Origin of the sequence: Mesorhizobium sp. M0292, from assembly GCF_040321695.1 — a bacterium.
In the GTDB taxonomy this organism is placed as follows: domain Bacteria; phylum Pseudomonadota; class Alphaproteobacteria; order Rhizobiales; family Rhizobiaceae; genus Mesorhizobium.
In genome coordinates, this window is the sequence record NZ_JAMYSB010000035.1 from 1 (window position 1) to 48697 (window position 48697).

Annotated in this window: 47 protein-coding genes; 23 read left to right on the forward strand and 24 right to left on the reverse strand. The window is 63.6% G+C overall.

Going from position 1 to position 48697, the window contains the following annotated elements; all coding sequences use genetic code 11:
- Positions 1–394, reverse strand: a 394-nt coding sequence (locus NKI96_RS30455) for an adenosine kinase (RefSeq protein WP_352807583.1), incomplete at its 3' end; no start/stop codon positions are given.
- 215 nt (positions 395–609) lie between these two features.
- On the opposite strand from NKI96_RS30455, the gene NKI96_RS30460 reads away from it, so the two are divergent.
- Together NKI96_RS30460 and NKI96_RS30465 are read left to right on the forward strand one after the other, a co-directional pair.
- A complete protein-coding gene (locus NKI96_RS30460) occupies positions 610–1512 on the forward strand; it encodes a DMT family transporter (RefSeq protein ID WP_023672873.1) in 903 nt (300 codons plus the stop codon).
- A gap of 197 nt (positions 1513–1709) precedes the next feature.
- Entirely contained in the window at positions 1710–2411 is a 702-nt protein-coding gene (locus tag NKI96_RS30465; RefSeq protein WP_023692652.1) for a sulfate transporter family protein, read from the forward strand.
- A gap of 5 nt (positions 2412–2416) precedes the next feature.
- Here the strand turns inward: NKI96_RS30465 and NKI96_RS30470 are convergent, their stop codons facing one another.
- The 6 genes from NKI96_RS30470 to NKI96_RS30495 all read right to left on the reverse strand — a co-directional run bounded on the left by NKI96_RS30470 (position 2417) and on the right by NKI96_RS30495 (position 7006).
- On the reverse strand, positions 2417–3415 hold the full coding sequence (locus NKI96_RS30470; RefSeq protein ID WP_023692651.1) for a proline racemase family protein: 999 nt from the start codon (positions 3413–3415) through the stop codon (positions 2417–2419).
- 13 nt (positions 3416–3428) lie between these two features.
- Positions 3429–4232 (reverse strand): isocitrate lyase/PEP mutase family protein, encoded by an 804-nt coding sequence (locus NKI96_RS30475; RefSeq protein ID WP_023692650.1) that lies wholly within the window; start codon positions 4230–4232, stop codon positions 3429–3431.
- A gap of 77 nt (positions 4233–4309) precedes the next feature.
- Complete coding sequence (locus NKI96_RS30480; protein WP_245260580.1) at positions 4310–5128, reverse strand: hypothetical protein; 819 nt, start codon at positions 5126–5128, stop codon at positions 4310–4312.
- Between the two features lie 176 nt (positions 5129–5304).
- Positions 5305–5964, reverse strand: coding sequence for an HAD family hydrolase (locus NKI96_RS30485; RefSeq protein ID WP_023685119.1), 660 nt, complete (start codon positions 5962–5964; stop codon positions 5305–5307).
- Positions 5965–6450, reverse strand: a complete 486-nt coding sequence (gene dut / locus NKI96_RS30490) for a dUTP diphosphatase (RefSeq protein WP_023690041.1) — start codon at positions 6448–6450, stop codon at positions 5965–5967.
- 85 nt (positions 6451–6535) lie between these two features.
- Positions 6536–7006 (reverse strand): Lrp/AsnC family transcriptional regulator, encoded by a 471-nt coding sequence (locus NKI96_RS30495; RefSeq protein WP_023690042.1) that lies wholly within the window; start codon positions 7004–7006, stop codon positions 6536–6538.
- 114 nt (positions 7007–7120) lie between these two features.
- On the opposite strand from NKI96_RS30495, the gene NKI96_RS30500 reads away from it, so the two are divergent.
- From NKI96_RS30500 to NKI96_RS30510, 3 genes are all read left to right on the forward strand, one after another.
- A complete protein-coding gene (locus NKI96_RS30500; protein ID WP_031198207.1) occupies positions 7121–7375 on the forward strand; it encodes a DUF6356 family protein in 255 nt (84 codons plus the stop codon).
- A 15-nt stretch (positions 7376–7390) separates the two neighbouring features.
- A complete protein-coding gene (locus NKI96_RS30505) occupies positions 7391–8185 on the forward strand; it encodes a class II glutamine amidotransferase (protein ID WP_023692647.1) in 795 nt (264 codons plus the stop codon).
- Positions 8186–8340: 155 nt separating this feature from the next.
- Entirely contained in the window at positions 8341–9714 is a 1374-nt protein-coding gene (locus NKI96_RS30510; protein WP_023692646.1) for an amidase, read from the forward strand.
- Here NKI96_RS30510 and NKI96_RS30515 read toward each other — a convergent pair.
- Positions 9708–10781 (reverse strand): NAD(P)/FAD-dependent oxidoreductase, encoded by a 1074-nt coding sequence (locus NKI96_RS30515; RefSeq protein ID WP_352807586.1) that lies wholly within the window; start codon positions 10779–10781, stop codon positions 9708–9710. The two genes, NKI96_RS30510 and NKI96_RS30515, sit on opposite strands and share 7 nt — an antisense overlap.
- Positions 10782–10919: 138 nt before the next feature.
- Here NKI96_RS30515 and NKI96_RS30520 point away from each other — a divergent pair, with 138 nt between their 5' ends.
- Positions 10920–12512: a peptide chain release factor 3 gene (locus NKI96_RS30520; RefSeq protein WP_023692644.1), complete on the forward strand. Its 1593-nt coding sequence runs from the start codon at positions 10920–10922 to the stop codon at positions 12510–12512.
- 178 nt (positions 12513–12690) lie between these two features.
- On the opposite strand, the gene NKI96_RS30525 is transcribed toward NKI96_RS30520, so the two are convergent.
- Positions 12691–13161 (reverse strand): VOC family protein, encoded by a 471-nt coding sequence (locus NKI96_RS30525; protein ID WP_023672886.1) that lies wholly within the window; start codon positions 13159–13161, stop codon positions 12691–12693.
- A 270-nt stretch (positions 13162–13431) separates the two neighbouring features.
- On the opposite strand from NKI96_RS30525, the gene ilvD reads away from it, so the two are divergent.
- Entirely contained in the window at positions 13432–15276 is a 1845-nt protein-coding gene (gene ilvD / locus NKI96_RS30530) for a dihydroxy-acid dehydratase (protein WP_023692643.1), read from the forward strand.
- A 66-nt stretch (positions 15277–15342) separates the two neighbouring features.
- On the opposite strand, the gene NKI96_RS30535 is transcribed toward ilvD, so the two are convergent.
- Positions 15343–17100, reverse strand: a complete 1758-nt coding sequence (locus NKI96_RS30535; RefSeq protein WP_023685110.1) for an ABC transporter ATP-binding protein — start codon at positions 17098–17100, stop codon at positions 15343–15345.
- 175 nt (positions 17101–17275) lie between these two features.
- Here NKI96_RS30535 and NKI96_RS30540 point away from each other — a divergent pair, with 175 nt between their 5' ends.
- Both NKI96_RS30540 and NKI96_RS30545 read left to right on the forward strand, forming a co-directional pair.
- Positions 17276–18556, forward strand: coding sequence for an amidohydrolase family protein (locus NKI96_RS30540; protein ID WP_352807588.1), 1281 nt, complete (start codon positions 17276–17278; stop codon positions 18554–18556).
- Positions 18557–18628: 72 nt separating this feature from the next.
- Entirely contained in the window at positions 18629–19552 is a 924-nt protein-coding gene (locus NKI96_RS30545) for a DMT family transporter (protein WP_023692641.1), read from the forward strand.
- Position 19553: 1 nt separating this feature from the next.
- Here NKI96_RS30545 and NKI96_RS30550 read toward each other — a convergent pair whose 3' ends face one another.
- Positions 19554–20456, reverse strand: a complete 903-nt coding sequence (locus NKI96_RS30550; protein WP_023692640.1) for a phosphotransferase family protein — start codon at positions 20454–20456, stop codon at positions 19554–19556.
- 106 nt (positions 20457–20562) lie between these two features.
- Between NKI96_RS30550 and NKI96_RS30555 the strand changes: the two genes are divergently transcribed.
- A complete protein-coding gene (locus NKI96_RS30555; protein WP_023692639.1) occupies positions 20563–21195 on the forward strand; it encodes a class I SAM-dependent DNA methyltransferase in 633 nt (210 codons plus the stop codon).
- 12 nt (positions 21196–21207) lie between these two features.
- Here NKI96_RS30555 and NKI96_RS30560 read toward each other — a convergent pair whose 3' ends face one another.
- From NKI96_RS30560 to NKI96_RS30570, 3 genes are all read right to left on the reverse strand, one after another.
- Positions 21208–23661, reverse strand: a complete 2454-nt coding sequence (locus NKI96_RS30560) for a GcvT family protein (protein WP_023692638.1) — start codon at positions 23659–23661, stop codon at positions 21208–21210.
- Positions 23658–24542: a phosphotransferase family protein gene (locus tag NKI96_RS30565; protein ID WP_023692637.1), complete on the reverse strand. Its 885-nt coding sequence runs from the start codon at positions 24540–24542 to the stop codon at positions 23658–23660. Before NKI96_RS30565 ends, NKI96_RS30560 begins: the two co-directional genes overlap by 4 nt.
- A gap of 168 nt (positions 24543–24710) precedes the next feature.
- Positions 24711–24983 (reverse strand): hypothetical protein, encoded by a 273-nt coding sequence (locus NKI96_RS30570; protein ID WP_352807590.1) that lies wholly within the window; start codon positions 24981–24983, stop codon positions 24711–24713.
- Between NKI96_RS30570 and NKI96_RS30575 the strand changes: the two genes are divergently transcribed.
- From NKI96_RS30575 to NKI96_RS30620, 10 genes are all read left to right on the forward strand, one after another.
- Complete coding sequence (locus NKI96_RS30575; RefSeq protein WP_023685103.1) at positions 24963–25727, forward strand: DeoR/GlpR family DNA-binding transcription regulator; 765 nt, start codon at positions 24963–24965, stop codon at positions 25725–25727. The two genes, NKI96_RS30570 and NKI96_RS30575, sit on opposite strands and share 21 nt — an antisense overlap.
- A 159-nt stretch (positions 25728–25886) precedes the next feature.
- Positions 25887–26072: a hypothetical protein gene (locus NKI96_RS30580; protein ID WP_156933986.1), complete on the forward strand. Its 186-nt coding sequence runs from the start codon at positions 25887–25889 to the stop codon at positions 26070–26072.
- Positions 26073–26127: 55 nt separating this feature from the next.
- A complete protein-coding gene (locus tag NKI96_RS30585; protein ID WP_352673650.1) occupies positions 26128–26739 on the forward strand; it encodes a DedA family protein in 612 nt (203 codons plus the stop codon).
- Positions 26740–26819: 80 nt separating this feature from the next.
- Complete coding sequence (locus NKI96_RS30590) at positions 26820–27731, forward strand: LysR family transcriptional regulator (protein WP_352807591.1); 912 nt, start codon at positions 26820–26822, stop codon at positions 27729–27731.
- A gap of 210 nt (positions 27732–27941) precedes the next feature.
- Complete coding sequence (locus tag NKI96_RS30595) at positions 27942–29096, forward strand: ABC transporter substrate-binding protein (protein ID WP_352807593.1); 1155 nt, start codon at positions 27942–27944, stop codon at positions 29094–29096.
- Positions 29097–29304: 208 nt separating this feature from the next.
- Complete coding sequence (locus NKI96_RS30600; protein ID WP_023692631.1) at positions 29305–30303, forward strand: ABC transporter ATP-binding protein; 999 nt, start codon at positions 29305–29307, stop codon at positions 30301–30303.
- A 220-nt stretch (positions 30304–30523) separates the two neighbouring features.
- Positions 30524–31489 (forward strand): ABC transporter permease, encoded by a 966-nt coding sequence (locus tag NKI96_RS30605; RefSeq protein ID WP_023698925.1) that lies wholly within the window; start codon positions 30524–30526, stop codon positions 31487–31489.
- Positions 31479–32294 carry an ABC transporter permease gene (locus NKI96_RS30610; RefSeq protein ID WP_023673416.1) on the forward strand — a complete coding sequence of 272 codons (816 nt, stop codon included), beginning with the start codon at positions 31479–31481 and terminating at the stop codon, positions 32292–32294. The genes NKI96_RS30605 and NKI96_RS30610 overlap by 11 nt, the downstream gene beginning before the upstream one ends.
- Positions 32295–32398: 104 nt before the next feature.
- Positions 32399–33826, forward strand: a complete 1428-nt coding sequence (locus NKI96_RS30615; RefSeq protein WP_023685098.1) for a gamma-aminobutyraldehyde dehydrogenase — start codon at positions 32399–32401, stop codon at positions 33824–33826.
- 153 nt (positions 33827–33979) lie between these two features.
- On the forward strand, positions 33980–34678 hold the full coding sequence (locus tag NKI96_RS30620; RefSeq protein WP_023732487.1) for a DUF3592 domain-containing protein: 699 nt from the start codon (positions 33980–33982) through the stop codon (positions 34676–34678).
- Between the two features lie 28 nt (positions 34679–34706).
- Here NKI96_RS30620 and NKI96_RS30625 read toward each other — a convergent pair whose 3' ends face one another.
- From NKI96_RS30625 to NKI96_RS30670, 10 genes are all read right to left on the reverse strand, one after another.
- Entirely contained in the window at positions 34707–35021 is a 315-nt protein-coding gene (locus NKI96_RS30625) for a hypothetical protein (RefSeq protein WP_023732486.1), read from the reverse strand.
- A 54-nt stretch (positions 35022–35075) separates the two neighbouring features.
- Complete coding sequence (locus tag NKI96_RS30630; protein ID WP_023688799.1) at positions 35076–35438, reverse strand: nuclear transport factor 2 family protein; 363 nt, start codon at positions 35436–35438, stop codon at positions 35076–35078.
- A 76-nt stretch (positions 35439–35514) separates the two neighbouring features.
- Positions 35515–35994: a carboxymuconolactone decarboxylase family protein gene (locus tag NKI96_RS30635; RefSeq protein ID WP_023688798.1), complete on the reverse strand. Its 480-nt coding sequence runs from the start codon at positions 35992–35994 to the stop codon at positions 35515–35517.
- A gap of 110 nt (positions 35995–36104) precedes the next feature.
- Entirely contained in the window at positions 36105–37658 is a 1554-nt protein-coding gene (locus tag NKI96_RS30640; RefSeq protein ID WP_023732485.1) for an alpha/beta fold hydrolase, read from the reverse strand.
- A 134-nt stretch (positions 37659–37792) separates the two neighbouring features.
- Positions 37793–38107, reverse strand: a complete 315-nt coding sequence (locus NKI96_RS30645; RefSeq protein ID WP_023688796.1) for a formate dehydrogenase subunit delta — start codon at positions 38105–38107, stop codon at positions 37793–37795.
- Entirely contained in the window at positions 38097–38927 is an 831-nt protein-coding gene (fdhD, locus tag NKI96_RS30650) for a formate dehydrogenase accessory sulfurtransferase FdhD (RefSeq protein ID WP_352807595.1), read from the reverse strand. The genes NKI96_RS30645 and fdhD overlap by 11 nt, the downstream gene beginning before the upstream one ends.
- Before the next feature lie 346 nt (positions 38928–39273).
- Positions 39274–42186 carry a formate dehydrogenase subunit alpha gene (gene fdhF / locus NKI96_RS30655; RefSeq protein WP_352807597.1) on the reverse strand — a complete coding sequence of 971 codons (2913 nt, stop codon included), beginning with the start codon at positions 42184–42186 and terminating at the stop codon, positions 39274–39276.
- Positions 42187–42196: 10 nt separating this feature from the next.
- The gene (locus NKI96_RS30660; protein ID WP_023673426.1) at positions 42197–43753 is read right to left on the reverse strand and encodes a formate dehydrogenase beta subunit; all 1557 of its coding nucleotides are present in this window, start codon (positions 43751–43753) and stop codon (positions 42197–42199) included.
- Positions 43750–44229: a formate dehydrogenase subunit gamma gene (locus NKI96_RS30665; RefSeq protein ID WP_023736169.1), complete on the reverse strand. Its 480-nt coding sequence runs from the start codon at positions 44227–44229 to the stop codon at positions 43750–43752. The genes NKI96_RS30660 and NKI96_RS30665 overlap by 4 nt, the downstream gene beginning before the upstream one ends.
- 193 nt (positions 44230–44422) lie before the next feature.
- Positions 44423–45322 (reverse strand): LysR family transcriptional regulator, encoded by a 900-nt coding sequence (locus NKI96_RS30670; protein WP_023688790.1) that lies wholly within the window; start codon positions 45320–45322, stop codon positions 44423–44425.
- Between the two features lie 158 nt (positions 45323–45480).
- On the opposite strand from NKI96_RS30670, the gene NKI96_RS30675 reads away from it, so the two are divergent.
- The 3 genes from NKI96_RS30675 (at position 45481) to NKI96_RS30685 (ending at position 48398) form a co-directional block, all read left to right on the forward strand.
- Positions 45481–46122, forward strand: coding sequence for a DUF47 domain-containing protein (locus tag NKI96_RS30675; protein WP_023673429.1), 642 nt, complete (start codon positions 45481–45483; stop codon positions 46120–46122).
- Between the two features lie 3 nt (positions 46123–46125).
- Complete coding sequence (locus NKI96_RS30680; protein WP_023688789.1) at positions 46126–47130, forward strand: inorganic phosphate transporter; 1005 nt, start codon at positions 46126–46128, stop codon at positions 47128–47130.
- A 77-nt stretch (positions 47131–47207) separates the two neighbouring features.
- Positions 47208–48398 carry an Mrp/NBP35 family ATP-binding protein gene (locus NKI96_RS30685; RefSeq protein WP_023688788.1) on the forward strand — a complete coding sequence of 397 codons (1191 nt, stop codon included), beginning with the start codon at positions 47208–47210 and terminating at the stop codon, positions 48396–48398.
- Positions 48399–48697: the final 299 nt, after the last annotated feature.

A 48697-nucleotide genomic window follows, 5' to 3' on the forward strand; every position in this document is an offset into this window, starting at 1 on the left:
CGAGATAGGTGTTCATCGAACGCTCGCCATCGGGGGTGACGAATATCATCGAGCGCGCCGTCGGCGGCTGTCCCTCAAGCGGCCTGGTGTCGAAGGCAACGCCCTGGGCATGGATGTCATGGGCGTAGATCTCGCCGAGCGGGTCGTTCGATACCTTGCCGAAGAATGCGGCGCGGCCGCCGAAGCTGGCGACGCCCGCCGCCGTGTTGCCGGCGCTGCCGCCCGAGGCCTCGATCGCCGGCCCCATGCGGCTGTAGAGCAGCTCGGCGCGCTTGGTGTCGATGAGGTTCATCGCACCCTTGATGATGCCGTTGGTCTCGAGAAAAGCGTCGTCGCACTGGGCGATGATGTCGACAATGGCATTGCCGATGCAAAGCACGTCAAAATCCGGCATCAATGTCTCCGCCTCGGAACCTGCCGGCTTTCTGCCGCGCCCGGGCGGGTCTACAGCATCACCCCGAAAAATGGCAACCGATTTCCATCCTTTGCCGGCCCAAGCCGGCGCGCGCGCCTGGGACGAGGCTCCATCACAGTTCGACCGTGGCCGAAGCATCTGACCGCCGGGTCGCCTACAAGCTTGGCCTCAAATCAGGCGCTGGAAGCACCCGCATGCAAGCAAAGACCGACATGACCACCGAACTGGCGCTGCTTGGCGTGCTGGCGGCCCTGTGGGGCGCGTCCTATACCTTCATCAAGATCGGTGTCGAGACGATCCCGCCGATATCCTTCATCGCTGCCCGCACCTTGATTGCCGGCGCCATCCTGCTCGCGCTGATCCGCTGGCGCGGCCTCGCCATGCCCAAGGACAGCGCGACCTTGTGGCGGTTCATGGTCCAGGCCTGCCTCAACAGCGTCGTGCCGTTCACGCTGATCGCCGCCGCCGAGCGCTCCATCGACGCCGGTCTGGCCACCATTCTCAACGCGACCTCGCCGATCTTCACCTTCCTGCTGACCGCGCTTATCACCCGCCATGAATCCGTGACCGCACGCAAGCTGTTCGGTGTCGGTGCCGGCATTGCCGGCATTTGCCTGATCGTCGGCACCCAGGCGCTTGGCGGGCTCGGCCATCAATTGTGGGCGCAGCTTGCCGTCATTGCCGCCACGGTCTGCTATGCCGGCGCAGCCATTTTCGGCCGCAGCTTTAGGGGACTCGACCCGATGCTGCCGGCCGCCGGCTCGATGCTGTGCGGCGCGGTCATCCTCGTCCCCTTGAGCCTGGCCTTCGACCGCCCGTGGACGCTGTCGCCTTCAATGGCGTCGATACTGGCCTTGTTGGCATTGTCGGTGTTCTCCACGGCGCTGGCCTTCTGCATCTTTTTCCGCCTCATCCACACGCTTGGTTCGGTCGGCACGACCTCGCAGGCCTATCTGCGCGTGCCGATCGGCGTCGGCATCGGTGTCCTGTTCCTCGGCGAAAGCCTGGGGCCGACGGCGTTCTGGGGGATGGGCTGCGTCGTCGCCGGCGTTGCGGCGATGACCATCCCCGCCCGCTCCCGGGCGCTGGCGCGCTAGATCATGATGAGATTTGGTTGAAATCTCATCATGATCTAGCCCTTTGTTGGGGCATGATCTTTTCCAAAACCGGTACCCACTTTTTGGGGTCATGCTCTAAGTCCCGTCCGGAATTGTGCCCGCTCCGGCAGGCTTGCGGCTGACAGGGTCTCCGCCTATGTCGGAGATATTCGTTTGTTCCTGGGGGTGGAAACGCCGTGATCTCCAACGCTGCCCGCGCCGCCTTCAGCCGGCTGTTTTCTCCCGAATTCCGCGCGGTTTTCCTGAAGACGCTGGGCTTGACCGTCCTGGCGCTGGTCGCCTTGTGGTTCGTCTTGACCGGGCTTGTCGATTGGCTGGCGCTGCCATGGGTTCACTCCTTGTTGCCCGGCCTGCCGTCCTGGGCCGGATGGCTGGGCGGCATTATCGCGGCCATCGCTCTTGCCTTCGGGATGGCGCTGCTGATCGCGCCGGTGACGGCAATCGTGGCGGGCCTGTTTCTCGACGACATCGCCGAAGTGGTCGAGCGCACCGACTATCCGGCCGATCCCGTCGGACGCGCCATGCCGGCGCTGCGCTCGCTCGTGTTGTCGGTGAAATTCTTCGGCGTCGTCATCCTGGGCAACATCGTCGCCTTGCTCCTTCTGTTGGTTCCAGGCGTCAACATCGCCGCCTTCTTCATCGTCAACGGCTATCTGCTCGGACGTGAATTCTTCGAATTCGCCGCCATGCGCTTCCGCCCGGAAGATGAGGCGAGGGCGTTGCGCCGGAAATATGCCGGCACCGTCTTTCTGGCCGGGCTGCTCATCGCTGCCTTCCTCGCCGTGCCCCTGCTCAACCTGCTGACGCCGCTCTTTGCCGCCGCCATGATGGTGCATCTGCACAAGGCGGTCGGCGCGCGGGAGAGCGCCGGGCGATAGGCCTATCAACGCAGAAGAAAACCGCGTCCCAATTCGTCATCCGGCTCGACGGTGAATTCCGCCCGGCCCGAATAGTAGGCGCGGCCGCCGACGCGGGCGATGATCGCATCATGCGGGCCGGCCATGGTCGTGCGCGCCACCGCTCCGGAAAAGCGCGAGCCGGCGATGCTTTCGAAGGACCGCTCCTGACCAGGGTTGATCTCACCCTTGGCATGCATTGCCGCCAGCCGCGCGGTGACGCCGGAGCCGGTCGGCGAGCGGTCGACCTCGGCATCGGCAAAGACGCAGATGTTTTTTGTTGCCTCGCCGGAGAACGCATCGTGTCCATCGGTGAGGATGGTGCCGTAGAGGAAAGCGAGATCGGCATGGTCGGGATGCGATAGAGGGAACGCCGCCTTCAGCCGCTCGGTCAGCGCGGTTGCCGCGTCGACGAAATCGCGCACCCGGCTGCGGCCGAACTCCAGGCCGAATTGATGGCAGTCGGCCAGCGCGTAGAAGGCGCCGCCATAGGCGATGTCGAACGCAATCTTGCCGTATCCCCCCAATTCGATTTGTTGGTCATGGGCAAACAGAAAGGCCGGCACGCTTTCGAACGACACCGATCCCGCTTTGCCGTCCCTGACCTCGACCGAGGCGACGACCATGCCGCACGGCGCCTCGATGTTGACGGTGGTGATTGGCTCCTGCTTGACCACCAGCCCTTCGTCGACGGCGTAGCGGCCAAGCGCAATGATGGCGTGGCCGCACATCGTCGAATAGCCCTCGTTGTGCATAAACAGCACGGCCAGCTCGGCGCCGGGCAGGTCGGGCTCCACCAGCAGCGCGCCATACATGTCGTAGTGGCCGCGCGGCTCGAAGATCAGCAGCTTGCGCAAATGGTCGAGGTGGTCGCGCACATAGGCGCGCTTTTCCAGGATCGTGCCTTTGGGAATGTCTGGATAGCCGTCGGTGACGATCCTGAGCGGCTCGCCGCCGGTGTGCATGTCGACGACGGTGAGCGTCATGCGCCGGGACCCCCTAGCCTGAGGATTTGGAAAACAGCGCCTGCAATTTGCCGAACGGGATGGCGGCCCGGGTGAAGCCGAACGTGCCGTCCTGCTGGATCTCGCGCGCCGCGGTTTCCAGCATGCCGAAGGCGAAATTGGTCAGCCACGGACCGAGCGAGATGCGCTTGACCCCGGCCATGGCAAGGTCGGCGATGGTGAAGGCCGGGAGTGCCATGACATTGACCGGCCTGCTCACCGCCGAGCAGACTTTCTGGATGGTCTCGACATCTTTGAGGCCGGGCGCATAGAGCACATCGGCGCCGGCCTTTTCGAAGGCCTGCAGCCGCTTGATCGTGTCGTCGAGATCCGGTTTGCCCCAAAGGAAATTCTCGGCCCGTGCGGTGAAGACGAAATCATGCTTGAGCGCCCGTGCGGCCTCAGCAGCAGCTGCAACGCGCTCGACTGCGTGTGAAAACTCATAGATGGGCTTGTCGGGATCGCCGGTATGGTCCTCGATCGAGCAGCCGGCGAGACCTGCCGCTTCGGCCGCAAAAACCGTCTCGGCGGCACTCGTCGCGCTGTCGCCCTTGCCTTTCTCGAGATCGGCCGACACCGGCAGGCTGGTTGCCGCCGTCAGCTCGCGGCAATGGTGGATCATCGCCTCGAAGGTCACTGCGCCATCGGGCAGGCCGCGCGAGAAGGCAAAACCGGCGCTGGTCGTCGCCAGCGCATTGAAGCCGAAGGAGGCCAGGAGCTTGGTCGTGCCGACATCCCAGGGGTTGGGCATGACGAAGGTCGAGGCGTGCAGGTCGCGAAAGATCTTGCCCTTGTCCATGAGTGCTCCCTTCAGATGCGGAAATGCCGGCAGATACTATCGTGCAGCAATGCACCGGGCAAACGAATGCGGTTGGCTCAGAAGCGTTTGGCGTTCTCTCCTGCCAATTTGTCCAGCGCATCGGAATCCTTGACGTAGTGCAACGTCTTCTTGTCCCAATGATAGGTAACGGAAATTGTGTGGGCTTCAGGCTTGGGCGGCTGGTCGTCGCAGCTCTCGCCGTTGAGCACCGTGGCGTCGGTCACCGTCACTTTGACCGCGGCATAAGGCTGCCCGTCAGCGATCGTCTGGAAAGCAACGTCCTGCTTGCGGCTGTAGGCGCACAGGTTCTCATCGAAGGTGAAGATCATGTCGATCAATTGGAATTTGTCGTCGCGCACCATGATCAGCGGCGTGATCGCGTAGTTTTGGCTTGAATTGAAATGCGCGCTCATGGTGATCACGATGTCGTCGTTCGGCCCAACGGAAAGCTTGCCCGGTTCACGGAAATAGGTGCCGCGGTCGAGCGCGACATTGACGGCGTCGAGCAGCTTCGGCTTGTCTGTGATGTCGTAGAGCGCCAGCACGGCATAGCCTTCGGCGCTGTCGGGAGAGTCGCCGAGGTCGTAGAGCATCGCCAGCCGGTCCTTGCCCCCGGCCTTGATGGCGAGCACGCCGGCGTTGGAGAGGCCCGATGTCTCAGGCGGCGAACCGCCGCCATCCGGTCCCTCGATGTGGCGCATCTCGATCGGCAATCCACCCCGGTAGAAACCGTTGCTGTCACCTGCGAGGCCGGGAATGACCATCCTTGCGAGGTCCAGATAGGTCACATCCATGTGGCCGGGGATGGCGCTGCCGAATTCCGGGAAGCTGACGGCTTGCGCGCCGGCTGCGGTCCAAAGCCACGGCAGCAGCACAAGCGCTAGAGCAATTTCAGGAAAAGTGTGTGCGGTTGTCCGGCCGGAAATTGCAACAAAACAAAAAGATAGAGCGGTTCGCCGTTTCCATGAAACGGTGAAACGCTTTAGGATGGAGCGAAGCAGGTTCGTTGGCATGGGCGCCTCAGGCTGGCCGCGCGGAACCTAACACAGCTTCAGTGGATCGGCACCAGCCCGGCAAGTTCGCGCATGTCGTCGAACAGGACGCCGCCGGCGCTGGCCAGGCCATCGCGGTCGGAATAGGGATCGCCATGATAGGCATAGACACGCATGCCGGCGGCAATGCCGGCCTGCGTGCCGGCAACGCTGTCCTCGATGACGATGCAGTCGGCCGGCGCAAAACCCATGGTCTTTGCCGCATGCAGGAACAGGTCCGGGAACGGCTTGCCGCGGCTGACCATGGTCGAAGAGAACATGGCATGCTCGAACAGCGGCAGCAGCCCGGTCTGGCCGAGCGTGATGTGCATCTTCGAGATACGCGCAGAAGTGGCGACGCAATAGGGAATGCCGGCCGCGCGAACCGCCTCGATGAAGTCGCGCACATAGGGGATCGCCTCGACGCCATGCGCAAACAGATCGGGCAGGCCGGCATTCCAGCGATCGACGAAATCGGCGCCGAGCCGCACCGTGGTCGTCTCTTCGATTTCCTTCTGCACCGAAGCCATGCTGCGGCCGGAAAAATATTTGCGGCAATATTCGAATGTGGTGGGATAACCGGCGGCAACAAACCACTCGGCAAGCCGCCGGTTGGCAAGGTTCTCGGTGTCGACCAGGATTCCGTCGCAGTCGAAGATGACCAGTTTCGGTATGCTCATTCAGGCGGTGCCGGTCGATCCGAACCCGCCCGCGCCGCGCGTCGTGGCGCCGGCCAGCGAGCGCTCCTCAACCGTCACCTGCGTCACCGCGGCAAAGACGATCTGGGCAATGCGCATGCCGCGCGTCACCGCGAAATCCTCGTCGCCGAGGTTGACCAGCAGCACCTTAACCTCGCCGCGATAGTCGCTGTCGACCGTGCCTGGTGAATTGAGGACGGTCAGCCCATGCTTGAAGGCAAGGCCGGAGCGCGGCCGCACCTGGCCTTCCATTCCTTCGGGAATTTCCAGGATCAGACCGGTCGGCACCAAGGCGCGCTTGCCAGGCAGGATCAGCAGCGGCCGGTCTTCCGGCACCGCGGCGCGCAGATCCATGCCGGCGGCGCCGGTGCTTTCGTAAGCGGGAAGGGGAAGTCCATCGCCATGCGGCAACCTGACGAAGCCGACGGTTGGACCGATGACGGAGGAATTGTGGAGGGCTGCGCGCATAAAATCGATCCTATCGGCGCGAACGGCGATTCGGTCAACTCGTCCGCAGGCCTATCAACGGCTTTCTTTCGGGCGTCAGTGTGACCTAGCGCAATTCCACCGGAACGACCGTCGTCTCCTTGATCTCCTCCATGACGAAGGAGGCCGAAACGTCCGACAGCGCCACCTTGGCGATCAGCCGCTGATAGAGCCGGTCATAGGCCTTCATGTCAGCGACGCGGGCGCGCAGCACGTAGTCGAGATCGCCGGACATGCGATAGACTCCGGTGATCTCGGGAAAACCGGTCACCGCCGCCCGAAACTTCTGCAGCCAGTCCGGGTCATGATTGGACGTGCGGATCAGGATGAACACCGAAAGCCCGAGCCCGAGCTTGTCGGCATCGACCAGCGCCACCCGCCCGGTGATGACGCCGTCCTCTTCCAGCCGCTTGACCCGGCGCCAGCAGGCGTTGCGCGACAGCGACACTTTTTCGGAGAGCTGATCGACCGACAGTGTGCCGTCGCGTTGCAGCTCGGCCAGCAATCTTCGGTCGATTTCATCAAATTCAAGCGCCATGTTGGGATGAATGTCCCGAACCACGGCGTTAGACAAGGACAAATTGAGACCGATGAACCTTTACCCCGTGGCAGGATACCCACATCGGGGCTTATCCCGGCAGGAGGGATCACCATGACGACGCTGTTTTCGAAGCTGTTCACCTCTCACCCGGCCAAGGTGGGCGAGACCTATTTCAGCCATATGGCCTTTGCCGCCTGGTTCTGCTCGCGCCTCCTGATGGCCGCTGGTGCGGCACTCGTTCACGCTTTCTTGCCGTTTCTCTTCGAAACTGTGGCAAGCCGAATCGTTCGCGAACTTTATGAACGGACGCACAACAGAGGCTCGCACGCGGTCAAGGAGCCCCAGGCTCACTTGGATCTCGTCTAGGATTGGTTAGAAGCGATGTGCCGATGGGCGGCCTATCTGGGTGAAGCGGTCTTCCTCGAAGACGTCGTCACCGCGCCTTGCCACTCGCTGATTGCCCAGAGCCATTGCGCCCAGGAAGCCAAGTCGCCGACCAATGGAGACGGTTTCGGCCTTGCCTGGTATGGCGACCGGCCCGAGCCCGGCCTCTACCGCGACATCCTGCCGGCCTGGTCGGATCCCAATCTGAAAAGCCTGTGCCGGCAGATCAAATCCGGCCTGTTCCTCGCCCATGTCAGGGCGTCGACCGGCGGCGCCACCAGCCGCATGAACTGCCATCCCTTCATCTCCGGCAGCTGGTCTTTCATGCACAATGGCCAGATCGGCGGCTTCGAAAAGATCCGCCGCGCGCTGGAGAACTCGCTCTGCGACGCCGTCTTCGACCAGCGTGAAGGCACCACCGATTCCGAGCTGCTTTTCCTGCTGATGATCGACGAGGGTCTTGCTGGCGACCCGCAAGGGGCAGTATCGCGCGCCACCGCCCGCGTCATCGAGGCATCGCGCCGCGCCGGTCTGGAGCCAGCCTTGAAACTGACTGCGGCCTTTTCGGATGGAAAGGCGCTGTATGCCGTGCGCTATGCCAGCGACGATCACGCGCCGACGCTGTACACGTCGGTGCGCAATGCCGGCCGTTGCATCGTGTCGGAGCCTTTCGATCGCGAGGGCGGGGAATGGCAGGCCATCCCGCCCGCGAGTTTTGTCACGATCAGCGGCGATGGGATGGTTATTCGGCCGTTCGTGCCGGCAACTGCGAAGCTCGCGCTGGTGGGCTGATCGAAGGAAACAGGGTAGGCCGCATTCCTTCGCGCCCCCCTCAACCGAACCGGTCAGCGCAATTACGATCAAGCGTTCCCTGTCCTAGAAATGCTGAACTCACTTCAAGCCGCGCCTGCCATTTGGCGAAGGCGCCGACTGCCGGAGCATTCGCCATGGACCTAGTCTTCTCCTCGACCGTCGACCTCGCCACCACGATTGCGGCGCGAAAAATCTCCGCCGTTGAGGCGCTAGACGCGCAACTGGCGCAGATTGATCTGCATAACGAGGCGGTCAACGCGGTCGTCAATCTCGAGCGGGAAGGCGCCCGCGAGCGCGCGAAACAGGCCGACGCGGTGCAGGCGCGCGGCGATGGGCTCGGACCGCTGCATGGCGTGCCTTTCACGTTGAAGGACATGCACCAAACCGCTGATATGAAGACCACGGTTGGTTTCGCACCATTCGCCGACTATGTGGCAAAGGCAGACAGTCCGGTCGTCGCCCGATTGAAAGCCGCAGGCGGCATCCTGATTGGAAAGACCAATGTCGCGACGATGCTGGGGGACTGGCAGGCGGACAACCCGCTGTTCGGTCGCACCAGCAATCCGTGGAACCGCTCGCGCACGTCAGGCGGGTCCAGCGGTGGCGCCGCGGCAGCGGTGGCGACCGGGATGACGCCGTTCGATGTCGGCACCGACATGCAGGATTCGATCCGTCTGCCGTCGGCTTTTTGCGGTGTCTACGGGTTGAAACCGACCGAGCATCGCGTGTCGCTGGCCGGCGCCTTCCCCGATCCGAACGGCGCGGCGCGTAGCGTGCGGCTGATGTCCTGCCTCGGCCCGCTGGCGCGCAGCGTGGAGGATCTTGCGCTGATCTACAAAATCATCGCCGGCCCGGACGGAGCAGACACGGACCTCGCGCCGGTGCCCGTAGAGGCCATGCTCAGGCTAGACCTCAAGACATTGCGCATCGCCGTGGCGCCGTCCATCACCGGCTTTCCGGTGGCTGGCGAAATCGCTGTCGCCGCCGAAAGCCTGGCCAAGCGGTTGCAATCAGCAGGGGTGATTGTGGAAGAAGCGAACTTGCCTGAGATCGATCTGCATCACGATCTGGGGCAGGGCGGCGATCTGATCGGCATGATGCTGGAGGCAGCGCAGCCCGAACCGCCGGAGCAGCCAACGCCGATCACCAATTGGTTCGAGGCGCTCGCTCGCCGCGACCGCTCGATCCTGGCCTGGGACAGGTTCTTCGAAACCTGCGATGCCTTGCTGTGCCCGGTCGCCATGACCACGGCCTTCGCGCATTGTGAGCCCGGCACGCCGATCGAAGTCGACGGCAAGGAGCAAAGCTATTGGATGCTACCGGCCTATGGCGCGGTCTTCAATTATTCCGGCCATCCGGCACTCTCGCTGCCCTGCGGGCAAGACCGCGACGGCCTGCCTATCGGCCTGCAACTGGTCGGCAAGCGCTGGTCGGAATCGCGGCTGCTCGGCATCGCCAAGGCGATCGAAGCGCTGACCGGCGGCTTCAAGCGTCCGCCGGGCTACTGAGCAAACCGACCCAACCAATAAGGCGTCAGCAGCGGATCACGCTCGCCGTCGAGAATTTCGCGCGTGGCGAACAGCCCGACCGCCGGCGCCAGCGTTATGCCGGAATGCATGACGGCGACATAGAGACCTTCCGTGCCCTCGGCGCGGCCGATGATCGGAAAGCCGTCGATCGGCGTCGGCCGGTAGCCAACCGTGTGGAAATCAAATTCCAGTTCGTCGGCGCCGCGCAAAGCCGCCTTCATTGCTGCAAACAGCTCGCGCGCCGTGGCGTCGCGATTCTCACCGGGATCGCTCCCCGCGAAATCCGAGCCGGCGATGATGCGGCCCTCCGCCGTCTGGCGCATATGCAGCTTTTCGGCATGCACCAGCCCGTTGAGGAGCTTCTTGTAGGGCTGCGAGTGGACGATCAGACCGGGCGGCGTCTCGATCGGCAGCTTGATGCCGACGGTAGCGGCAATATCGGGCGCCCCGACACCGGCTGCGATCACCACCTCTTCGGCTGGCATCAGCCCATGCGATGTATCGACACCGGCAATCCTGCCATCGGTCTGGACAAGTGCGGTTACAGAACTGGAGAGAACGCGCGCACCTTGCCGTTCTGCGTCGGCCAGCAGCGCCTTGGCCGCTGCGACCGGTTCGGCCACGCCTTCTTCCGCGACATAGACAGCGAATTCCGGCGGCTCGACGAGATTGGGCTCGATTTGCGCTGCGCGCCCGGCGTCGACGCGTTCGATGCCGTAACCCCAGGAAGCGTGCTCAGCCGCGTAGGCTTCGAGCCTGTCGGCCGGCAGATCCCAGCACAGCCCGCCGCACCAGGCGAGCGGCAGGCCGGGCAGCTCGTTTGCCAGCCGCTTCCATTCGGCCATCGCACGGATGCGCAGCCGGAAATAGATTTCGGGATTGCCCCAGCTGGCGTTGATCCAGGCAAAGGAGTTTGGCGTGGCGACGCCGCCGGCACCACTATCGGAAATCACAGTCACCCGCGCCCCGGCCTTGGTCAGGTGCCAGGCGATGGACGCCCCGATAATGCCGGCGCCGATGACGATGACTTCTTTAGCGCTGCTCATACCGGACCTCTCAGAATGGGCTCCTCTGATGCCACCGTAACGATTCAAGCTCAAGTGTGGTCGGCCTGCCGGCCCGAAACTGTCGACAGGCTGGCAATGCGCTGCTAGAAGCCCGCGCCACAGACAGGATTCCAGAAATTGGCTGAAGACATCGAACAGGCGGTATCGCGCCGCCGCACTTTCGCGATCATCGCCCACCCAGACGCCGGCAAGACGACGCTCACCGAAAAGCTGCTGCTGTTCGGCGGCGCCATCCAGCTTGCGGGCGAGGTCAAGGCCAAGAAGGACCGCATCCAGACGCGGTCCGACTGGATGAAGATCGAGCGCGAGCGCGGCATTTCGGTCGTCACCTCGGTGATGACCTTCGAATACGAGGACAATGTCTTCAACCTGCTCGATACGCCCGGCCACGAGGATTTTGCCGACGACACCTACCGCACGCTGTCGGCGGTGGACTCGGCCGTCATGGTCATCGACGCCGCCAAGGGCATCGAGCCGCGCACGCTGAAGCTGTTCGAGGTCTGCCGGCTGCGCGATATCCCCATCATCACCTTCATCAACAAGATGGACCGCGAAAGCCGCGACCCCTTCGAGATTTTGGACGAGATCGAGCAGAAGCTGGCGCTGGACACTGCCCCCATCACCTGGCCGATCGGCCGCGGCAAGACTTTTGCCGGCACCTACCACCTGGCGCTCAACGCTGTGCGCAGGGGCGATGCAGAGAAAGACCGCACGCCGGTCAACGGCCCCGACTCCAACCGCGTCGCCGGCCTGCTGCCGGAAAACGAGCGCGAAGCCTTCATCGAGGAGCTGGAACTCGCGCGCGAGGCCTGCCGACCTCTTGATATTGACGCGTTCCGTGAGGGCCATCTGACGCCGGTCTATTTCGGCTCGGCGCTGCGCAATTACGGCGTGCGCGACCTGATCGAGGCGCTCGGTGCCTTCGGCCCGCCGCCGCGTGCGCAGGAAGCAGACACCCGCAAGGTCGAGGCGACGGAGGAGAAGATGACGTCCTTCGTGTTCAAGATCCAGGCCAATATGGACCCCAACCATCGCGACCGCATCGCCTTCGTGCGCGTCTGTTCGGGCAAGCTCGAGCGCGGCATGAAGGCGAAATTGGTGCGCACCGGCAAGCCGATGAGCCTGTCGGCGCCGCAATTCTTCTTTGCCCGCACCCGCGTCACCGCCGACGAAGCGTTTGCCGGCGATGTCGTCGGCATCCCCAACCACGGCACGCTGCGCATTGGCGACACGCTGACCGAAGGCGAGGAGATACTGTTCCGCGGCGTACCTAACTTCGCGCCGGAAATCCTGCGCCGTGTGCGCCTCGGCGACGCGATGAAGGCGAAAAAACTCAAGGAAGCGCTGCACCAGATGGCCGAGGAAGGCGTCGTGCAGCTGTTTTCGCCGGAAGACGGCTCGCCGGCCATCGTCGGCGTCGTCGGCGCGCTGCAGCTCGATGTGCTGAAGGAACGGCTGAACTTCGAATACACGCTGCCGGTCGAATTCGAGATGTCGCGCTTTTCAGTCTGCCGCTGGATCTCCGCCGACGACAAGGCCGAGACGCTTCGCTTCATTGAGGCGCATCGCGGCGATATCGCCCGCGACCTCGACAACGATCCGGTGTTTCTGGCCCAGCACGCCTTCTCGCTGAACTACGAAGCCGAACGCTGGAAAGCCATCCGCTTCGCTACCATCAAGGACTACCAGGTCCGCGACAAGGCGGCGTAAGGCGCCCCTTTTCCTTCTGCCCGTTTACGCGGAGAAGGTGCCCGAAGGGCGGATGAGGGGCAGCGCCGACGTTGAAGGGTCAATTGGCTCCAACGCGCGCCGGCCGTTCGCATGGCTCAGGGCGTTCGAAGCTCGAAAAGCAAAGCAATTGGCTTTTCGTCCGCTACGCGGCCGCTTCTCACCCCTCCGCAGCTTCCTCGATCTTGGCAATATCGATCTTGCTCATCTGCATCATCGCCGACATCACCCGCCCGGCCTTGGCCCGGTCCGGATCCAGAAGCAGGCGCGGCAGCTGCTCCGGCACGACTTGCCAGGAGACGCCGAACTTGTCCTTCAGCCAGCTGCATTGCGACGGTTCGCCGCCGCCTTCGATGAGCTTGTCCCAGAAATAATCGACCTCTTCCTGGGTCTTGCAGTCGATCGACTGTGACATCGCCTCGTTGAACTTGAATTGCGGTCCGCCGTTGAGTGCCTGGAACTGCACGCCGTCGAGTTCGAACGTGGTCACCAGCGCCTTGCCGGCATCGGCATGGCCTTCGGGCCAACGCAGCACGCTCAGCACCTTCGAATTCTTGAAGATGGAGACGTAGAAATTCATCGCCTCTTCGGCCTGGCCATCGAACCACAGGCAGGTGGTGATCTTTTGCATGTCATGCTCCTCGGGTGTTTGGTTGCGGTTACAGGTGAAGCTGCTGACTTATAGAAATGGTGCCATTCCCTTGCCGTCGTCCAAGGACGGATGCCGGGCTAGCGATCCGACACTGGCCGGCAATCTTTTTCGAAACCCTGATTTTCAGCGAGACTCTGGCGCATTGCAAAAAAGTGGCCAGACCATACTTGCCGGTCTATAAACCCTGCGATCCAAGTTCCGCGCCGCCACGCTCCGCACCGGGCGCAGCCAGCCAGCCAAGGAAAATTCATGCCTGCCTATCGCTCCCGCACCACCACCCACGGCCGCAACATGGCCGGCGCCCGCGGCCTGTGGCGCGCCACCGGCATGAAGGATTCGGATTTCGGCAAGCCGATCATCGCGGTGGTCAATTCCTTCACCCAGTTCGTGCCGGGTCATGTCCATCTGAAAGACCTTGGCCAGCTGGTGGCGCGCGAGATCGAGAAGGCCGGCGGCGTCGCCAAGGAATTCAACACCATCGCCGTCGATGACGGCATCGCCATGGGCCATGACGGCATGCTCTATTCGCTGCCGTCGCGCGAGCTGATCGCGGACTCGGTCGAATATATGGTCAACGCGCATTGCGCCGATGCCATGGTCTGCATCTCCAATTGCGACAAGATCACGCCCGGCATGCTGATGGCCTCCTTGCGCCTCAATATCCCAAGCGTCTTCGTCTCCGGGGGGCCGATGGAAGCCGGCAAGGTGGTGCTCGCCGGCAAGACACAAGCGCTCGACCTGGTCGACGCCATGGTTGCCGCCGCCGACGACAAGATCTCCGACGAGGACGTCAAGGTCATCGAACGCTCGGCCTGCCCGACCTGCGGCTCGTGCTCCGGCATGTTCACCGCCAATTCGATGAATTGCCTGACCGAGGCGCTCGGCCTGTCGCTACCCGGCAACGGCTCGACGCTGGCAACCCACGCCGACCGCAAGCGGCTGTTCGTCGAGGCGGGTCACCTTATCGTCGATCTCGCCCAGCGCTACTACGAGCAGGATGATGAGTCGGCGCTGCCGCGCAGCATCGCCTCGAAGGGCGCCTTCGAGAACGCCATGACGCTCGACATCGCCATGGGCGGCTCGACCAATACCGTGCTGCACATCCTTGCCGCCGCGCACGAGGGAGAAGTCGACTTCACCATGGAAGACATCGACCGGCTGTCACGGCGGGTTCCGGTGCTATGCAAGGTCGCACCGGCCAAGTCCGACGTGCATATGGAAGACGTCCACCGCGCCGGCGGCATCATGGCGATCCTCGGCCAGCTCGACAATGCCGGGCTGCTCAACCGCAACCTGCCCACGGTGCATACGGCGAGCCTCGGCGAAGCGCTCGACCATTGGGACATCTCCCGCACCTCGAGCCAGAGCGTCCGCGACTTCTTTCTCGCCGCTCCGGGTGGCGTGCCGACACAGGTCGCCTTCAGCCAGGACCGCCGCTGGGACGAGCTCGACCTCGACCGCGAGAAGGGCGTCATCCGCTCAGCCGAGACGCCGTTCTCGAAAGACGGCGGCCTTGCCGTGCTGAAAGGCAATCTGGCGCTCGACGGCTGCATCGTGAAGACGGCCGGCGTCGACGAGTCGATCCTGAAGTTCACCGGCCCGGCCCGCGTGTTCGAAAGCCAGGACGCTTCCGTGAAGGCGATCCTGTCCAACGAAATCAAGGCCGGCGATGTCGTCGTCATCCGCTATGAAGGACCGCGCGGCGGTCCCGGCATGCAGGAAATGCTCTACCCCACGAGCTATCTAAAGTCGAAAGGCCTCGGCAAGGCCTGCGCGCTGGTCACCGACGGCCGCTTCTCCGGCGGCACATCAGGCCTGTCGATCGGCCATGCCTCGCCCGAAGCAGCGGAAGGCGGCACGATCGGACTGGTGCAGGAAGGCGATACGATCGAGATCGACATCCCCAACCGCACGATCCGGCTTGCTGTCAGCGACGCTGAACTCGACGCGCGCCGCGCGGCCATGGAGGCGAAGGGCGCCATGGCCTGGAAGCCCGAGGAAAAGCGCAAGCGCAAGGTGACGACCGCGCTGCGCGCTTACGCCGCCTTCGCCACCAGCGCCGACAAGGGCGCGGTGCGGCACGTGCCGGAGTGAGGGTGCGGCGCCGACCCCCACCCCGCTGCTGCGCAGCGACCCTCCCCACAAGGGGGAGGGTAAAGCTCACGGCATCAGCTGATATTCGTAAAGCTTCTGATACAGCCCGCCCTGGTTGAGCAGCGTGCGATGCGCGCCGCTTTCCACCACCTTGCCGGCCTCCAGCACCACGATCGTGTCGGCCTGGTGCACGGTCGACAGGCGGTGGGCAATGACGATGGTGGTGCGCCCGACCGTCAGCTGCTGCAGCGCGTCGCGGAACAGCGCCTCGGATTCGGCGTCGAGTGCGCTGGTCGCCTCGTCCAGAAGCAGGATTTCGGCATTGCGTAGCATGGCGCGTGCGATCGAGATGCGCTGGCGCTGGCCGCCTGACAGCAGCGCGCCATTCTCGCCGACATCCGTGTCGTAGCCTTTCGCCTGGGCGCTGATGAAGTCATGTGCATTGGCGGCCCTTGCGGCGGCCATCACTTCCTCGTCCGTGGCGCCCTCGCGCCCGAGCCTGATGTTGTGCATGATCGTGCCGGCAAACAGGAACGTGTCCTGGCTGACATAGGCGATCTTTTCCCTGACCGAGGTGAGCGTGGCACAAGAAATGTCCTGCCCGTCGAACATCACCCTGCCGCTCTGCGGGTCGTACATGCGCATGATCAGGTTGAGGATGGTCGACTTGCCGCTGCCCGAGGGTCCGACCAGCGCCGTCATCTTGCCGGCGGCAAGCGTCAGGTCCAGTCCCTCGAACACCGGCGCGCTTTCGGGGTAGGCGAAGCTGACATTGTCGAAATGGATCTCACCCGGCCCGGCCCGCAGCGGCTTTGCATCCGGCTTTTCGGCCAGCGTCAGCGGCCGGTCGGCGAGCTGGAACATCATGCGCACGCCGACAATGCCGGTTTCAAGCGAGATGCGTACGCGGGCCAGGCGCTTGGCCGGCTCATAGGCCAACAGCAGCGCCGCGATGAAGGCCATGATGTTGCCCGGCATCTGACCGCCGCCGCCCAGAACCAGGAAGCCGCTGACAAAAACGGCGCCAGCGATGGCCAGCCCCGCAAGCGTTTCCATCACCGGGCTGGTGGCGGCCTCCAGCGTGGCGATGTTGTTGGCGCGGCTCTCCACGTCCGACACGGCCTTGTACATGCGCTTGCGCATGGCGCCTTCGAGGCCGAAGGATTTGACGACGCGCACGCCGATCGCAGTTTCCTGCATCACCTGCACGATCTGGCCGAGCGAACGGAATTCTTGCGAGGCAATTTTTCGGACGCGCTTCAGGATACGATTGACGCCGTAAATGGCGATCGGCCCGATCACCAGACAGATGAGGGACAGCGCCGGCTGCTGCCAGACCATCACACCCACCAGCGCAGCCAGCGTCACCAGATCGCGAACATAGGACGTGACGATTTGGTCGAGCACGCTGCGCGCGGCCTGGGCATTGTTCGTCATGCGCGAAATCAGTTCGGACGAAGAGGTCGAATGATAGAATTCGATGCCTTGCGCGAGAATGCTGTCATAGATCTTGCGCTGCCGGTCGGCGATGATGGCATTGCCGACCCTGCTCATGAAGTAGGCCTGGATGAAGTTTGCGAAGCCCTTGAGAATGAAAATCGCTCCGGTCGCCGCCGCGATCAGATTGACCTGCCCAATCCTCTTGTAAACCACGAATTCATTGGTGATTTCGCGCAGCATATAGGCGCTGGCTGCTGTCGTTGCCGCCACCACCAGCATCGACAGAATGGCCGCAGCGTAGCCAAATCTATGTGCGTGAAAGGATTCCCGCAAAAGCCTTGCGATAAGGCGCTGGTTTTCCGTCGAACGGAAGAAGCGAAACAAATGGCCGATCCCATGCCTGACTGACGAATTTCGGATTCGCCACCGGGGCGAAAGGCGGCTTATAGAGCGAGTTGTGACCGGATGGAACCTTTCGCTGTCGCGGAGACAATCGGCTGCGGCACGGTGTCTTTTGCGCCACGATTGCGGCGACTGATCTGCAGGGAGATGACGACAGATGGATTTCGATCTTGTTGTGCGCGGCGGAACGCTGCCCGACGGCACCGTCGCCGACCTAGGCATCATCGGCGAGACGATCGTCGCCATCGAGTCCGAACTGCATGTCAGCGCCGGCACGGCGATCGACGCCCGTGGCAATCTGATCTCGCCGCCCTTCGTCGATCCGCATTTCCATATGGACGCCACGCTGTCCTACGGCATTCCACGCATCAACGCTTCGGGCACGCTGCTGGAAGGCATTTCGCTGTGGGGCGAACTGAAGCCGCTCTTGACCCATGACGCGGTGCGCGAGCGGGCGCTCGCCTATTGCGACTGGGCGGTCTCGATGGGCCTGCTCGCCATCCGTACCCATCTCGATGTCTGCGACGACCGGCTGCTGGCGGTCGAGGCGCTGCTCGACGTCAAGAAGATTGTCGCGCCCTATATCGATCTGCAACTGGTCGCTTTCCCGCAGGATGGCTTCTACCGTTCGCCGACGGCGCGCCAGAACACGCTGCGCGCGCTCGACATGGGCGTCGACATCGTCGGCGGCATCCCGCATTTCGAACGCACCATGGCCGACGGCACGCGCTCGGTGACCGAATTGTGCGAAATCGCGGCGAAGCGCGGGCTGATGGTCGACCTGCATTGCGACGAGACCGACGATCCGCTGTCGCGCCACATCGAGCAGCTTGCCTATGAGACGCAGCGCCTTGGCCTGCAGGGCAAGGTAGCCGGCTCGCATCTGACTTCAATGCACTCGATGGACAATTACTACGTCTCCAAGCTGCTGCCGCTGATTGCCGAGGCCGGTGTGTCGGCGATCCCCAATCCGCTGATCAACATCATGCTGCAGGGCCGCCACGACACGTTTCCCAAACGCCGCGGAATGACCCGGGTGAAGGAGATGCTGGCGCTCGGCATCCGCGTCGGTTGGGGCCAGGATTGCGTTCTCGACCCCTGGTATTCGCTGGGCACCGCCGACATGCTCGACGTCGCCTTCATGGGGCTTCACGTCGCTCAGATGTCGAGCCCTGCCGACATGGCACGCTGCTTCGACATGGTCACCAATGTCAACGCCGCCATCATGGGCCTCGATCATCTCGGCCTTGCCGTGGGCAAGCGCGCCAGCTTCGTCATCCTCGATGCAGGCAACCCGATCGAGGCCTTGAGGCTGCGTGCCGAACGGCTGTGCGTCGTCGCCAGGGGCAAGGTGGTGGCCGAGCGCACGAAACAGGAGACACGGCTGTCGATCGCCGGCCGTCCCGGACAGGTGAACCGGCGGCACAAAACTGCGTAGAAACAGCCGATTTCCGCCGCTGGTCTTACCGATTTGCCTCGTCAAAGCGACCGCTTGCAGCTAGGGAGCCGCATGGCCCAGTCGCTCGTCCGCACCTTCACTATCAGGAACGCGCTTCTGGCCGGCATCCTCTTGATGCTGGCCGGCGACTTCATGTTCGCGCTGAACGACGCGATGGGCAAATGGCTGGTCGCCAGCTTCTCTGTCGGCCAGGTGGTGCTGATCCGATCCATCGGCGCCTTCATCGTGCTCGGCCCGATGATCGCCAACCAGGGCGCCCGCAGACTGTTCCGGATGGAGCGGCCGGTCCTCCAGATTCTGCGCGTGCTGGCGACCACGGCGGACACGGCGCTGTTCTATGCCGCCGTCGTCTATCTTCCGCTTGCCGACGTGATGAGCTTCTACATGGCCGGGCCGATCTATGTAGCGGCGCTGTCGCATTTCCTGCTCGGCGAAAAGGTCGGCTGGCGCCGCTGGGCCGCCATCATGGTCGGCTTCTGCGGCGTGCTGATCATCTTGAAGCCGTCTTCGGCGGCGTTCTCGCAGTCCTCGCTGTTCGCACTGGTCGGCAGCATTGCCTTCGCCTTCGCCATCATCCTCAGCCGCCGCCTGCGCGGCACCAGCGACACAACGCTGGTCACCTGGCAGACTATCGGCACGCTGCTCGTCGGCGGCGTGATGACCATAGGCGCCTGGCAGACGCCCTCGGCACTCGATTTCGGCGCCATGCTCCTGCTCGGCATCGTCTCCTGCAGCGCGCATCTGATGATTACCAGGGCGCTGAAACTGGCCCCTGCCTCGACGCTGGCGCCGCTGCACTACAGCCTGCTTCTATGGGCGGTGATCTTCGGCCTGGCCTTCTTCGGCGACCTGCCGGGACCGCGCATCCTGATCGGCTCGGCCATCGTCGTGCTCGCCGGCCTGTTCATCTTCCACCGCCAGAAGGTGGTCGAAACAGTCGTGCCGCCGGAGAACGTGCCGAAAGGCGTGAATTGACCTAACCTTGGCGCACCGCCGCCAGATGCCGTAAAAACTCAGGCGTTTCCATCAGCGCCTTGCAACGGGCGAAGCGGCCGTCGGCATAGGCGCGGAAGTCCTCGACCGGGTTGTTGTTGGCAAGCTGGATCAGCCCCCACAGCGTCCACAACAGGTCGCACATCGCCTTGTAGATAACGACGCGGCCGCGCTCGGCCGGTTTCGCCTCGCCGCCGAAATAGGCGCGCATCATCTCTTCCTCTTGCGCGGTGTGGAACCGGCCTTCGACCGAGAGGTCGCCGAGGTCCCAGAGCGGATCGTTCATCCCCGAATATTCCCAGTCGACGATCCACATCCGCTCGCCCGTATCGAGAAAATTCTCGCACAGCGGATCGCAATGGCAGGCCGCAAGCGGCAGTCTATGCGCGGCAAGGGCGGCACGCACGGTGTCGGATTCGCGCACCACGTCGTGGTAGCCCGGCGGCAAGGCGACGTCCTTGGTCGATAAGACCTTGAGATAGTCGTCGATCATCGCAAACAGCTCGAAGCGGAACGGAAACACCGCACCGGACGCGTGCAGCCTGCGGAAGGCTTCGCCGGCGCGGGCCGGGCTGCCGGCGCGCAGCTTGAACTTTTCCGGCGACATCGTCACGGCGCCGGCAACGAAGCGGCTCGCCAGCACGCCTGTCGCGGGGTCGACATGCAGCACCTCGGGACTGACGCCCGCTTTGGCCGCCTCACGCGCCGCCACCGCCTCATTAGCGCGGTTGATATACTCCTCGGTGCCTTTGCCGGGGATACGCAGGCAGATATCGCCGGCCCGAAAGACGAGATTGGTCATCCCGCCCAGCCGCTCCAGCGGTCCGTCGTAGCCCGCTAATGCCGGAATTGCCGCAAGTGTTGCGCGTGCCTCGTCGGTCCCCATGGCTGTTGCCCCTGGCGTGTTATTTCTTGCGACAACGGTTCCACAGTTTTCGCCGTTTGGCTATCATCCGATCGAGGGTGAGCAGCGAGCTGGCGGAGAAACAGCCATGGCGGGCAACAAGGATCATGGCGGGCTTGGCGCCGCCTATGCGGCGCAACGGCCCGAGGACGTCGCCGCGATCTATGACAGTTGGTCGGAAACCTACGATGCCGACATGTCGGCCGCCGGCTACCGCCATCCGACGATCTGCCTGGCCCTGCTCGCACGGCATCTGCCGCGCGGCGCCGCACCGCTTCTCGACGCCGGCGCCGGCACCGGGCTGATCGGCGAGTGGCTGGCCATCACCGGCTATCCCCAGGTCGAAGCGCTCGATATTTCGCAAGGCATGCTGTCTAAAGCGGCGGCAAAGGGCGTCTATTCGGCGCTGCATTGCCTGGCGCTCGGCGGGCCACTGCCCTTTGCCGACAATGCCTATGCCGGCATCGTCTCGGCCGGCGTTTTCACCTCCGGCCATGTCGGCGCCGAGGGGCTGGACGAACTGATCCGCGTCTGCCGTCCCGGTGGCGTCATCGTGCTGACCATCAAGAACACGCTGTGGAACGCCGGCTTTGCCGATCGCATCGCTGCGCTCGAGGCTGAGGTCAGGGTCGTTCGTGCCGAGGAGACTGCGCCTTATGTTTCGATGCCGGGCGAGGCTGACACCGTGCCCAGCCGCGGCCTTGTACTCCGTGTGAGCTAATCCAGGTTTCGTCTACGCCTTGATCCTGCTCATCGAAGAATCGTACATCGGTTCGAGATGAATGTTGGCCGGCGTCCGTTCCATCGCGACCACCAGCTCATAGTCCCCTGAGCTGAGAAAATCGTCGCTGACGCCATCGGCGTTGCGGACATAGCCATAGCCGATGTTCTTAGCCAGCGTGTAGCCATAACCGCCGCTGGTGAGATAGCCGACCGGTTCGCCATTGCGCAAAATCGTCTCGCGCCCGACCAGCACGATATCGGGATCGTCGACCGTGAAGCCGGCAAAGCGTTTCTTCAGGTCGGCGCCGCTGATCTTTTCGAGCGCCCGCCGGCCGACGAAATCCGTGTTCTTTCTCAGCTTCACCGCCCAGCCGAGGCCGGCCTCCAGCGGCGTGTCGTTGGGTGTGATGTCGGAGCCCCAGGCGCGATAGCCCTTCTCCAGCCGAAGTGATTCCAGCGCTCGGTAGCCGATCGGCCGGATGCCGAGCGGCTTGCCGGCGGCCATCAATGCGTCGAAGATTTCGCCGGTGGCGGCGATTGGCACATGCAATTCCCAGCCGAGCTCGCCGACATAGGTGACGCGCAGCGCCCGAACCGTATGACCGGCAATGGCGATCTCGCTGACATGGCCGAACGGGAAGGCGACATTCGAGACATCCGCGTCGGTGACGGCCGAAAGCACATCGCGGGCGCGCGGCCCCATCAGCGACAGCGTGCCGAAATCCTCGGTGACATCTTTCAACGTCACGTCGAGGCCCTTGCCGACATGGTCGCCGATCCAGGAGAGATCATGCGTGCGGAAGCCGGTGCCGGTCACGATGTAGAATTTGTCTTCGGCGAGCCTGGCCACCGTCAAATCGGCCTCGATGCCGCCGCGCGTGTTGAGAAGCTGCGTGTAGGTCAGCCGTCCCACCGGCTTGGCGACATCGTTGGCGCAGATCCAGTCCAGCGCCTTAGCCGCATCCGAACCCGTCATTTCGTATTTGGCGAAGGAGGACTGGTCGAAGATGCCGACTTTCTCGCGCACATGCCGGTGCTCCTCGCCGACCGGGCCAAACCAGTTCTGCCGGCCCATGGAATAAATGTCTTCGGATGTGGCGCCCTGCGGCGCGAACCAGTTCGGCCGTTCCCAGCCGAGCTTGGAGCCGAACACCGCGCGGTGCGCTTTCAGCCGCTCGTAGAGCGGCGAGACGATGCGCGGCCGGCCCGAGACGTACTCCTCATGCGGAAAGCCGATCGTGTAATGCTTGCCATAGGCTTCCAGCGTGCGATCGCTGACCCATTGCCGGTCGCGGTGCAAATTGGAAAAGCGCCTGATGTCGACCACCCAAAGGTCGAGCGGCGCTTCACCATCGACAACCCATTGCGCCAGTACCCAGCCGGCGCCGCCGCCGGAAGCGATGCCGAAGGCGTTGAAGCCGGCGCCGACGAACATGTTGGCGCATTCGGGCGCGACACCGAGGATGAAATTGCCGTCCGGCGTAAAACTCTCCGGCCCGTTGATCATCTGCTTGACGCCGACCGTCTCCAGCGCCGGCACGCGCGCGATCGCCTGGCTCATATGCTGTTCGAAATGATCGTAGTCGTCGTCGAACAGGCGGAACTCCCAGTCATCGGGGACATCGCCGCCGGGCAGGCCGGTCGCCCAGGCCTGCGGGTTCGGCTCATAGCCGCCCATCACCAGCCCGCCGACCTCTTCCTTGAAATAGGTACGGCGGTCGGGATCGCGGATTGTCGGCGCGTCGGTCGCCAGCCCGTCGACCTTCTCGGTGATGATGTACTGGTGCTTGACGGGTTGCAGCGGTACGGAAATGCCGGCCATCGCGCCGACCTGGCGCGCCCATTGCCCGGCACAGTTCACCACCTTGTCGCAAGCAATGTCGCCCTTGTTGGTCTTCACCGCGGTGATGTGCCCGTCCATCATGTCAAATCCGGTGACGCGGACATCCTCGAACAGCTTCGCGCCATGCATGCGCGCGCCCTTGGCCAGCGACTGCGTGATGTCGGAGGGGCTGGCCTGCCCATCGGTCGGCAGCCAGGAGGCGCCGACCAGGTCGCTGGTCTCCAGCAGCGGCCACATCTTTTTGACCTCCCCCGGCGACAGCAACTGCATGTCCATGCCGAAGCTCCTGGCCGTCGTCGCCAGCCGTTTATATTCGGTCCAGCGGTCGGCATTGGTCGCAAGCCTGAGGCACCCGGTCATCTTCCAGCCGGTAGCGAGCCCGGTCTCAGTCTCCAGTCCCTTGTAGAGCTCGACCGAATATTTGAGCACGCGGGTGATCGAGGCCGACGAGCGCAACTGGCCGACCAGCCCGGCCGCATGCCAGGTCGAGCCCGAGGTCAGCTTGCCCTGTTCCAGCAGCACGACATCGGCCTTGTGGTCGCGCGCCAGGTGATAGGCCGTCGAACAGCCGATAATGCCGCCGCCGATGACGACGATGCCGGCATGTGTGGGCAATGTCATGACTGGGTCCCGTACTTCGTGCGGTAATTGTCCAGCGCCGCGTCAAGCCGCGTCAGGTTCTCTGCGGTGTAGGCGACGTAGTCGATGCCGGGCGCGTCGAGGTAAAGTTCGGAAACCATGCTCCACATCGCCTCGCGCAGCAGCGAGGCGCATTGCATGGCGGCGTGCGAGCGGCGGATCGCCTCATCCGGCTCGCGCATGAAATACGCCGTGAGGAAAGTGAAGGACTCCGCGTCGCTCATCTCGGCGTTGGAGGCAACGCCGGCAAGATCGAACATCGCCGTGTTGAAACCGGCATATTCGAAATCGATGAGCCACAACCTGTCGCCATCGTCGAGGATATTTGCCGGCAGAAGATCGTTGTGGCCAAATACGATCGGCAGCAGCTTCTGCGCCCGCTCCAACTCGTCGGCCAGAGCCAGCAGCCTGGGCAGCTCGTCGCGCTTGCGGCTGCCGCCTTCGCTCAGCGTTCGCGCATAGTCGCGGATGACATGGAAGACCCAGAACATGAAGCCGGCGCCGGAGATGTGATTGGGCATCTCGCGATGGAACCCGCGCATAAGCGCTGCGACGCGGCCGATATTGGCGCGCACGTCCTCGGCGACATAGGTCTTCGCGCCGAGGAATTCCGTGACCATGATGCCGGGTTCGGAATGGTGGACCGCCGGCGCGAAGCCTGCGGCGTGCGCCGCGCGGGCCGTCATCACCTCGCGGTCGCGAAAGACGTGGTGAAATGGATAGTCCTGGCCGAAGCGCACGACATGCCGCCCGGCCGCGTCCTTGACCAGATAGTTGGCGTTGCTGAGGCCGCCCGGCAGCGGCGCAATGTCGATGCTGCCATTCCAGCAAGGCAAGGCCCGGATGCGGTCTTCAGCAGTCACGGGGCCATCCCTGACTTTTGCGGAGCTTCGATAGGCGCCAAGCGCCGCGCAACGAGCGTTGGGAAACGCAAAAAATCTCGTCGGTGCGGGACGCAGGAACTCCTATCCCGCGCCGCACCGACGAGCCCCTCTGGCCAGGTTTTAATACCCGGTCTCCGCCCCCGCGGATCAGAGAAACTTTTGTGCCAGTTCAAACCCATACGGTCTGGCCAGACGGTCCGGTCCGTGAATTGCGGCTCTGCCATCACCCTCCCGTGGCAGTTCCGAAGCTGTCACGCCGTCAATGTCACGCCAGTGCTGCCTACCTGTCAATGAAATGTTGTGACTTTTTTTGGGTGTTTTGCCCGAAACCACGAGCAATTCCTTTAAAAACGGCGGCATTGCCCTAAAACCGGGCAGGCCGCAAATTGAGGAAGCCAGATGATCCATTCGAAACGGCATGGCGAAATCCTCCGCCTCCTCAAGGAAGAGGGCACCGTCACCATTGCCAGCCTCGCCGACCGGCTGGGGGTTTCGCTTGAAACGGTGCGCCGGGATGTCAAGCCACTGACCGGCAATGGCTCGGTGCTCAAGATGCATGGCGCCATCGGCCTGCCGTCGATGGCCGGCGAAGCGCCGTTCGAGCGGCGCATGCGCGACAATGCGGAGGCCAAGCGGCTGATCGCCCGCATGGTCGCTGCCACCATTCGCGACGGTGAATCGGTCATGCTGGACACCGGCACCACGACCTCGTTCCTGGCCCGCGAACTGCTCGGCCACCGACGGCTGACCGTGGTCACCAATTCATCCGACATCGCCCGCACGCTGGCCACCGTCAACGGCAACAAGGTCTATATGGCCGGCGGCGAATTGCGCAGCGATTCCGGAGCCGCCTTCGGCGCCTCGGCGATCGATTTCGTCAGCCGCTTCTCGGTCAGCCATGCGGTGATTTCGATCGGCGCCGTCGATGCCGCCGCAGGCCTTGCCGACTACGATCTGGAAGAGGCGGAGTTCGCCCGCATGGTGCTGTCGCGCGGCCAGCGCTCGCTGGTCATCACCGACCACACCAAGTTCGGTCGCCAGGGTCTGGTCCAGGTCTGCGGCTTCGACGGTTTTTCCGAACTCGCCACCGACCAGCCGCCGCCGCGCGACATTGCCTCGGCACTTGCCGAGGCTGGAGCGCGCCTCAGCATCGCTGCGGCCTAGCCAAACACCAGCGACTGGCGCGCCGCGATCCCGGCCATGCCGCCACCCGATACCACGAAGGCGATGTTGTGCATCAGGCGCGCCGCGTCGCCCGGCCGCAGAAGATGTCATTGTGGGGGAAGAATTTCTTTTTCAATCATCCCGCTCTTCGCAATGTCCATGCAACTTGGCAGCCGCAAACAGCGCCTCGTCGAAATGCGGGCCGGGCGAATCGCCCGCATCAGCAATGAGGCCACCATGCTGCAAACGATGCCTTGTCTTTCCTGGACGCTTGCGCGCTCCGACCTGGAAGCGGACCCGGCTTGGCCGGACATTCCGCAACTTTCCGCCGGCGACGGTGTATGACGGTGTATAAGGTGTCCAGGATCAAGAACCTCAAAACCTATGACTGGCGCTTCGCATGACTGATCCACTGTCGGCGATCCTGGGCTTCGGCCTGCTCGGCGTCGCCTGCCTCGCCTTCACAGAAAAGATCCTGCCGCTGCCGCCCTCGCATGTGCTGCTGCTGTTCCTCGGCATGACGGCAGCCCCCGATCTCCCGGCGCTGGCGATCCTGCTCCTGGTGACGACGCTGTCCGCCATCACAGGCTGCCTTGTCTGGTATAGTGTGGGCCGTCGGATCGGATTGGATCGCGCCGACAGGCTGGTCCAGCGTTTCGGCAAATATGTCTGCCTGCGCTATGCGACCTACAGCAAGCTTGGTCAGGCCTATCGCCGCCATCATGTCCGGGTCTCCTTGCTGGCGCAGTTCATCCCGACGGTTCGCAACTATCTGCCGATCGCGGCCGGCGCGCTCCGTCTTCCACTCTTGCCCTTCGCGGCGGCGACGCTGCTCGGCGCCACTTTGTGGAACACCGGCTTCCTCGTCACCGGCTACCTTATGCGCGGCAGCGGCCGGGATTCCTATGCCATCGGCTTTCGCATCATCGTCATCGTCCTGGCGCTGGAGACGGCGTTCATGCTCGCGCTGCGCTACGCTTCAGCCTGCCGGCGGCGCCTCGGATTCCGCTGACCAGGAGGCGCCTCAAGCCGTATGGGTATAAGGCCCGCCTTCGGCTTTCCTTCCCCGTCGCGCCGGTGTTTAGTCCGGCCATGGCTTTCACCATCCGCCAGCTGCAGTTCTTCATTGCCGTCGCCGAGCAAGGCACGGTGTCGGGCGCCGCACAAAACCTCTCCATCTCGCAATCCTCGGTCACCGAGGCGATCAAGGAGCTGGAGAGCGATCTCGGCGTCGAATTGTTCGAGCGCCATCCACGTGGCCTCAACATTACCCACAAAGGCCACCAGTTCCTGCGCCATGCGACCAAGATCCTGGCCGACGTCTCCGATGCGCGCCGCGCTTTCTCCGACGACCAGGTGGTGGCCGACGGGCGCCTGCAGCTCGGCGTCACCTCGCTGGTCGCCGGCTATGTGCTGTCCGATCTGCTGGCGCGCTACCGCCGCGCCTATCCCGGCGTCGATGTCTCGGCCATCGAGGACAATGGCGACTATCTGGAACATCTGCTGATCGGCGGCAAGCTCGACATTGCCGTCATGGTCACCTCCAATTTGCGCGACCGCACCGCGCTGCAGTCGGAAATCCTCGAGGTCTCGGCCTACCGGCTGTGGGTCCCGCTCGGCCACAAGCTGGCCAGCGCCGACATTATCGGCATAGGCGACATTGCCGGCGAGCCGCTGATCATGCTGACCGTCGACGAGATCGAGGAGAACACCGGCAAGCTTCTGGCGGCGATCGGCGCCAGGCCGCATGTCGCCTTTCGCACCCGCTCGGTCGAAGCCGTTCGCAGCCTCGTCGCCACAGGTGCGGGCGTGGCGTTGCTGCCCGACCTAGTCTACCGGCCGTGGTCGCTGGAAGGCGACCGCATCGAATCGCGCGACATTTCGGGTTCCCTGCCGGTCGTCCAGGTCGGCATGGTCTGGCGCCGAGGCTCCGGTCTGCCGCAGGCGTCGCGCGACTTCATCGGCCTCGCCCAGTCGCAGCGTATGGTACGCCAGCAGCGTTGATAGGGTGCGTGGTTATCTATCGGAAAAACCGATATCGCGTTTCTGATAAATGAATTTGCGAAACCGGAATTTTCCGAGCACTTTTCATGTCAGGGAGAAAGCCGCCATCAGAGCGGCAACGTGCCATCGGATGAACTGACGCTTTTCAGCCTGCGGCTGACCGCGGCGGCGACTCGCTTCGCAGTCAGGCGCCAAAATGGGAGATTGACGATGAATTCATTCCTGAAGACGTGCACCGCCTTGACGGTCGCGCTGACCTTTTCCGGTCAGGCCGTCGCCCAGGTCAAGGAACTTGGCAAGGGCGAAGGGGAGGTCAGCATCGTTGCCTGGCCGGGGTACATCGAGCGCGGCGAAACCGACAAGGGCTATGACTGGGTGACCTCCTTCGAGAAGGAGAGCGGCTGCAAGGTCAACGTCAAGACCGCGAACACCTCCGACGAGATGGTCTCGCTGATGAATGAGGGTGGGTTCGATCTAGTCACCGCTTCGGGTGACGCATCGCTGCGCCTCGTTGCCGGCAAGCGCGTGCAGCCGATCAACACCGATCTCATCCCGAGCTGGAAGGCGGTAGACGACCGTCTGAAGGATGCGCCCTGGTTCACCGTCGACAAGGTGCATTACGGCGTTCCCTATCAGTGGGGCCCGAACATCCTGATGTACAACACCGATGTCTTCAAGGAAGCGCCCAAGAGCTGGAACGTCGTCTTCGAGGAAATGAACCTGCCGGACGGCAAGTCCAACAAGGGCCGCGTCCAGGCCTATGACGGCCCGATCCACATCGCCGACGCCGCCAACTATTTGATGTTCCACAAGCCGGAACTCGGCATCAAGGACCCGTACGAACTGAACGAAGACCAGTACAAGGCAGCGCTCGAGCTGCTGCGTGTTCAGCGGACGCTGGTCGGCCGCTACTGGCATGACGCCGCCATCCAGGTCGACGACTTCCAGAACGAAGGCGTCGTCGCTTCCGGTTCGTGGCCTTACCAGGTCAACACGCTGGTTGCCGCCAAGAAGCCGGTCGCCTCGACCGTGCCGGAAGAAGGCGTCACCGGCTGGGCCGACACCACCATGATGGAGGCCGACGCCGCGCATCCCAACTGCGCCTATATGTGGCTTGAGCATTCGCTGTCGCCCAAGGTGCAAGGCGATGTCTCGGCCTGGTTCGGCTCGCTCCCCGTGGTGCCCGCTGCCTGCAAGGGCAACGAGCTGCTCGGCGAGGAAGGCTGCAAGACCAACGGCTACGAGAACTTCGGCAAGATCAAGTTCTGGAAGACGCCGGTCTCGAAGTGCGCCACCCAGAACGACCAGTGCGTGCCTTACTACCGCTGGGTGTCCGACTATATCGGCGTCATCGGCGGGCGGTGAGCTCCCTTAACCCTCCCCCCTTGTGGGGAGGGTCGAGCGCAGCGTCGGGGTGGGGGCAGCGCTGACGTCCGGTGCTAGTCACCCCCACCCGCGGCTTCGCCGCGACCTCCCCCATCGAGGGGGAGGTGAAGTGCCGTGCCCGCTGGCCTGATTGGTGGCGGCAAGAGCTATTTCGACGAACCACAAACCGGCAACAGACGGACAGCCCATGACATCGGCCGTTTCCTTCCAGAAAGTCTCTCGCCATTTCGGCAGCGTGCGCGCCGTCGATGCGGTCGATCTCGACATCGTGCCCGGCGAGTTCTTCGCCATGCTCGGTCCGTCGGGGTCAGGCAAGACGACCTGCCTGCGCCTCATCGCCGGCTTCGAGCAGCCGACATCGGGCTCGATCTCGATCTTCGGCGACCGCGCCGAGGGCGTGCCGCCCTATCGCCGCAACGTCAACACGGTGTTCCAGGACTACGCGCTGTTCCCGCATTTGAACGTGCTGGACAATGTCGCCTACGGGCTGATGGTCAAGGGCATCGCCAAGCCGCAGCGGCAGAAGGCGGCGGAAGAGGCATTGTCACTGGTGCGGCTTCCCGGCTATGGCGCCCGCCGTCCCGGCCAGCTCTCCGGCGGCCAACGCCAGCGCGTCGCGCTGGCCCGTGCGCTGGTCAACCAGCCCAAGGTGCTTTTGCTCGACGAGCCGCTCGGCGCGCTCGACCTCAAGCTGCGCGAGAACATGCAGGAAGAGCTGAAGTCGCTGCAGAAGGCGCTCGGCATCACCTTCGTCTTCGTCACCCATGATCAGGGCGAAGCGCTGTCGATGGCCGACCGCGTTGCCGTCTTCAATGACGGCAAGATCATGCAGATCGGCACGCCGGAAGACATCTACCAGCGGCCCAGGACACGCTTCGTCGCCGATTTCGTCGGCTCCTCCAATGTGTTGCCGCCGGATTTCGTCCAGCGTTATTCCGGCCAGGACCGCTGGGGCAGCCTGCGCCCCGAATCGATCCGCATCGGCAGCATTGCGAAAGGCGAAGGGGTTGCCGCGCGCCTGGTCGGAACCAACTATCTCGGCGCCACGACCAGGCTGGCGCTCGACGCCGACGGCTTGAGGCTGCACGCCATCGTGCCGGCCGGGACAAAGCTGCCGGCGGAAGGCGAAGCGGTGGTGCTGACGTTCAACCGCGAGCATTTGCATTTGATGGACGAGCCGGCATGATTGAGGTTTGCGCCAAGCACCCCCCTCTGTCCTGCCGGACATCTCCCCCTCAAGCGGGGAGATTGGCTGTTCCTCCCGGTTTCGCCAATCTTCAACGTTGGGGATTTGGCGAGGCAGCGAAACTGCTGATCTCCCCCCTTGAGGGGGAGATGTCCGGCAGGACAGAGGGGGGTGTGAAAGAACCCGGCTTCTCAGGGTTCCTTCAGCACGCGGTCTCCCCATGACCATCGCCGCGCTCAACTCAACCTCCGCCCCCGCCATCCTGCCCGGCAGCGGCGGCGTGCGCGGTGCGCTGTCCGACCTGTTCTGGCGCAAGCCGCAACTGCTGCTGTTCCTCATGTTGGCGCCGCCGGTGCTGTGGCTCGGCGTCGTCTATATCGGTTCGCTGTTCGCGCTCTTGGCACAGAGTTTCTTCTCGATCGACGAATTTTCCGGCCTCATCAACCATGAGTTCACGCTGAAGACCTATGGCGACCTGTTCCAGCCCGCCAATCTCGACATCATCCTGCGCACGGTGACGATGGCGGTGCTGGTCACGCTGGCCTCCGCCGCCATCGCCTTCCCGATCGCCTATTATGCGGCGCGCTATGCCCGGGGCCGCTGGAAGGCGCTGTTTTATCTCGGAATCATGCTGCCGCTGTGGTCGAGTTATCTGGTGAAAATCTACGCCTGGAAGTTGATCCTCGCCAAGGAAGGCATTCTGACCTGGCTGCTGGCCAAATTGCATCTGCTCTGGGCGCTCGACGGCTGGCTGTCGCTGCCGGTTGTCGGCGGCAACTCGCTGTCGGTCTCCGCCACCGGCACCTTCATCGCCTTCGTCTATGTCTGGCTGCCGTTCATGATCCTGCCGGTGCAGGCGGCATTGGAGCGCGTGCCCGGCAATCTGGTCGAGGCGTCCTCCGATCTCGGCGCATCGCCGGGCCAGACCTTCCGCAACGTGCTGTTCCCGCTGGCGCTGCCCGGCATCGTCGCCGGCTCGATCTTCACCTTCTCGCTGACGCTGGGCGACTACATCATCCCGCAGATCATCGGCACGTCGCGGCTGTTTATCGGCCAGGCCGTCTATTCGCAGCAGGGCACCGCCGGCAACATCCCGCTCGCCGCCGCCTTCACCGTCGTGCCCATCGTCATCATGGGTTTCTATCTCTGGGGCGCCAAGCGCATGGGGGCCTTCGATGCGCTCTGACGGTTCGCAATCCGCTCCGCTCGGCCTCAAGATCGCTGCCGCCTGCGGCCTGCTGTTCCTGCATCTGCCGATCTTGTTGATCTTCGTCTACGCCTTCACCACGGAAGAGAAGAGCTTCGTCTGGCCGCCGCCGGGGCTGACCACACAATGGTTCGCCGTCACCTGGAACCGGCCGGATGTCTGGCAGGCGCTGTCGCTTTCGGTCCGTGTCGCCGCCATCTCGACCGCGATTGCCTTGATACTGGGCACGCTGTGCGCCGCCGCCGTGTCACGGACGAAATTCTTCGGCCGCGAGACGATCTCGCTGCTCGTCATCCTGCCGATCGCGCTGCCCGGCATCATCACCGGCATCGCGTTGCGCTCGGCCTTCTCGCTAGCCGACATCCCGTTCTCGTTCTGGACGATCGTGCTCGGCCACGCCACCTTCTGCGTTGTCGTCGTCTACAACAATGCGGTCGCCCGTTTCCGCCGCACTTCCGGCTCAATGATCGAGGCCTCGATGGATCTCGGCGCCGACGGCTTCCAGACCTTCCGGCACGTCGTGCTGCCCAACATCGCCACCGCTCTGCTTGCCGGGGGGATGCTCGCCTTCGCGCTCTCCTTCGACGAGGTCATCGTCACCACCTTCACCGCCGGCCAGCAGCAGACCGTGCCGATCTGGATGCTGGAAGAGCTGATCCGCCCACGCCAGCGTCCGGTCACCAATGTCGTCGCCATGGTCGTGGTGCTGGTGACGCTGCTGCCCATCCTTGCCGCCTATTACCTGACCCGCGACGGCGACCAGATCGCCGGTTCGGGCAAATGAAGAACAGCGAATAGGGAGTAGCGAATAGCGAATAGGGAGATTGCACGACCAGCCCTATTCGCTACTCGCTATTCGCTACTCGCTCCTGACCAAGGAGAACCCGCATGGACACCCAGATGCTGATCGGCTCGAAGTTCGAGAACGGCACCGACACCGAGGAGCCGATTCTGAATCCAAAGACCGGGGCGACCATTCTCAACCTGCCTGAAGCCAGCCAGGCGCAGATCGAGGCGGCTGTTACTGCCGCCGGGCGAGCGTTCGTCTTGTGGTCACGCACAACGCCGGCGCAGCGCTCCGGCTATCTCCTCAAGATCGCCGACCGCATCGAGGCCAACGCGCGGGAGTTCGCGGCGCTCGAGGCGCTGAATTGCGGCAAGCCGATCAACGCCGTGCTCAATGACGAAATCCCGGCGATCGTCGACTGCTATCGCTTCTTTGCCGGCGCGGTACGTTCGATGCCGGGCGTGGTCGCCGGCGAATATCTGCCCGGCCACACCTCGATGGTGCGGCGCGACCCGATCGGCATCGTCGCTTCCATCGCGCCGTGGAACTATCCACTGATGATGATGGCCTGGAAGCTGGCGCCGGCCATTGCCGGCGGCAACACCGTCGTCTTCAAGCCGTCGGAGCAGACGCCGCTGACGGCGCTGAAGCTGGCCAGGATCCTGGCCGAGGTTCTGCCCGAGGGCGTCGTCAATGTCGTGCTCGGCCGCGGCGACAGCGTCGGCAACACGCTGATCAATCACGCCAAGGTCAACATGATTTCGATCACCGGCGACGTCGCCACAGGCAAGAAGGTGCTGCAGGCCGCCGCCAAGTCGGTCAAGCGCACGCATCTGGAACTCGGCGGCAAGGCGCCGGTCATCGTTTTCGACGACGCCGACCTCGGCGCCGTGGTAAACGGCCTGCGCGCTTTCGGCTACTACAATGCCGGGCAGGATTGTACAGCCGCCTGCCGCATCTATGCCGGCAAGAAGATCTACGACAAGCTCGTCGCCGATCTCTCATCTGCCGTCTCGACCATCAAATACAACCAGCCCGATGACACCAAAAACGAGATCGGGCCGCTGATCTCGCGCCGCCAGCGCGATCGCGTCTCGAGCTTCGTCGAGCGCGCTTCGGAACTGAAGCACGTCGAGATCACCACCGGCGGCAAGCCCGGCGAAGGCTCCGGCTTCTATTACCAGCCGACGGTGGTTGCCGGCGCGCTGCAGGAAGACGAGATCGTGCGCCGCGAAGTGTTCGGTCCGGTCGTCTCCATCACCCGCTTCTCCGAAGTCGATGAAGCCGTGAACTGGGCCAATGACAGCGACTACGGCCTGGCATCCTCGGTGTGGACCAAGAACGTCTCGCGCGCCATGGCGACGGCCGCCCGTCTGCAATATGGCTGCACCTGGATCAACACCCATTTCATGCTGACCAACGAGATGCCGCATGGCGGGCTGAAGCAGTCCGGCTACGGCAAGGACATGTCTCTCTATGCGCTGGAGGATTATACCGCCGTTCGTCATGTGATGGTGGCGCATGGGTAGAGGCCGCCACTATCTCTAAAATATTCGCCACCGCGTTTTCTGTATATTAAGCGTGAGTAACCTTTGCGGTACGGCGGGAGTTCACGATTTACTGAATATTCAACCTGAACGAGCAGCCTCTTGCCGGGAAACCGCGCGGCGAGGGGTTTGCGCATGAACACGACCAAGATCAAGCTGGTACTCATTGGCGGCTTCTGTCTGCTGATCGCTGTGTTCGGCGGCAAGGACATGATCAAGAAGAGCGGCTGGCCCGAGGCGCCTGCTGAAATCCTCGCGGTCAATGTCGAATGCGACATGGAATCGACCGCCCACAAGATTGTCTACAAGACCGTCAGCACCGCCACGATCCCGTGCGAACTGGTGGATGCGTTCAAGACGGTCCATGCTGACAAAGAGTGGAAGGTGACCCAGAAATTCACCGGCACCTTGCGCGTCGGCACCGGCGCCGACGCCGTCGAGGCCACGATGGAGCTGAACAAGAACGGTGCCCGCGAACCGCAGGTCGGCGACAAGCTCACCGTCGTCCAGAACCCCGCCAACCCCACCCAGATCGAACACACCGGCATGACCGGCACGCGTTTGACGATCGTCATTGGGGCTGGACTGCTCGGCGCGTTGCTTCTCTATCTTGCTTTCAAACCCCGCCGGCGGATGTCGAGCTCCGCCGTGGCGGGCAACCCTGCCGGAGATGCCGGCGCGGACCAGCGCGCGCGCCAGGCCGACGCCTTGATAGCGGCGGCCCTGGCCAAGCAGGCCACATTGCCCAATCAGCCGGCACGTGTCGCGGCTGCCGGATTGGCCAGGGAAGGGCGGTTTCCCGGGCAGCGGACGAGTTTCGGCCGCCGCAACTGATGGCCGAAAACTGCTGCACCTGCCACGGCTACTCCACGATGCGATAGATGTTCCAAAGGCTGGTGCCCGACACGACGTAGGGCTCCATCTCCTTGCCCCATTTTGCGTGCGCGTCGATCTTGCCGATCTTGGCGAAGAATCCCTCCAACTGGGCAAGGCTTTCGACCTGATGATGCGATTCGACCGTCGCTTCCCGGGCGCCGATCGAACCGGTCATGATCTGGAATTTGAGGTCGGCGATGCCGACCTGAGAGCCGATCTCGCGTTCCCATTTCTTGAGCAGTTCGAGCACGGTCTGCTTGTGTCCGAACTTGGCGTCGATCTGCCATCTGGCGCTGAACATTTTTGTCTCCTCCAGTTATGCGGCCCCAAACCGCGGTTGATCTTTCGCGGTGACCTACTCGTCCCAGGCTTGCACGACGGTCTGTCGCGCAATCCGCCCATTCTTCAGCTCCAGCATCGCCGCGCAGAACACTTTCGTTCCGTCCGGATAGGCGCAGGCCTGGGTGAAGGCGAGATTGTCGCCATCGGCGATGGTGGTGTCGACCTTGTGGGTCATCGCCCGGCTGCAGATGTCGTCCCAGAACGTGCTGATCGCCGCCCGGCCGCGGATCTCGCGCGGCTTGCTCGGCGGATTGTTGCGGTCGATCACCCGCACCAGCGCGTCGTCGGCATAGAAGCTCGCCAGCATCCTGCCGTCCCGTCCTTCGATCGCTTTCTTGATCGCCGCGCCGTCCACGCTTTGCGTCTTTGTCAGCATTTCTTCCTCCATGGCCCGTCGATCGGGCGGTTGATGATCAAGCACTGCCCGGCGCGCACCGCCGGGCGTTTGTCTTTCACTGCGACTTGGCTTTGACGGCTGCGAACACGCCGTCGGTCTGTTGTTTGAAGGTCGCGAAGTCGACCTGGCTGCCGTTGAGCATCGTCGACCAGTGGCGCACGATGGCCGCCATCGCGATCGCTTCCTTGATCTCCTCATCGGTCGCGCCATTGAGCTTGGCGGCCTCGGTGTGGAAATAGATGCAGTACTGGCAGGGGATCTGCGAGGCGACGGCCAGCCCCAGCAGTTCCTTGGTCTTGCCGTCGAGCGCGGTCTTGGGGTTGAGCTGCACACCCTTGATCTCGGCCCAGGCGCCGGCAACCGCGACATCGGGCAGCGTCTTGAACATGTCCGGCACTGAGCCGAGCGTCGCCTCGATGTCCTTGTAGGCGGCGGCCGCCGAGGCATCCTCGGCTCTGGCGGGAGCGATCGTGAACAGCGCGCCAACGCCTGCCGCTATCACCAGCGATTTGATCGACCTGTTTGACTTCAGCATTGCATCCTCCATCCGCAGTGCCTTTCCCGGCGACATCCGCCTGGCCTGCATGGAGAGAATTGGTACGCCTCGACCCCACCTGGCCGCTTCGCCCGAAAGCGCCATGGTCCCTATGGCCCGTCCGGGCCAGCCTGCCTGGCGGAAAATGCCGCTGCCGCCGCCCGTGACGGCAAATCGAGCTTCAGCAATATGTTGGCGACATGACGCTTGACCGTATGCTCGCTGAGCCTCAGCTCGGCGGCGATCGCGGCATTGCTCTTGCCGTCGGCGATCAGGATCACCACCTCGCTTTCGCGCGCCGTCAGTTGAGCCGGCTCGGCGGGTTTCGCCTTGGGGCGGCAGGCCGGCTCCAGGTGCTGTTCCGACGTTGCCTGGACCAGCGCCAGCGGCTCGTCCAGCTCATCCACCGTGACACGCCCGGCATCGATGAAATGCAGGCCGGACCCCGCCGCCAGATCGGCGGCCAGCCGCGACGCCAGAATATCGCCGCGCCCGGCATGGGCGGCGATCTGCATCGTCACCCGTGCCATCAGCCCCACCGGCGGCCCGCGCATTTCGACCTCTCCGACATGGGCGCCCTGGGCGCTTGCAATGCCCATATGTTGCGCCGCATCGCGCAGTGCCGCCGCGCAGCGTATGGCCCGCGCCGGCCCGTCGAAGCGCGAGATCATCAATTCGCCATGGATGCCGGCGACGCGTCCGCCATGACGGCCGACCAGCTGCTGCCAGCTCTCCTGGAAGCGCTCGCTACGTTCGCTCCACATGCGGTCGCCAACCCGCGCCGTGTCGTAGATGCGTGTCGCCAGAAGAGCGGCAAGCACGCGCTCCGCTTCGGCCACGGCACGCTCGCCGGTCAGGAATTCCTCGATCAGGTCGGCCACCCGGTCGACATCGCCGGTCCAGATCGGGTGGTCGCGCCCGGGGACCTCGACCAATCGCGCATTGGCGATCTCTTTCGCCAGGAAGCGGCTGGCGTCCGGGTCGACCCGCGCGTCGTTGCGGCGATGAATGAGCAGTGTCGGTGCGCCGATCGCCGAAAGCACGCCGCGCACATCGATTCCGGCATTCATCCGGGCAAGGGCTGCCGCTGCCGTCGGACTGGCCGACAGCCGCTCGAAGCGGCCCCACCACTGGGTGAAATGCGCATCATCTACCCGGCCGGGAGCGAAGTTGGGCAGTGTGGCGCCCGTGCCCCATTCCGTGCCGGCCGTCGCGATGAAGGCCTCGAGGCGCTCCGGCGACATCACCCATTTGTGGAAATGCGCATAACCGCCATAGAGCGCCAGCGCTCGTGTCCGTTCCGGATAGGTGGCGGCAAACAACATTGCCATCGGCGCGCCTTCCGAAGCGCCGAGCAAGGCCGCGCGGCCGCTGCCGGTGGCATCCATCACCGCGCGCACATCGTCCATGCGGGTTTCAAGGCTGGGCAGGTGGCGTGGGTCGACGCGGTCGGACAGGCCGGTGCCGCGCTTGTCGAACAGGATCAGCCGCGAGAACGCCGAGAGCCGTTTCAAGAGCCTGGCGTAGCCCTCGTCTTCCCAATGCAGGTCGAGATTGGAGATGAAGCCGGGCACGAAAACCAGGTCGAACGATCCCTGGCCGACCACCTGATAGGCGATCCGCACGTCGCCGCTGAGGGCATATCGCGTCTCGATCGGCCTCACGTTGCTATCCCGCCCGGCCAGACGATTTCTGATCGCCGACCATAGCAGACGCCTGGCGGATGCGGCAGCCAAACTTTAGAAGACAGGAATATAGCCCGCGGCGAACCGTGTTCGCCCGCCATTTCTGGGGGAGGCTATTTCTGGGGAGCGGCGCTCTCTGCACCCGTGGGTTGGACGTAGCCGATGCTCACATCGGCCTGCTCCTCGGTCTTCGGCCGCTTGATCCTGGCCGAGGCCACGACGACGAGTTCGTCAAAACCTTCGCCGCCGCTGTCCAGCATCTCGAAGAACTGCCGGCGCATCCTGGGCTCCCAGAACTTGTTGATGTGCTCGGCCACGCCCGCCACACCTTCCTCGCGGGGCCTTGAATGGAAGAAGGCGGCGATCTGGTTGGCCATGCGCACCAGCTTTTCCCCGGTGCTCGTGATGTGTTCTTCGTCATGCGACATGCTGGGCAACTCCCAAGACCACCCGTTTAGGGTGGGTGAAAACATCGAAATCGTCGCCGCGCACCAGCGCCACCAGCGTCATGCCGGCCTCTTCGGCGGTGCGGATGGCAAGGGCTGTCGGCGCCGACACGGCGATGATGAAGGCGGAGCCGATCGCCGCCGTTTTCTGCACCATCTCCACCGAGACGCGTGATGTCACCACCACCGCGCCCGATGCACCGTCAATGCCGGCCTTGGCCAGCGCGCCGGCCAGTTTGTCCAGCGCATTGTGCCGGCCGACATCCTCGCGCGCCATGACGATGCCTTTGCCGGGAATGTAGAAGCCCGCTGCATGCACGGCGCCGGTTTCTGAATGCAGAGGCTGCACCTTGGATAAAAGCTTTACCGAACGGGTGATGTCGTCGGCTTCAAGCGTAAGCTTGGACGCACTAACCTTATCGACCGAGCGCATCGCTTCCTCGATGGATTCGATGCCGCACAGCCCGCAGCCGACCGGGCCGGCGAGCCGCCGCCGCCGCGCCTCGAAGCGCGTATTGGCCTGGTCCTTCAGCCGGATCTGGATATCGATGCCGGCGCCATGGTCCTCGACCTCGATCGCATCGATTTCGTCAGGCAAGGCTATGATGCCTTCGGTCAGCGAGAAGCCGAGCGCGAAATCCTCGAAGTCGGCCGGGCTCGCCATCATCACCGCATGGGTGGTGCCGGCAAAGGAGAACGCCACCGGCGTCTCCTCCGGCACCATGCGGTTGGCCACCGCAGTGCCGCTGGCGCGGTGGGCAAGGCGAGAGATTTGGGTGGTGGCTTGGCGTTTTCGGGTCACGAGGCGCGCCCCTCTGCCCTGTTCGTCCTTAGCAGCAGCTGTGGAGGCTCGCGCCTTTCCTCTCTCCCGTCGATTGGGGGAGAGGTGTCAGGCGAAGCTTGACGGAGTGGGGGTCGACTGCTCGCCAGATAGGCCGGTTTGCCTGCTCTTTGGGTTGTGCGCGACTTTCGACGGCTGCGTGTTGCGGGGCCGGCTTCCCCCACTCCGTCGCCGCTTCGCGGCGCCACCTCTCCCCCCTCCGGAGGGAGAGGAAAGGCGCCATGCGGCTTAAGCTCTCCTTCCTGACGGAGTGGGGGTCGACCGACCGTCAAGATTGAAGCTCTCATTGTCGAACGCCGTGGCAAGACTACTCCGCCGCTTCCAGCTTTGCGATGCGGCGGCTCTGCTCGGCCTGCTCGTTATAGTCGCGCTGCCAGTCCGAAGGCCCGTTGGAGGCGCCGACCTGCACCGCGGTCACCTTGTACTCCGGGCAGTTGGTCGCCCAGTCGGAGAAGTCGGTGGTGATGACGTTGGCCTGCGTGTCGGGATGGTGGAACGTTGTGTAGACCACACCTGGCGACACCCGGTCGGTGATCAGCGCACGCAGCGTCGTCTCGCCCGAACGGCTGGTCAGCCGCACCCAGTCGCCATCGCGCAGGCCGCGGTTCTCGGCGTCGTGCGGATGGATCTCCAACCGATCTTCCGAGTGCCACATGACGTTTTCGGTGCGCCTTGTCTGTGCACCGACATTGTACTGGCTGAGAATGCGGCCGGTGGTCAGCAGCAACGGGAAACGCGGCCCGGTCCGCTCGTCGGTCGCGACATATTCAGTGCGGATGAACTTGCCCTTGCCACGCACGAAGCCATCCATATGCATGATCGGTGTGCCGAGCGGCGCCTTCTCGTTGCAGGGCCATTGCACGGATCCGACACGGTCGAGCAGCTCGAAGGACACGCCGGCGAAGCTCGGCGTCGTTTTTGCAACCTCGTCCATGATCTCGGAGGGATGCTGATAGTTCCAGTCCAGCCCGATCGCACGGGCAAGCTCCTGTGTCGCTTCCCAGTCGGCGTAGCGCGCCTTCGGCTCCAGAACCTTGCGCACCATGTTGATGCGGCGCTCGGCATTGGTGAAAGTGCCGTCCTTCTCCAGGAAGGTCGAGCCCGGCAGGAAGACATGCGCGTAGTTGGCGGTCTCGTTGAGGAACAGGTCGTGCACGACCACGCATTCCATCGCCGCCAGGCCGGCCGCGACATGCTTGGTATCAGGGTCCGACTGCAGAATGTCCTCGCCCTGGATGTAGATGCCCTTGAACGAGCCGTCGACGGCGGCATCCAGCATGTTGGGGATGCGCAGGCCGGGTTCGTCGTCGAGCTTCACCCCCCAAAGGCTCTCATAGATGTCACGCACCGCCTCGCCCGAGATGTGGCGGTAGCCTGGCAGTTCGTGCGGGAATGAGCCCATGTCGCAGGAACCCTGCACGTTGTTCTGGCCGCGCAGCGGGTTCACGCCGACGCCGGGACGGCCGATATTGCCGGTCGCCATGGCAAGGTTGGCGATAGCCATAACCGTGGTCGAACCCTGGCTGTGTTCGGTCACGCCGAGGCCGTAATAAATCGCGCCATTGCCGCCCTTGGCATAGAGCCGTGCAGCACCTCGGATCAGTTCGGGATCGACGCCGGACAGCTTGCCCACGATTTCGGGGCTGTTTTCCGGCAAGGCGACGAAAGAAGCCCAATCCTGGAACTCCGCCCAGTCGCAGCGATCGCGGATGAAGGCTTCGTCGAAAAGCCCTTCGGTAACGATGACATGCGCCAGCGCCGTCAGCACCGCCACGTTGGTGCCGGGCTTCAGCGGCAGGTGATAGTCGGCCTCGATATGCGCCGACTTGACCATTTCGGTGCGGCGCGGATCGAGCACGATCAGCTTGGCGCCCTGGCGCAGCCGCTTTTTCAGCCGCGAGGCGAACACCGGGTGCGCGGAAGCCGGATTGGCGCCGATGATGACGGCGACATCGGTGAAATCGACGGAATCGAAATCCTGCGTGCCGGCCGAGGTGCCATAGGTCTGGCCGAGGCCGTAGCCGGTCGGCGAGTGGCAGACGCGCGCGCAAGTGTCGACATTGTTGTTGCGGAAGCCTTGGCGCACCAGCTTCTGGACGAGATAGGTCTCTTCATTCGTGCAGCGCGAGGACGTGATACCGCCGATCGAGGTGCGGCCGTATTGATACTGGATACGGCGGAATTCCTTGGCCGTATGGGCGATGGCCTCTTCCCAACTCACCTCGCGCCAGGGATCGCTGACCTTTTCCCGGATCATAGGCGACAGGATGCGGTCCTTGTGGGTGGCATAGCCATAGGCGAAACGGCCCTTCACGCAGGAGTGGCCGTGGTTCGCCTTGCCGTCCTTGTAGGGCATCATGCGAATGACTTCGTCGTCCTTCACTTCGGCCTTGAACGAGCAGCCGACGCCGCAATAGGCGCAGGTGGTGACAGCGGAACGCTCGGGCATGCCTTTCTCAAGCACGGTCTTTTCACGCAGCGCATCGGTCGGACAGGCCTGCACGCAGGCGCCGCAGGACACGCATTCGGAGGCGATGAAATCCTCGTGCATGCCGGCGACCATGCGCGATTCGAAACCGCGGCCCTCGATCGTCAGCGCGAAGGTGCCCTGCACCTCCTCGCAGGCCCGCACGCAGCGCGAGCAGACGATACATTGCGCCGGATCATAGGTGAAATAGGGGTTGGACTCGTCGCGGGCGATGTAGTCGACCGCCAGCGAGCCATGGCCGGGCGCGACGCCGTTTTCCTGCTTGACGTGGTTGCGGCCCTCAATGCCGAAGCGGTTCTCGGTCAGGCCGACCGATTTCGCCACAACGTCGAACTCGCTGGCGCCGGTGCCGGCCTTCTCGTTCCAGCCGGTCGGGTGGTCGGAGACGTAAAGCTCCATGACACCGCGGCGGATGGCGTCGAGCCGCTCGGATTGCGTGCGCACCACCATGCCTTCGCCGACGGGGGTCGTGCAGGATGCCGGCGTGCCGCCGCGCCCGTCGATCTCGACCAGGCAGACGCGGCAGGAGCCGAACGAGTCCAGCATGTCCGTGGCGCAGAGTTTTGGGATCTCGACCCCGCCTTCCATCGCCGCGCGCATGATCGACGTACCCTCCGGCACGCTGATGCTGCGGCCGTCGACGATCAGCGTAACCTGCTTTTGCGCCTTCGATTCCGGGGTTCCGTAATCGAGTTCTTCGATGAGTGTCGGGAAGTCGGCCTTGATATTCATCTGCCAGCTCCTATTCAGCAGCCACGCGCGCCGGCGCGGGCTTGAAATCTTCGGGGAAATGGGTGATCGAGCTCATCACCGGATAGGGCGTGAAGCCGCCCAGCGCGCAGAGCGATCCGAACTTCATCGTGTTGCAGAGATCGGTGACCAGTGCCAGGTTCTTCTCCGGCTCGATGCCGGCGGCAAGCCGGTCGATGGTCTCCACCCCGCGTATCGAGCCGATGCGGCAGGGCGTGCACTTGCCGCAGCTTTCGATGGCGCAGAACTCCATGGCAAAGCGCGCCTGCTTCAGCATGTCGGCCGTGTCGTCGAACACGGTGATGCCGGCATGGCCGATCAGCCCGTCGCGCTTCGCGAACTCTTCGTAGTCGAACGGCGTGTCGAACAGGCCGCGCGGGAAATAGGCGCCGAGCGGGCCGCCGACCTGCACCGCCTTCACCGGGCGACCTGTGGCCGTACCGCCGCCGATATCGTCGACGATCTCGCCCAGCGTCATGCCGAACGCCGCCTCGAACAGGCCGCCGAACTTGACGTTGCCGGCGATCTGTATCGGGATCGTGCCGCGCGAGCGGCCCATGCCGAAATCCTTGTAGAAGGCAGCACCCTTGTCCATGATGATGGGCACGGAGGCTAGGCTGATGACGTTGTTGATCACCGTCGGCTTGCCGAACAGACCCTGGATTGCCGGCAGCGGTGGCTTGGCGCGCACCACGCCGCGCTTGCCTTCAAGGCTGTTCAGCAGCGACGTTTCCTCGCCGCAGACATAGGCGCCGGCGCCGACGCGGATTTCCATGTCGAAGGCGTTGGGCGAACCCAGCACGCTGACGCCGAGCACGCCTGCCTTGCGGGCGACCTCGACAGCCTTGTTCATGACAGCCACCGCATGCGGATATTCCGAGCGGATATAGACGAACCCCTTGGTCGCGCCGGTGGCGATGCCGGCAATCGTCATGCCTTCGATGAGCACGAAGGGGTCGCCCTCCATAATCATGCGGTCGGCAAAGGTGGCGCTGTCGCCCTCGTCGGCATTGCAGACGATGTATTTGCGGTCAGATGTCGTATCGAGCACCGTCTTCCACTTGATGCCGGTCGGGAAGCCGGCGCCGCCTCGGCCGCGCAAGCCCGATTCCGTGACCTGTTTGACGATGTCGAGCGGCGCCATGGCCACCGCGTTCTGCAGGCCCTTGAGCCCGCCCAGTGACTTGTAGGCATCGAGCGATAGCGGGTCGTTGATGCCGCAACGCGCAAAGGTCAGGCGCGTCTGCTTGGCCAGGAACGGGATTTTGTCGGGCGCGCCCAGCCAGCGCTTGTGATGCCCGCCGGTGAGAAAGCCGCTGTCGAACAGGCTCTTGACGTCCGATGGCTTGACCGGCCCGTAAGCGACGCGGCCCTTTTCGGTCGCGACCTCGACCATCGGTTCGAGGAAATAGGCGCCGCGCGAGCCGTTGCGGACGATCTTGGCCTCGACGCCCCGTTCAGCCAGTTCCGCACGAACAGCCTTGGCGACCTTTTCGGCGCCGAGCGCCAGCGCGCCGGAGTCACCTGGAATGTAGATGCGCGGGATCATGAGCGTACCTCCCCGACGATCTCTTCGATCTTCTCGTCATCGAGCCGCCCGATCACCTCACCATCCAGCATCGCCGACGGTGAACAGGCGCACAGCCCGAGGCAATAGACAGGCTCAAGTGTAACCGATCCGTCGCGGGTGGTCTCATGGAAATCGATGCCCAACAACTGCTTGACCTTTGCGGCGATCGCATCCGAACCCATCGACTGGCAGGCTTCCGCCTGGCAGAGCTTGAGCACATGCCGGCCGGCCGGCCGGGCACGGAAATCATGATAGAAGGTCACAACGCCATGCACTTCGGCCCTCGACAGGTTCAGCCCATCGGCGATGACGGGCACGGCGTCCTGCGGCACGTGGCCAAATTCGTCCTGGATCTCGTGCAGGATCGGCAGCAGCGGGCCTTCGAGGCCCTTCAACTCCTGGATGATCGCCGCCGTGCGCGACTGTATCTCGGTACTTGCTGGCTGCATCGTCACGCAGCGCCCTCCCTATCGTAGCGATCGATGCATATATCGTCCAAAAGCATGACGCGGTTTTGGAACAACGACATGCCTACGCCGCTTAATCGCTAAGTGCTTAAGAAATCAGAGAAAACCCCTGAAATCAATAAAGCGGTTTCGTTGCACGATAGAAAATTTCTATCGCGCCGATTGATCAGTTATGACTAGCTCAGCGATTGGCGCGGAAATCGTCTGCCAGCGCCATCGCCTCGTCCAGCAGCGCCTGCACCAGCGGCGTGTGCGGTTCGCGCGGCGCGGCGACCAGCCCGACCGTGTGGCTGGCATCCGGTTCGACGATCGGAATGGCCCGGATCGGCTCGGAAAAACCGAATGTTTCCGCCAGGTTGAGCGGCATGATCGACGACCATTTGCCTGTCCGTATGTGGGAGAACAGCACGATCATCGAGTTGGATTCCAGTGTCGGCCGCACCTGCACGCCGGCCTCGGCCAGATGCTGGTCGATGATGCGGCGGTTCTGCATGTCCGGCGTCAACAAGCAGAGCGGCAGCTGGCTGATTTCGGCCCATGTCACTTTGTCGCGATCCGAATAGGGATTTCCGACCGCCGTGATCAGCTGGTAGCGCTCGTCATAGAGCGGCACGCTGGTCACCCGTCCGAGAGGCTCGTTGTCGAGATAGGTGATGCCGGCATCGACGTCGAAATTGCCGAGCAGCGACAACACCTCGATCGAGGTGCGCGACAGGATAGAGAAGGTGACGCCCGGATGCTTCTCGCGAAATGGCGTCGTCAGCCGCGCCACCATGGCGAGGGCGGTTGGGATGGCGGCAATACGGATACGCCCGGACAGGCCATGTCGCGCCGCCCGCATCTCTTCGCGCATGGTCCTGGAATCGCCGACGATGCGACGCGCCCACACCAGCACCTGCTTGCCTTCCGGCGTCAGCCCCTGAAAGCGCGAACCGCGATTGACCAGCATGACGCCGAGCTGGCCCTCCAGCTGCTTGATCCCGGCCGACAAGGTCGGCTGCGTGACGCCGCACGCTTCCGCCGCCCGGCCGAAATGCTCCTCCTTGGCCAGCGCGATGAAGAATTCGAGCTTGTCGATCATCCCATCCGTCCGTTCGTTGCGCGCAAGGTCGGGGAAATTGCCTTTCGCCGCAAGCTCTACCCGCAATTGGCCATGCATCCACATCTTTGGGCCGGCTGGCTGTTTCCCCCGGCCGAACACGGCGCTATGTGGTTGGATGGAATACGAGGAGATCGGACATGCTGGGCTGGTTCCGCAAGCTTTTGCCGCGCGAAGATCGCTTCTTCGACCTCTTTGAACGGCATTCCCGCACCGTGGTCGGCGGCGCCGAGGCGCTGGAGCAGCTTCTGCAGGGCAAGGACATCGATCGCTGGTGCCAGAAGATCATCGATCTCGAGGACGAGGCCGATCATATCACGGCCGAAGTCCTGCTGGCGGTGCGGCGTTCCTTCATCACGCCTTTCGATCGCGGCGACATCAAGGACCTGATCCAGTCAATGGATGACGCCATCGACATGATGCACAAGACCGTCAAGACGGTGAAGCTGTTCGAAAAGAAGGAATTCGACCCGCTGATGCAGGAGATGGGCGGCGTCATCGTTGCCGCCTCCAGGCTGGTTGCCGAAGCGATCCCGCTGCTCAGCAAGGTCGGCACGCACACGGTACGCCTCAACGCCATCGCCGAAGAGGTCATGCGCGTCGAAAGCCGCGCCGACGATCTGCATGAGCAGGGATTGAAGGACCTGTTCAAGCGGCATGGCCGCAGCGATCCGATGGCCTACCTGATCGGCTCGGAGATCTACGGCCAGCTGGAGAAGGTGGTCGACCGCTTTGAGGACGTCGCCAACGAGATCAGCGGCATCGTCATCGAGAACGTTTAGGCAATGGAAGCCACCATCGCCTTTCCCGTGCTGATCGGCCTTGTCGCCGTCGCGCTGTTTTTCGATTTTCTCAACGGCCTGCACGATGCGGCGAACTCCATCGCCACCATCGTCTCCACCCGCGTGCTGAGACCACAATATGCGGTCCTGTGGGCGGCTTTCTTCAATTTCATCGCCTTCATGTTCTTCGGCCTTCACGTGGCTGAAACCGTGGGAAAAGGTATCGTCGACGTCAGCATCGTCACGCCGGCGGTGATCTTCTCGGCGCTCGTCGGCGCCATCGTCTGGAACATCGTCACCTGGATTGCCGGCATCCCGTCCAGCAGTTCGCATGCCCTGATCGGCGGGCTCGTCGGCGCCGGCGTTGCAAAGGCTGGGCCCGGCGCCATCGTCTGGACCGGGCTTGGCAAGACGGTCGCCGCAATCGTCGTGTCGCCGGCGACAGGGTTTGTTCTGGCGCTGGTCCTGATCCTGGCCGTTTCCTGGCTGTTCGTGCGCCAGACACCGTTCGCCGTCGACAGCACTTTCCGCGTCATGCAGTTCTTTTCGGCCTCGCTTTATTCGCTAGGGCACGGCGGCAACGACGCCCAGAAAACCATGGGCATCATCGCCGTGCTGCTCTATTCGCAAGGTATGCTCGGCGGGACGTTCTACGTGCCGCTGTGGGTCGTCCTCACCTGTCAGACAGCACTGGCGCTCGGCACTTTGTTCGGCGGCTGGCGCATCGTCCACACGATGGGCTCGAAGATCACCCGGTTGAACCCGATGCAGGGCTTCTGCGCCGAGACCGGCGGCGCCATCACCCTGTTTGCCGCCACCTGGCTTGGCGTTCCCGTGTCGACCACCCATACGATCACCGGGGCCATCATCGGTGTCGGCGCTGCCCGTCGCGTCTCGGCCGTGCGCTGGGGCATTGCCGGCAACATCGTCATCGCCTGGATCGTCACCTTGCCGGCCACGGCTGCAATTTCGGCGCTCACCTACCTTGCGGTTGGCCTGGCAAGGTGAGGCGGACACTGTGGTGCTTGGAGTCGCTGCCAATCTGCACTATCTGAGCCGCAGCCAAACGCCTTAGGGAACAATGCATGTCCGTCACCAAGGAAATCGTCACCGAGCGTCTGAAGACGGTCAACGGGCCGGACTTCACCGGCAACATCGTCGACCTCGGCATGGTTTCGGAGATTTTCATCGCCGATTCGAAAGTGTTTTTCTCGATCACCGTTCCCGCCGCCCGTGCACAGGAGATGGAGCCGCTGCGCGCCGCAGCCGAGCGTGTCGTCAAGGCGATCCCTGGTGTCGCCGGCGCCGTCGTCGCGCTGACGGCGGAGAAGAAGGGCGGCGGCATGGAGGCTCCGGTTGCGTCGCGTCCCGCGCCCAGGCCGGCACCCCCGGCTGCGCCAGCCGCGCCGCGCCCAGCTCCACACTCTCCAGCCCCGCACGCCCCGGCCTCGCAAAGCTCGGGCAAGCGCGGCGTGCCCGGCATCGAGGCGATCATCGCGGTGGCGTCCGGCAAGGGCGGCGTCGGCAAGTCGACCACCGCCGTCAACATCGCGCTTGGCCTCGCCGCCAACGGTTTGCGTGTCGGCGTGCTCGATGCCGATATTTATGGCCCGTCCATGCCCAGGCTGCTCAACATCCATGGCCGGCCGCAGACCGTCGACGGCAAGATCCTGAAACCGATGGAGAATTACGGCCTTAAGGTGATGTCGATGGGCTTCCTCGTCGACGAGGAGACGCCGATGATCTGGCGCGGTCCGATGGTGATGTCGGCGCTGACGCAGATGCTGCGCGAGGTCGAATGGGGCCGCCTCGACGTGCTCGTCGTCGACATGCCGCCCGGCACCGGCGACGCCCAGCTGACCATGGCCCAGCAGGTGCCGCTGGCCGGCGCCGTCATCGTCTCGACGCCGCAGGACCTGGCGCTGATCGACGCCCGCAAAGGATTGAATATGTTCAAGAAGGTCGACGTGCCGCTGCTCGGCATCGTGGAGAACATGAGCTATTTCATAGCCCCCGATACCGGCAAGCGCTACGACATCTTTGGCCATGGCGGGGCGCGGCGCGAGGCCGAGCGACTCGGCGTGACCTTCCTCGGCGAAGTGCCGCTGGAAATGGGCATTCGCGAAAGTTCTGATGAAGGTGCTCCGGTGGTGGCGTCGAAGCCAGACAGCGCCGAGGCGAAGATCTATCGCGGCATTGCTTCGAAGGTCTGGGACCGGGTCAACGAAGAACGCGGCGCGGCCGAAGCGGCGGTGCCGAACATCGTGTTCGAGTAGCTCGGATATCCCTCCCCCTTGAGGGGAGGGTGGCCCGAAGGGCCGGATGGGGTCCGCGGTGACACGCTCGACGCTATTTCTTTACAAGTCGAGGCAGCTCAACTCACGTTGAGGCAGTTGAGGCGACCCCACCCGCCTCGCTTCACGATGTCCAGCCGATAGATGGGTAACACTTTGAACCGGATACATAGGTGACACTTCTCTCCCCCTATGTGTCCGCCGCAGCGCCAAGCGGATTGGTTGGCGCGGCGCTGCGGCGGACAAGCTTCATGTGCCGTGTGTCGATGATGCCGAGCGGG

Bases quoted from the DNA above. Each gene is read 5' to 3' on its own strand.
- NKI96_RS30515 (WP_352807586.1), bottom strand. From the start codon at position 10,781: ATGAGCAGCGCTAAAGAAGTCATCGTCATCGGCGCCGGCATTATCGGG.
- NKI96_RS30545 (WP_023692641.1), top strand. From the start codon at position 18,629: ATGGCCCAGTCGCTCGTCCGCACCTTCACTATCAGGAACGCGCTTCTG.
- NKI96_RS30625 (WP_023732486.1), bottom strand. From the start codon at position 35,021: ATGTTCAGCGCCAGATGGCAGATCGACGCCAAGTTCGGACACAAGCAG.
- NKI96_RS30630 (WP_023688799.1), bottom strand. From the start codon at position 35,438: ATGCTGACAAAGACGCAAAGCGTGGACGGCGCGGCGATCAAGAAAGCG.
- NKI96_RS30645 (WP_023688796.1), bottom strand. From the start codon at position 38,107: ATGTCGCATGACGAAGAACACATCACGAGCACCGGGGAAAAGCTGGTG.
- NKI96_RS30685 (WP_023688788.1), top strand. From the start codon at position 47,208: ATGTCCGTCACCAAGGAAATCGTCACCGAGCGTCTGAAGACGGTCAAC.
- NKI96_RS30660 (WP_023673426.1), bottom strand. From the start codon at position 43,753: ATGATCCCGCGCATCTACATTCCAGGTGACTCCGGCGCGCTGGCGCTC.
- NKI96_RS30470 (WP_023692651.1), bottom strand. From the start codon at position 3,415: ATGACGCTCACCGTCGTCGACATGCACACCGGCGGCGAGCCGCTCAGG.
- NKI96_RS30590 (WP_352807591.1), top strand. From the start codon at position 26,820: ATGGCTTTCACCATCCGCCAGCTGCAGTTCTTCATTGCCGTCGCCGAG.
- NKI96_RS30600 (WP_023692631.1), top strand. From the start codon at position 29,305: ATGACATCGGCCGTTTCCTTCCAGAAAGTCTCTCGCCATTTCGGCAGC.
- NKI96_RS30550 (WP_023692640.1), bottom strand. From the start codon at position 20,456: ATGGGGACCGACGAGGCACGCGCAACACTTGCGGCAATTCCGGCATTA.
- NKI96_RS30510 (WP_023692646.1), top strand. From the start codon at position 8,341: ATGGACCTAGTCTTCTCCTCGACCGTCGACCTCGCCACCACGATTGCG.
- NKI96_RS30605 (WP_023698925.1), top strand. From the start codon at position 30,524: ATGACCATCGCCGCGCTCAACTCAACCTCCGCCCCCGCCATCCTGCCC.
- NKI96_RS30595 (WP_352807593.1), top strand. From the start codon at position 27,942: ATGAATTCATTCCTGAAGACGTGCACCGCCTTGACGGTCGCGCTGACC.
- NKI96_RS30580 (WP_156933986.1), top strand. From the start codon at position 25,887: ATGCAACTTGGCAGCCGCAAACAGCGCCTCGTCGAAATGCGGGCCGGG.
- NKI96_RS30540 (WP_352807588.1), top strand. From the start codon at position 17,276: ATGGATTTCGATCTTGTTGTGCGCGGCGGAACGCTGCCCGACGGCACC.
- dut (WP_023690041.1), bottom strand. From the start codon at position 6,450: ATGCGCGCAGCCCTCCACAATTCCTCCGTCATCGGTCCAACCGTCGGC.
- NKI96_RS30475 (WP_023692650.1), bottom strand. From the start codon at position 4,232: ATGGACAAGGGCAAGATCTTTCGCGACCTGCACGCCTCGACCTTCGTC.
- NKI96_RS30505 (WP_023692647.1), top strand. From the start codon at position 7,391: ATGTGCCGATGGGCGGCCTATCTGGGTGAAGCGGTCTTCCTCGAAGAC.
- NKI96_RS30555 (WP_023692639.1), top strand. From the start codon at position 20,563: ATGGCGGGCAACAAGGATCATGGCGGGCTTGGCGCCGCCTATGCGGCG.
- NKI96_RS30575 (WP_023685103.1), top strand. From the start codon at position 24,963: ATGATCCATTCGAAACGGCATGGCGAAATCCTCCGCCTCCTCAAGGAA.
- NKI96_RS30460 (WP_023672873.1), top strand. From the start codon at position 610: ATGCAAGCAAAGACCGACATGACCACCGAACTGGCGCTGCTTGGCGTG.
- NKI96_RS30585 (WP_352673650.1), top strand. From the start codon at position 26,128: ATGACTGATCCACTGTCGGCGATCCTGGGCTTCGGCCTGCTCGGCGTC.
- fdhF (WP_352807597.1), bottom strand. From the start codon at position 42,186: ATGAATATCAAGGCCGACTTCCCGACACTCATCGAAGAACTCGATTAC.
- NKI96_RS30610 (WP_023673416.1), top strand. From the start codon at position 31,479: ATGCGCTCTGACGGTTCGCAATCCGCTCCGCTCGGCCTCAAGATCGCT.
- NKI96_RS30675 (WP_023673429.1), top strand. From the start codon at position 45,481: ATGCTGGGCTGGTTCCGCAAGCTTTTGCCGCGCGAAGATCGCTTCTTC.
- NKI96_RS30500 (WP_031198207.1), top strand. From the start codon at position 7,121: ATGACGACGCTGTTTTCGAAGCTGTTCACCTCTCACCCGGCCAAGGTG.
- NKI96_RS30560 (WP_023692638.1), bottom strand. From the start codon at position 23,661: ATGACATTGCCCACACATGCCGGCATCGTCGTCATCGGCGGCGGCATT.
- ilvD (WP_023692643.1), top strand. From the start codon at position 13,432: ATGCCTGCCTATCGCTCCCGCACCACCACCCACGGCCGCAACATGGCC.
- NKI96_RS30635 (WP_023688798.1), bottom strand. From the start codon at position 35,994: ATGCTGAAGTCAAACAGGTCGATCAAATCGCTGGTGATAGCGGCAGGC.
- NKI96_RS30620 (WP_023732487.1), top strand. From the start codon at position 33,980: ATGAACACGACCAAGATCAAGCTGGTACTCATTGGCGGCTTCTGTCTG.
- NKI96_RS30525 (WP_023672886.1), bottom strand. From the start codon at position 13,161: ATGCAAAAGATCACCACCTGCCTGTGGTTCGATGGCCAGGCCGAAGAG.
- NKI96_RS30570 (WP_352807590.1), bottom strand. From the start codon at position 24,983: ATGCCGTTTCGAATGGATCATCTGGCTTCCTCAATTTGCGGCCTGCCC.
- NKI96_RS30615 (WP_023685098.1), top strand. From the start codon at position 32,399: ATGGACACCCAGATGCTGATCGGCTCGAAGTTCGAGAACGGCACCGAC.
- NKI96_RS30680 (WP_023688789.1), top strand. From the start codon at position 46,126: ATGGAAGCCACCATCGCCTTTCCCGTGCTGATCGGCCTTGTCGCCGTC.
- NKI96_RS30495 (WP_023690042.1), bottom strand. From the start codon at position 7,006: ATGGCGCTTGAATTTGATGAAATCGACCGAAGATTGCTGGCCGAGCTG.
- NKI96_RS30485 (WP_023685119.1), bottom strand. From the start codon at position 5,964: ATGAGCATACCGAAACTGGTCATCTTCGACTGCGACGGAATCCTGGTC.
- NKI96_RS30670 (WP_023688790.1), bottom strand. From the start codon at position 45,322: ATGATCGACAAGCTCGAATTCTTCATCGCGCTGGCCAAGGAGGAGCAT.